Consider the following 57,671-nt stretch of genomic DNA (forward strand, 5'->3'; position numbering starts at 1 on the left):
GCGAAAATTTTGCCAACAGTAATGCATGACTGCCTAAAGCGGCTCAACTTGATTGAGCCGCAAAGCTAAGTTGCCTGACAAGGTTTCTAATAAAGGCTTCTGGCAAGGTTTCAGGCGATAAAACCAGCAAGTTTCGTTAACCATTCTTCCCAACCATTTGCTAACCTTAAGCGATGATTTACGGCTCACAGCTGCGTGAGGCGGGCAAACGTTTACTATTTAGCGCCCTGCTTCACGTACTCTATTGGCAAGGCGCTGTGTTTTTGGCGCCCTTTGTTTGAGACGAATTGTAGAGAGTACGTCACATGTTTGAAAAAACCTTATCCCGTTTGACCCTTGCGGGTCTCGGAATACTCATGGGCGGTGCAATGTTAATTGCGCCGGCAGAAGCAGGAAGCCGCTACGGGGAACAACCTCCTGTTGTTCTAAGTCCTGATTTAACAGAACCATGGCAATTACAACTAACCACACCGCGTAGCGCGAAAGTGGTTACTCGATCTTCTAAATCCTTTGCGCGTCAAAAACGCCAAAATCGCAAGAACAAACGCGCTAAACATGGTTATTCCACTTCCGCGCTTGCAACGGGTGCTTCCCTTCGCACGAAGAAGAAACAGCAGCGTTATTCAACAACACAACGTAGCCGCGAATTACCTAAGCGCTTTTTGCCACAAGTTGTTGAATATAATACCAATCAAAAACCAGGCACGATCGTGATCGATACGACAAGCCGTTACCTATATCTCGTATTGGGCAATGGTGAAGCGCGCAGATACGGCGTTGGTGTTGGCAAACAAGGCTTCGGCTGGACAGGCTCTGAACGCGTAACCCGTAAAGCAGAATGGCCATCATGGCGTCCGCCAGCAGAAATGATTGCCCGCGAACGTAAAAAAGGCCGCATCTTGCCTGCTTTCATGCCAGGTGGTGTTGAAAACCCAATGGGCGCACGCGGTATCTACCTCGGCTCCACCCTTTACCGCATCCACGGCACCAATGCGCCTTGGACAATCGGTCAGGCTGTTTCATCAGGCTGCTTCCGTATGCGCAATGAGGATGTTAGCGATCTTTACCCACGGGTAAAACTCGGCGCAAAGGTTGTTGTAATCTAACGATTACTTTTGAACCCTAAAAACAAAAAAGCCCCGACATTCACGTCGGGGCTTTTTTATTTATGCGTGTTTTTATCCTGCGCCTTATTCAGCCGCTTCTGCAATTGTTGCTACCCGTTTATCTAAGCCATTCTTCGCAACGACTGTCGGGATTTCCCCGCCATAAACCCAGTTGAGCAATTCGATGGTATGCACGATTGGAATATTGGCCCCATCATCCGCCATGCCATTTGCAATTTGCGTGATGCAGCCAATGTTACCTGCCGCAATCATATCCGGTTTGATGCTTTTGATGTTCTTGATTTTGCGATCACGCAATTTGCCTGCGATTTCTGGCTGCATAATGTTGTACGTGCCAGCCGACCCGCAACACAAATGCCCCTCAGGCACATCTGACACAGCAAACCCGGCAGCACGCAACAAGTTCTTTGGCTGCATCGTGATCTTCTGACCATGTTGCATTGAACAGGCCGAATGATAAGCGAGCTTTATCTCTGGCTTGAATGCTGGCGTTGGCAATTCTGTCTCGCTTAGATATTCGACAATATCTTTTGCAAGAGCTGATACCTTTTTCGCCTTTTGGGCATAAGCCGCATCATCACGCAGCATGTGGCCGTAATCCTTGATTGTCGTGCCACAGCCTGAGGCGGTGATCACAATCGCATCGAGGCCATCGCCCTCTATTTCCGCCGTCCATGCATCAACATTTTGGCGAGCCGAAACAAGCGCTGCATCTTCTTTACCCATGTGATGAACGAGCGCACCGCAACAGCCCTCACCCTTTGGCAGGACGACTTCAATGTCCAACCGCTTCAACAAAGAGATGGTCGCTTCATTGGTGCCCGGCTGCAATACAGGCTGGGCACAGCCAGATAGGATTGCAACACGCCCGCGTTTTTGACCCGTGGCTTCATAGACTTTCGGGCCAACGGCGTCAGTTTTCTCAGGCAACGACGAAGGTGCTAAATCCAACATGGCACCAAAGCGCTCTGTCATCGGGATAGATTTCATTACACCTGCAAAGGGCTTGCCCAATTTTGCCAATTTGGTGGCTGTTCTAAAGCGGCTTGGATAAGGCAGCACATTTGCCAAGATCGTACGGATCAACCGATCCATAAACGGGCGTTTATAGGTGTTTTCGATATGGGCGCGAGCATGATCAACCAGATGCATGTAATGCACGCCAGATGGGCAAGTGGTCATGCAAGAAAGACAGGACAAACAGCGGTCGATATGTTTGACGGTTTTTGCGTCTGCCGGACGATCGTTCTCCAACATTTCTTTAATCAGATAAATGCGACCGCGTGGACTGTCGAGTTCATCGCCTAAAGTGAGATAAGTCGGGCATGTCGCCGTGCAAAAACCACAATGAACACAGCTTCGCAAAATCTTTTCAGAATGCGCAGTATGGCTGTCTTTTAATTGGTCAGGGCTAAAATTCGTTTGCATATTCAGTCCCTATCCTTCTGCAACCATGAGCCCAGTGTTCAACACACCGGCAGGGTCAAAACTTTTCTTAATGCCATGAGAGACCACTTTTAAGGGCTCTATTTGAGGTTCAAACACATCAATGCGGGATCTCAACTCTTCAGATCCACGAATGAGCGTTGCATAACCTTCTGCTGCATTGGCTGCATTACGAACAGTCTCAACGCCGGCATCATCTTCTTCATCAATAGCAAGCCAAACCAAGCCGCCAGACCAATCAAAATAATAGGTGCAGTCAATCGCCTGCTCTATCACTGCAATCGTATTCGGCGCTGATGTTGGACGCACAGACAATTTCCAGATGGCTTTGTTCTTTGGCTCTGTAAGAAATGTGACATCACGAACACTCGCCCAAAGATCGCCCTGCGTCTTGCCTTCAACGACACTCGCCTCACCATAGTTCGCGAGAGCTTTTTGAAGCTCAGCCAAACGATAGCTTACTTGTTCATCAAAGCCTTCAACCCGTATGAGTGTGCGTGGACCTTTGTCGCCAATACAAGCGGGCAAATGCGCAAGTCCTGTTGGTTCAAACGGCGTTCCAGCGGCAGCACAAAGCGCTTGTATTGCAGTTTCATCATCAAGCCCTTTGAACATCAACGTCGCAACACGGTCTGGTGCAGGCAGCAGCTTAAAGATGACTTCCGTTAAAAGCCCCAGCGTGCCCCATGCACCGGCCTGTAGCTTCACAAGATCAAGGCCCGTCACGTTCTTCATAACGCGGCCACCATTTTTGATAATCTCGCCTTTGCCGTTGACGAAGCGAACACCGATGAGGCTATCGCGCGCAGCACCGCCGTAGATGCGGCGTGGGCCTGAAATATTGCCAGCAACAACGGCACCAATTGTCGGCGAACCTTTCGTGCCAAGCAAAGCGCTATGATCCATCGGCTCAAACGTCAGCATTTGTTTATTGTCTGCTAAGGCCTTTTGTATCTCGGCCACTGGTGTACCAGCTTTCGCCGCCAACACCATTTCGCCCGGCTCATACAGGCTAATGCCAGATAAGTTTTTGGTCGAAAGCACTTCATCGGTTGTGATGTTTTGTCCGATAGAAGAACGCGTGCCACCCCCTTGAATGCGCAACCGCGTTCCCGCTGCTGTGGCTTCTTGAATGATTTTTGCTGCTTCTTCTTCAGTCTTTGGTGCGTGGGTAATCATGCCGCAGCCTTCTTCTTTTTATCTTTATCATCGCCCCTTGCATCAAGCGGGAAGACTTTCGCAGGGTTCATGAGCCAGTTCGGATCAAAAACAGCACGAACAGCCATTTGTTGATCGAGATCAACTTGGTCAAATTGGTGCAGCATTAGATCGCGTTTTTCGATGCCGACACCGTGCTCACCTGTGAGGCAGCCTCCAACGTCAACACAAAGCTTCAAGATATCATCGCCTGCAAGCTGCGCTTTCATCCGCTCTTCAGGATCGTTCACATTGTGCAAGATCAACGGGTGCATATTGCCATCACCAGCGTGGAAAACATTGGCAACGCGCAGGCCATAATGCTCGATAATTTTCGTCGTTTCTTTCAACACATGGTCAAGTTTTGAAAGCGGTACGGTGCCATCCATACAGATATAGTCAGCAACACGACCCGTTGCGCCAAAGGCCGATTTGCGGCCTTTCCAAATGGCAGCGGCTTCCATCGCGGATTGGCTTTCTTTGATGGTGGCAACATTATTACGTTTCGCAATCTCGACAATGCGCGCAAGCATTGCATCCATCTCAACCTCAGAGCCTTCAACCTCTACGATGAGCAACGCTTCCACTTCGAGTGGGTAACCAGCATGGGCGAATTCTTCGCAGATATGAATGGCTTCTTTGTCCATATATTCAATGGCAACTGGCACGATACCTTCGGCAATAATATCCGCGACACAAGCACCTGCGACCGTTGGATCATCAAAGCCAAACAGAACAGGCCGTGCGCCTTCAGCCTTGTGCAAAATTCTAACAACAGCTTCCGTTACAATACCCAGCTGCCCTTCAGACCCGCACATTAAACCAAGCAAGTCATAGCCAGGTGCATCAAGCGCCTCACCACCAATATCAACGATGGTGCCGTCTAGCATCACCATTTTGATGCCCATTAGATTATTTGTCGTGACACCATATTTTAGACAGTGTGCCCCGCCCGAGTTCATGCCGATATTGCCTGCGATTGTGCAAGCAAGTTGCGATGAAGGATCTGGCGCATAAAAGAAGCCATCCGGCCCCACATGCTCCGACACGCGAAGATTGGTCACGCCGGCTTGTACCCGCGCCATTCTATTGGCGAAATCAACATCAAGCACTTGGTTCATTTTTGAAACGCCGATCACAACCGCATCTTCTTGCGGGATCGCGCCTCCAGCCAGAGATGTTCCAGCACCACGCGGCACAACAGGCACCCCCTGTTCAACGCAATATTTTAAAACTGCGGCTGTCTGCTCAGTGGTTTCTGGCAAGACTACCGCCAACGGAACACGCCTGTAAGAAGTAAAGGCATCCGTTTCATAGGGCACCAATTCGCGTTCATCGCTTATCAAGCAATCGTGAGGTATGAGGGCCGATAACCCATTTACAATCGAATCCCGCCTTGCGAGAATGTCTGGGTTTGGTTTTGGAATTTCAATCTCTGACATTTTTTCTCCAAATCGACGCTGATCAACTATGCAGCTTGCAATGGACCTTTGCGGTATTATGCGAGCCACGCAAGAACACAAGGAGAGATTTATAGGGTTTGCCGCAAAATTGCCAAACAAAAGCATCTATCTTTGCCAACAAAAATAAAAGCATCGCTTAATTGGGAAACTCCTTCCAATCTACCGGTGTATGAGAAAAAGATGCAAACCATGGCAGTTGACCCTAGGGAAGAATTACGATAGGCCCGCGGCCTAATTCCGCACCGCAGAATGACACACATTTCGCTAGTGCGATGTTTTTTGGGGGGAACCAAAAAAAACTGGAATACATGAGCTTTCTCAATTTTAATTGAGCGAGCAAATGCACTATAATGCACACGCCTACAAGGGGAACAAATACGGGTAATGGCATATTTCCATGATTTTGAAATTTTCGCGCGTGTTGTCGCGACAGGCAGCATGTCTGCTGCTGGACGAGAGCTGGGGTTTTCTCCAGCACTAATATCGAAGAGAATGAAGCGCCTCGAGGAAAGACTTGGCGTTAGACTTTTGCAACGAACCACGCGGCAAATCGCACTTACTGAAGTTGGGCAAGGTTTCTACGAACGAATCTTGAACATTCTGGCAAGTGTAGAGGAAGCTGAAAACTACGCGACAAGGCGTTCGGAGACCGTGCGCGGCACGCTAAAGGTTGCAGCACCAACAACGTTTGGTCGCATGCACATAGCACCCTATTTGCCGCAGCTTTTAGCGAAAAATCCTGACATCTCGATCACCCTTGACCTATCTGATGACTTTGTTGATTTGGTTGCTGATGGTGTTGATATCGCGATACGAATTGCTGAGCTTAAAGATTCAAGCCACGTGGCCAAGAAACTGGCTGCAAACACACGCATTTTATGTGCATCACCTGAATATCTCAAAAAACATGGTGAGCCAAAAAGCATAGCTGATTTGGCAAATCACCAATGTTTGGCAACTGCCAGCCAAGATATTTGGAACATGGTTGGGCCGGATGGTCCTGTCACAATCAAGCCAGAGGGTTCAGTCAAAACCAATTCCAGCGAAGTTGTGCGGGAAGCAGCCCTTGCAGGCCTTGGTATCGCCAACCGCTCAACATGGGATGTGGGGGCGGAGCTTGCCAACGGCAAACTCAAAATCATCTTGCCACAATATCGCGGGTCACGGAATGTGGGTGTCTACGCGATCTACCCAAGCCGCCAGTATCTACCAACGAAAGTGCGCGTATTCTTGGATTACCTGTCCTCACTTTATGGCGGGGCCAATCCATATTGGGAAAAAGGGCTAGAGAAGGTATTGAAGAAAGACTAGGTGTTCCCCGCCTTTCAAGGCTTATCTCTAGTCGTTCAAAACCAGGTTATGGCGGCCGACATTGGCAATGTCGGTTTCGCCACATAGCCCCATCGTGATATCCAGTTCTTTCTGTAAAATTTCAAGCGACTTGGTGACACCTGGTTTTCCCAGCGCGCCAAGGCCATAGATATAAGAACGCCCGATGAAAGTGCTTTTTGCGCCCATCGCAATGGCACGAAAAACATCTTGGCCAGAGCGTATGCCGCTATCAAAATGCACATCGACCTTATCGCCAACCGCATCGACGATTTCGCGCAGCACATCGTAAGAAGCAAGCGCGCCATCAAGCTGCCGCCCACCATGGTTTGAGACGACGATCGCATCCACATCAAGATCTGCTGCAATCTTCGCGTCTTCAACGTCATTGATGCCTTTAAGAATGAGCTTGCGATCCCAATGCTTTTTGACCCACTCTACAGAGTTCCAATCAAGGGTCGGATCAAATTGACTTGCCGTCCATTCACTCAAGGAGGACATATCCTCAACACCAGACACATGACCAAAAATATTGCCAAAGTTACGGCGTTTGGTCTGCAACATCTTCAAGCCCCAGCGCGGCTTGAACATAAGATCGAACATAACGCGCGGCGTTGGCTTTGGTGGTGTTGAAAGGCCGTTCTTCACATCCCGATGGCGCTGCCCTAACACTTGCAGATCAAGGGTCAACATCAAAGCAGAACAATTGGCATCATGCGCGCGGCGCATCAAGTTTTCGGAAAAACCACGATCACGCATCACATAGAGCTGAAACCAAAACGGGTTTTTGGTATGTTCAGCCACATCCTCAATTGAGCAGATCGACATGGTCGTAAGTGTGAATGGCACACCAAACTCTTCTGCAGCTTGTGCCGCAAGTATCTCACCATCAGCGTGCTGCATGCCGGTCATTCCAACCGGACCAAGTGCCACAGGCATCACGGCATCTTCACCGATTATCTTGGTTGTCACCGAACGATTATCAATATTGACGGCGACCCGCTGGCGAAGCTTTTGCTTTTGCAATGCTGCTTCATTGTCGAAATAGGTGCTTTGGGTCCAAGAGCCAGTATCTGCATATTCATAAAACATTTTAGGCACCCGCTTTTTAGCAAGCGCTTGAAGGTCGTATATATCGGTAATTACTGGCATGGCCACGTGTCCCCCTGTTGGTCTATCCTTTTTAGAAACAGTTTCGTGAAATTCCAAGCAAAACTATGGAATAGTGAAACGATCATGCTTTTTGGGGGATACAACAATGCCACTGCAAAACCGAATGGACCCTGAAGGCTGCATCCATATAACCCCTTCGCGTGGGACGATGATGGGCAATCGTGGCGGGCGCATCCATGATCCTGAGACGAAAACACTCACCAATCGTCGTTGGGCAAACAAGGCTTGGATCATCTGCGTAACAGAGTTCAACAACCGCCACCGCACCTTAATGGGATATAGCTATACGGAGCTTTTCTTTCTCGATGAAGTAACAGCTTTAGCAGCGGGCCATCGCCCGTGTTTTGAGTGCCGCCGAAAAGCCGCCAAAGCCTATCAAGCAGCATGGCAAAGTGCCGAAAGGCTGCCTGAAGCGCCGAAGGTCGGCTTTATGGACCCTGTTCTTCATGGCGAGCGGTTAGAGGGAAAAGTACAGCGCCGTCACACTATCCACAAATCGAACATTGTTGATGGCCTCGTGCTTTCGCATGAGGGCGCATTGTATGCAGTAAAGGGTGGGCAATTGCTTCGCTGGAGCTTCGAAGGCTATGCAAGATCACGGTTTAGCGTCGATGACCTGCCAGAGATTTGCACTGGCGTAACGCCTCCTGCCAGCATGAAAGCGCTTGGCCACGGCTACCAACCCATTTGGCACCCAAGCGCCATTTAAAAACCTGATCAATTGATCACGGATTATCATTGGACATTCAAATGGTTGCGTGGTGCTTTGGTTCATGACGAACCGATCAAACGCCCCCTCTCCTCAATCGACAAGCTTCCGCTTTACTGGCTTCGACCTTAGCCTCTATGCAATCATTATCTTTGCGTGGAGCACCAGCTGGTATCCGCTCTCTTTGCAAGTCGGCGTGGTAGCACCTGAAGTATCGCTGACATGGCGGTTTGCTGGTGCCAGCATTTTGATGTTCTTGTTCTTGATCATCACAAAACGTCAAATACGCTTTTCCCTCGCCAATCATGCGCGTTTTGCTCTGCTTGGTATCTTGATCTTCTCGACAAATTTTTTGGTGTTTTATTACGCAGCCCTACAAGGCCTCGCGTCTGGATTGCTCTCGGTAATTTTTTCAACGGCATCCATTACCAGCCTGATTTTGAGTTCAATCTTATTCCGGCAACGACCAGATAATCGGGTGGCGCTCGGTGGTGTCATTGGTCTTTGTGGTATTGCTTTCGTGTTTTGGCCAGAAATTTCGGGCACCACGTTCAATCACAGCGCACTAATCGGCTTCCTATTGGGATTTTGCGGTGTGGTCTGTTTTTCACTCGGTGGCATTTGGTCCGCGAAAAATCAGGCGGCGGGCCTTCCCCTTGTTTCTATGAACGGATGGGGCATGTTTTATGGCACCTTATGGGTGGCTTTAATCTCAGTGGTCAGAGGTCAGCCCTTCATTATTGAAACCACGGCAATCTATCTTGGGTCACTGGTTTGGTTGACCGTGCTTTCAACGCTGCTTGCTTTCGCGGTTTATCTGACATTGCTAGGGCGAATAGGAGCAGCACGGGCGGGCTATGCGACGGTGATATTCCCAATTTTCGCCCTGCTGATTTCAACCGTGACAGAAGGTTATCAATGGACAGCGCTCTCGCTTGTTGGATTAGCCCTCGTCTTGGTTGGAAATTATTTCGTCTTAAGCCGTAGCAAAGCCAGCAAGCAGTAAACCTACCAACCTGCCATGATGTGTCCCGGCCTTAACCGCTTGCCATTTTGACCTTGTATGGTGCGCACTAAAGACGGATCGCCCTGCATATCACTGAGAGGAGATGACAGGTTGCCGAGAGAATCGATCACATGATCCGCCAAGGCTTTCACCGTGTCGCTATAGGTATTACCAGCCCACACGAGTGCGATCTGACAGTTTTCCAATGGTGGAAATCCATCTTCCTCCTTCAACACACGCATACCGCTTCTAAGCGCTGATTCAGGCAGGACAGAAACAGCAAGGCCTGAGAGCACAGTTGCGGCAATCACAGTTGCAGACCAGCTTGAATATTTTAGACTATAACTCCGCCCCTGTTCGACCAATTTAGCCTCCGCCTGCTTTCGCCAAAGGCACGTCTCGCGGCCAAAGGCTGCAGGCAACACGTCTCGCTTGTGGGTGTCGTGATAGGCGGATGTGACCCATAAGAGCGGCTCTTCACGCACCACATGGGCGCTGCCTTTGCTGCTGTCGTGGGTAATCAAGGCAAGATCAAGCCTGCCGTTTTTGATGCCGTCCACGAGATAGGGTGAGGCTTCACAGGCAAATTCAATTTCAACCTTCGGGTTTGAATGGGCAAAACGCGCCAAAACTTCTGGCAGAAATCGATCAGCGAAATCATCCGGCATACCAAAACGAACAACACCTTCTAGCCGATTTTCATCGAAAGCTGCCAAAGTCTCAGAAGACAATTGAACCATCCGGCGGGCATAAACCAATAGCCGCTCACCATCACTACTTAACCGCGATTGCCTGCCATCACGCACAAAGAGAGACTTGCCGATACGCTCTTCTAATCGACGCATTTGCATTGAAACCGCAGACTGGGTTTTGAACACCGTATCAGCCGCTCGGGTGAAGGAGCCATTTTCCGCAATGGCCACGAAAGTCTTTAGTTGATCCAAATCAAGCGGTGTTGCCATGAGAGCCTCCAAAGGTGGTTCTCGCATATTCATCAATTATTGTGATGATATCAATCAAAAACATTCGTTTGATTGATCAAACGAATTCGATCATTCTCATCTTGTCTCTAACAGACATTAATCTCCCCTGTCGCCTTCGCACCATCCCCCCGCGGAGGCGGCTCCTTTATTGCGTCCATCGGTATGCTGTTTGCACACCCCCACCCGATTAGTGCCTGTTTTTGACAATATCTTAGAAAGGAGAACGACAATGACAAACTATCTCGAATTAAACACGCAAACACCGACAATGACACCATGTGGTGCTACACAGAAGCAGACGCTTCCCCTCGCGAAACACGCAGGCTTTACGAAGGCGATTACCGCCACTGTCGTCTCTTCTTTGAGTGCGGTGATGCGAATTGGTGGGCAGGCTTGGTCTGATTATTTTGCCCGTCGCAAAAGCTCCCAAGAAGTACGCAACATGCTCGAGCTTGATAATGCAATTTTGGATGACATGAGCTTGACCCGTGGTGATCTCCATTATGTGCTGAAAAGCCGCTCGCAGCTTTTGCCGACAACACGTTTGAAGCTCATCAGCGTTCAACGGCGCGCGGTCAATCGCAACGATCACATTCGGCGTGCTGAATATCTGCAATCAATCGTGCCAACCCCGTTTAATGGCGAGGCGAAACGGTCCTCATTGCCAAAAGCACAAGGCACCAGCGAACAGCTACACTAGATTGTAGGTTAAAACTTAAGCTCAGAATTTATCTCAATCAGGATGGGTTCTGGGCTTATCTTCGTTTCATGCCGTCCAAATATTGGCTAAAAATATCGTCGACATTTTTGCGGTAATCTTCTTGCACTTTTCTGCCAGTTTCAAACATCTCACCAAACATATCTTCACCGCGTTCTGGCGCACGATATTGCTCACGAGACGCACGTGGTTGGGCACTCATGCCGCCGCCTAGAAAATCTTCCAGCATATTGCCGAACGGGTTATTTCCCATTGGGTTTTGCTGTCTGCGTTGAGTTTGTTGCATACGGCCCATATTGCCGCCCATCATATTTTCCATGAAGCTACCAAGCAGCTCATCCATCATGCCGCCGCCTTGCGATGTACGGCCTTGCGTGCCTTTAAACAGGCCCCCCATAACCATGCTCGCCACCACTGGGAGCATCTTTTTCAAGATCGACGGACCAATGCCAGAGGCAAGAGCGACTTGGTCGGCAACGGCGCGACTTGTGTCTTTTGATCCAAACAAATGGCCTAGGATCGCATTTCCTTCGCCCATCGCTTCATCACGAAAGGCAGAAGCTGGGTCATCATGATATTGCTGATGGCGGCCAGAAGAGAGTGCCGACATGAAATTCATCAACGCCATTGGGTCAGAGGTGTTGCGCTTCAAACCATTGGAGAAGGCAGGCATCATCAATTCAAGCGCTTGCTCAGTTTGCTCCTGCGAAAGACCAAACTGCTTACCCAGCGTATCCATCGCACCGCCATCTTGAGCCTGCATCATCATCTCAAAAAGATTATTCAACGCTCTTCTCCCTATGAAATTCGGTTGGACTAAATAAAAGACTTACGAACGACGACCGTCAACTGTAAGTTTCAGATTAGCGGCTTGATTTATGATACCCAGCCTATCAAAATACCTCACGCTCCTCAGTCAGCTTGATCAATGACCACTGTTTTAAATCTCACCATTCCCTTTTTTGCTGTTATCGCACTTGGCGTAATCGCTGTTCGTTTGGGCATGATTGATGGCTCCGCCTCGCGCATCATCAATGTGTTCGTGTTCAACTTCACCATGCCCGCCTTGGTGATCAGCGGTCTTGCGCGGCAAGATTTTGGTGAGTTGATCGATATTCCTTTTTTGATCGCATGGTTTATCGCAACCACTATCGTCTTCATCATCGGCATGATCTTCAGCCGCGCTTTTTTCAATGGTCGTTTGAGAGAAATGGCACTCACGGGGCAAGCAGCTTCCATTGGCAATGTCGGCTTTTTGGGTTTTCCGCTCATGGCAGCGGCCTTTGGTGCAGATGGCGTGCGGGTTGCGGCAACCGCGTTGCTTATCGACCTTATCCTCTTTGTCCCTTTGAGTATCGCACTGCTTGAAGCCTCCAATGGTGGCTCTATCGGTAACTCACTCAAACGGGTCGTTAAAGCCAGTTTACTCAACCCCTTCATCTTCTCGATTTTTGGTGGGTTCATTCTGTCTGCAACAGGCATTGGACTACCTGGCCCTACCGAACGCTTCGTCGATTTTTTGGCCGGTGCCGCTGGTCCTGCAGCGCTTTTTGCGCTTGGAATTTCACTTGCCAGTCGCAAGTTTGAAGGGGATGGCGCTTCTATCGTTGTTATTTCCGTTCTAAAATTAATCGCACACCCGCTCATCGCCTATGTCGCGCTCACACTTTTTGGCGTGAGAGGTGAAACCTTGATGATTGGGGTGGTGGTTGCCTCCCTACCAGTAGCGGGCAATGTCTTTGTTATCGCTCAACAATACGAGGTTATGGTGCGTCGAATTTCATCGGTGGTGTTAATATCAACAATCATCGCCGTTGTAACAACGGCCTATGCACTCAACTGGGCAAATGTCGGCATATAACGTGCCGCCAATCAAGAAGCTACTCAGCAATAAACGCCCTAGAATGCGTATTCTTTGAAGATCGGCGCGAGGCTTTCATTCCATTCGCCATGATATTTCGCCAGCATCTTTTCTGCTTGCGTCTTACCACTTACGAGCGTTTCAAGAACGGGCTCTAAATATTGCGTCTCATCAAGACCTGTATCGCTGAGGCGTTCGCGCGATTTCAAACCTTCGCGCGACAAGCCAACAACTTCTTTCGCGATTTCATGAACCGTGCGGCCTTTGAGCGTTGCTTGCAGTCCTTCAATCGAAACTGCATCGCGCAATGCTTGCATCTCATCTGTCGTCCAATCAGATATCAGATCGTAGGCTGCATCGAGTGCTGTTTGATTGTAAAGCAATCCAACCCAGAAAGCTGGAAGTGCGCAAATACCACGCCACGGGCCACCATCTGCACCGCGCATTTCCAAGAAACGCTTCAAGCGGACTTCTGGGAAGATCGTCCCTAAATGGTTCACCCAGTCGCCCATCATTGGATAACCTTGTGGCACTGTATTTTTCAAAGCACCATCCATGAACTGGCGGAACGTCGTGCCTGTCACATCGTGATAGTCATCACCGCGCTTTAAGAAATACATCGGCACGTCGAGCGCATATCGCACGTAGGCATCAAAGCCGAAGCCTTTATCAAAAACGAAAGGCAGCATGCCTGCACGGTTGTTGTCCGTGTCTTTCCAAATTTCAGAACGCTCAGACAGACAGCCCGTTGGCTTGCCATCTAAGAACGGAGAATTTGCAAACAGAGCAGTCGCGATCGGCTGCAGGGCAATCGATACCTGCATCTTCTTGATCATGTCCGCTTCTGAGGAGAAATCGAGGTTCACTTGAATGGTGCACGTACGGTGCATCATATCGAGACCACGGGTACCAACCTTCGGCATATAGTTGCGCATAATATCATAGCGCGATTTCGGCATTTTCGGTGTTTCGTCAAACGACCAAATTGGTGATGAGCCGACACCGAGGAAATTGATATTGAGATCGTCCGCACATTTTCTAACGTGCATCAAATGCGTATGCGCTTCTTTGCATGTGTCGTGGATTGTCTCTAAAGGCGCACCAGATAATTCAAACTGCCCGCCTGGTTCAATAGAAATCGCACCGCCGCCGCTTTTTGCAGCAAGGCCAATGATGCGACCATCATCAACAATTGGTTCCCAATCAAGCAGCGCTTGCATGGATGTTAGAAGCGCCTCAATGCCATCTGGCCCCTCATAGGGGATAGGCTCATTGGTGTTGGGACGGAAGCCAAACTTCTCGTGCTCTGTGCCAATACGAAAATCAGCTTCTGGCTTGCAACCTTCTGCAATCCAGTTTGCGAGTTCTGCCACGCCCTCAATCGGCGTTTCATCAACTACATCGCGTGCCATCGCAAAACTCCAAATTCCTCAATGGTAGATAACGAGAAAGCTATCAGAATAATTTAATTCCAGACCGATAACCACAATTTGACGCAATTGGAAAGTGCAAACTGTTTAACTGATTGTTCAAAAAATCTTAGTTGCGCTTTGAAACCCAGTCACCAATGGCCGCCTGAACCACAGCAAGCGCTGCAACAGCGGCGGTATCTGCCCGCAATATGCGTGGGCCAAGGGGTATTGTTTTCACAAAATTTTGAGCTTTTAAAAGCGTGCGTTCATTGTCACTAAACCCGCCTTCAGGCCCAATCAACACACCAATATTGCTGCCTGCAACATCCTGCAGAAGCGTGATGGGGTTGTCGCCCTCTTCGCTTTCATCACAAAAAACCAGCGCATCATCGGCAGGCCAACCCTCAATCAAAGGCTGCAACTTGGTCGGTTCTTCAACAACAGGGATTGCTAAAATTCCACACTGTTCCGCCGCCTCAACAGCATTTGCTCGCATCCGTTCAAGGTTTAGGCGATTGACCTGTGTGTGATCTGTAAACACCGGACAAAGCCGCCCTGCCCCCATTTCAACAGCCTTTTGCACCATGTAATCGAGGCGGGCGTGTTTTAACGGCGCAAAGTAATAGCTGAGCTTAGATGCATCAGGCTGCGGACGGGTTTGCTCTTTGGTTTTTAGCACCGCCGCTTTTTTCGAAGCACCTTCAAGCACGGCTAGCCATTCGCCGTCTTTGCCGTTAAAGACCAGCAATTCTGCACCCACGCCCATGCGAAGCACATTGATGAGGTAATTTGATTGATTTTTATCAAGCACCACCTCACCACCATCCAGTAGTGGATGGTCGATATAGAGCCGTTGCATTTTGTAGTTATAGCGCGCCATACTGGCACCAATAACGCTGAATGACGAAAGACACAATGAGCGATAACGCCAATAGCAACGCGAGCGAATTTACCGTCTCGGAAATATCCCGCGCCGTAAAGAAAACGGTAGAGGATGCTTATGGCTATGTGCGCGTGCGTGGCGAAATTTCTGGCTTCAGCGGGCCAGTCCGTTCAGGTCATTCATATTTTGGCTTGAAAGATGAGAAGGCAAAAATTGATGCGATTGTCTGGAAAGGCGTTTACAACAAGCTGAAAGTGAAACCGGAAGAAGGTTTAGAGGTGATTGCAACAGGCAAACTCACCACTTATCCTGGTACATCGAAATATCAAATTATCATCGAATCATTAGAGCCTGCCGGTGTTGGCGCTTTGATGGCTTTGCTTGAGGAGCGCAAACGTAAGCTCACGGCAGAAGGATTGTTTGATCCCGCCCGCAAGCAGCTTCTTCCCTATCTGCCAAAAGTCATCGGCGTGATCACCTCGCCAACGGGCGCAGTCATCCGCGATATTATGCACCGCCTCGATGACCGCTTTCCAACCCACGTGCTTTTATGGCCAGCAAGGGTGCAGGGTGAAACATGCGGCAATGAAGTGGCAAATGCCATTCGTGGCTTTAACGCTTTTGATGGCTCCAACGGATTGGTAAAACCCGACCTCTTGATTGTTGCGCGTGGTGGCGGATCACTTGAAGACCTTTGGGGCTTTAATGATGAAGCGGTTGTTCGCGCTGCAGCTGAAAGCGATATTCCGCTGATTTCCGCTGTTGGCCACGAAACAGATTGGACACTGATTGACTATGCCAGCGATCAACGCGCACCAACACCAACGGGTGCTGCTGAAATGGCGGTTCCTGTGCGGGCTGACCTTTTGGCTGCGATCGATGATTTAGACAGACGCAACAAGGGTGCAGTTGGTCGCAACCTTGAAAACCAGAAGAACAATCTGCGCGGTCTTTCCCGTGCATTGCCTTCCCTGTCATCCTTGCTCGCCCTACCAAGGCAGCGGCTTGATGAAGCAACGGGCCGCCTACCCCGTTCAATAGATGGCACGATGCGGGATTATCGAAATCGGTTGAGCGCATCACAAGGACGGCTTTCCATCAACACGCTGGCGCAGTCGCTTGATATTGCGCGGCGGCGGCTCACGGAGCAAAGCGGCAAGGCAGCAGCGGCTCTTCGCCAGCGAGCAAACATCGGGCGCAACCAACTTACCTCTGCAAGTTCGCGCCTGACGCCGAATACACTGCTTCGCAAAGTTGAGACCCACCAAACACAACTCACCCAACTCCACGCCCGTGCTGATCGTGCGACAGTGACACTGCAAGACAGGCGCCGTGCATCCTTTGAGCGGGTCGCAGGGGTTTTGAAATTGGTATCTTATGAAAGTGTACTTGCCCGTGGCTTTGCTTTGGTGCGTGATGGCAACAACGAACCTGTTAGATCCGTTAAAGGCATTACGGCAGGTGCAGGCTATAGCGTGCAATTGGCAGATGGTCGCGCTGAGATGATTGGCGGCACTGCTTCACCTTCAACGCCGAGCGCACCACCAGCGAAACCAAAAGCTGCCAAGCCGAAAACAACGCCTAATGATAATCAGGGCAGTTTGTTTTAAACGGTTCAAAATTACGGAAAAGGGAATGGTACAGTCGGGTGGATTTGAACCACCGGCCTTCGGCGCCACAAGCCGACGCTCTAACCAACTGAGCTACGACTGCACATTTGCTCTTGGACTAAGCGCAATTGACTTCCATTTCAAGCACTTTTCTTTGGAAAATTCACAAAATCGTAGAACAGCCTTAAAAGAAAAGGCCCCGCTTATAAGCGAGGCCTTCATAAAACCGATTATTGCGTGAAGCAATTACGCAGGTTTGAATGCGTTCAATGATTTTTCGAACGCAGCTTGATAAGGTTGTGTTGCTTCTTGAGCAGCATTTGTTGTCATTTCCTGAAACGCTTGCGCCTGATCTTGGAAAACACCCATTTGCTTTTTAACGAAAGCTGCTTGCAATTCGAGTACATCCGTAAAGCTCTTCACAGACATCACTTCTTTAGCATGCTCAAGAGCCGCTTTTGAATTTGTCTCTGCAACGCTCATTGTTTTCTCATTGAGTTCAATCACGCTGTTGCGCGTTTTTTCAAAAGTTACTTCCAACGCATCTTTAGCTTCTTCAGAAGCAGATGTGAATTTGTCAAAAGCTTCTTTGCCTTTAGCAAGGCTCTCGTCTGCCATGCCTTGGAAAGCTGGGCCGAAAGAATCAAAAGACGGTGTTGGGAATGCAAACGCGTCTGTTGTTGCGCCTTTAGCTTCAGTTGCAGTTTTTGGAGCTGTCTTTGTTTTAGCGGTTGCCATGGTGTGTTCCTGTGCAAAAAAATGAATTAAGTGAAAACGTTGGGAGTGCGATGGGCCCTTAGAACCATCTTCTTATCCTCAATATAGTGCATTTATATTGCATTGCAACATTTATTTGTGCATTGCACAATTTTTATTACTACAGAGCTCCCTCACCGCCCCAAAGTTAACCAAATATGAACAGAATTGACTTGATTCACGCGCAAAAGCTGGACCAAATGCTCGCAGAAGGGCTATGAAAACTCTTAAAAATGGTCCCTTCACCACCTAAATAATTTTTCGGGTGGCTATGACAGCAAGGAATGCACAATGAGCACCCCTACCAAAACGTTCGGCATCGCTCTCACGAACCATAAAGTGTCAAAGGCATTGTTCAACGAAAACCCGGCATGGCTTTGGGCGCCTGAGGGTGATCGTCTTTTATGGGCAAATGAAGCGGGTTGCCGCTTTTTCGGTACCAAGTCGATCACTGACTTGCTTTCGCGTTCCTTCAGAAGAATTTCGCCTGCATCGATTGAAATCAATCGGTTGGGTAAAAGCAAAAACTTCAACAAGACCATCTCCCGCAAAATGAAATTTTTGCGTGGCATGAAGGCTGTTTCGGTTAAGGCAGAATTGACGCACTTAAAATTGAGCGACGGCACAACAGGCGTTTTGGTAGAAGTTGATGCACCAGAAAAGAAATTTGACGAGAACGATCACCAGAAAAACGCGCTTCGTTTCATCAAACTATTTTCACGCAGTGAACTCTCTGTCGCCTTGCTGTCTGAGGACGGCGGGCGTTTGCAAGAATCCAATGAATTTCGTGATGCAGATGTGAGCAAAAAGGTTCTGCGTAATTTAGCAAAAGCGTTAGAAGACCAAGATATCGCATCAATCTCACTAAACGACGGCGCGCAAGCAATTATCGGCTATGCACAGCGCAAAAAGAAAGGTGCCCTCACCTCAATCTTTGCAATCATCGAAGATGTTGTTGTTGAAGAGGAAACAATCGCCGCAACCGACGATGCTGTGATTGTAGAAGATATTGCTGAAATTCCAGAGCAAGAAGGACAGCTAGAGCACGTTAATGCGCTCGCTGACGAAGCAGAAACGACTGCGCCAGATGGCATTGAACTGGACGTCGACACTCAACCGGAAGACGACACGGGGTCGGAAGTCGATGACAATGATGACGCCACCCTTGGCATTGGCGCAGCTGCAGCAGGTATCGCGGCAGGTGCTGCGATTAGTGCAGGTGAAGTGCTGAACAACGATACTGATGTAAACGAAGATGAAGCATCAGACGAAACGCCAGTTGATACTGATGTCGAAGACGAAGTAACTGCCTCCACAACCATTGATGCTGAAGAGCAAGCGGCTGATCTCGTGGAAGACAACGCAGACACTTACGATACAGCAAGCACAGATGACAATGTGGACACGGGTGATCATTCAGAAAATGACGACACATCAACAAGCGAAAAGCCTACCCGCTTTTTGTTTGAGTTTGACCTCGACAGCAATTTAAAATCACTCTCGCCAGAATTTCACAAGGCCATGAGCACCGATGACGATGCCTTTGTCGGATCAAGTTGGGGCGAACTTTCGCAAACAATGAAGCTTGATGCCGACGGTAAAATTGCCCGCCATCTTAAAGGCCAAGCGATTTGGACTGAAACCAGTTACTGGCCACTAAATGAGGCTGGCGCTGACGAAGACGCCCCTAAACGCGTTCCAATCTCGCTCACCGCTATGCCTGTGTTTGATCGAAACAGATTATTCCAGGGCTTTAGAGGTTTTGGAACAATGGACTGGGAAAATGTCGCGGTTCACCCAGAGCTTGACGCGCTGGTAATCGTTGAAGAAACCGACGTGAGCGAAAACGCTGAAGATGAATGGGAAACCTTTGTCGCAACAACGCCATTGTCTGGCGATGATGAAGGCAACATTGACCGCAGCACTGGCCTCGGTGGTTCTGAAGATGCCAGTGAACAAGAACTTGACTGGGGGCAATCCTCTGATGATGACGAGGACGACGCTGAACGTTTTCGTGCAGAGCTTAATGATCAAGACGGCGATGACAACGTCCGCAATACCGTGGTTCATCTTACTGACCAACCCACAGCAAACGATGATGACAATATCATCCGATTGCATGGCAATGGCCGAGGCTTAAAAGACGTTAGTGAAGAGGATGCTCAAAACGGCAATTTGAGCAAACCAGAACAAAAAACATTCAAGCAAATCGCAGATGTTTTGAGTTCAGAAATCACACATAAAGACGACAAGAATTCTTCGGATAATGATGCTCCTTCAAGCGATGACAAGACTTTGCAAGACAGCATTGATTTGGCCGCTGCTAACGCCATTGAGGGATCGCCTAGAATTAAGACGAATAACAAATCCGTTGATGATCGCGCCGCTGAACTACTCAATAAGAAGACCGATACAGAAGACGCTAAAAGCGACAAGCCTGTTGGTAAGATTGCCAAAGGGCTGGGCGCTGGCGCCGCAGCAATTTTGGGCGTTAATAGCCTCAAGAAATCATCGGTTCAAAAAGACGATGTCGCAAACGATATGGAAAGCACCACCGAAGACGGTGAAGCAGATGAAGACCATATTTTTCAGCCAAAATCACCTTCAGTAGGCGATGCTACCGAGCAAAAAGTAGCGGCTGAGTCAGTTGATGATGAACCGCATGGAATTTTAAACCGATTGCCACTCGGCCTTATTGTCTCAAGACAACGCAATGTGCTTTTTGCCAATCAAGCTGTCCTAGATTTCCTAGGGTATAATTCTATCGACGAGTTAATCGAAAATGGCGGCGTCAACACGCTGTTCAAGCCTGAAATAACAGCAGAAACCAGTGATGAACTAGACATGTTCAAACGGCTTGTTGTGAAAGCAGATGAGCAAGAAGAACCAATGACACAAGTCGTTCGCGCCAAGATGGCCGACGGTTCAACCGCCAATGTCGATGTCCGCTTACAATCTGGCGACTGGCAGGGCGAACAAGCTTTGCTACTCACTTTATCGGCGCACCTTGAGCAATCAGATGAGGCCCAAAGCGAAGAAAGCAAAGTCTCCAAGCTCATTGGTCAATCCACCGATGTGATGGATATCGCATCCGATGGCATTATCATTGTCGATAATTCAGGCGATGTTATCCATGCCAATGCAAGCGCTGAAGCCTTGTTCGGCAGAGACCGCCGCGAAATGCGCAATTTGAGTTTCTCATCTCTCTTCGCCGAAGAAAGCCAGCGCTCAGTTAGCGACTATCTCGATGGTCTTTCAAGCAATGGTGTTGCCAGTGTTTTGAATGACGGACGCGAGGTGATTGGACGCGAAGCAAATGGTGGCTTGATGCCGTTGTTCATGACCATTGGTAAGTTGGACGATGAGAACAACAAAGAAAACAAAGGCTATTGCGCCGTGTTGCGTGATATCACCCAGTGGAAACGTGCTGAAGAAGAGCTGATTGAAAGCCGCCGTATCGCAGAAAATGCTAACGCGCAGAAATCAGATTTCCTTGCCAAAGTAAGCCACGAAATCCGCACGCCGCTAAATGCCATCATCGGCTTTTCTGAAGTTATGATGGAAGAGCGCTTTGGGGAGATGAATAACCCACGCTATTTAGGATATGCCCGCGATATTCATAATTCTGGCGAACACCTCATCAGTCTTGTGAATGATCTTTTGGATCTTTCCAAAATTGAAGCTGGCAAACTCGACCTCACCTTCGCCTCAGTGCAGCTTAATGAACTAATCCGTGAAGCTGTGGCGATTATGCAACCAGATGCAAACAAAGACCGCATTATCATTCGTACAAGTTTGGAAGATAGCCTGCCAAATGTGGTGGCAGATGCCCGTTCAATCAGGCAGATCGCGCTCAACCTTTTGTCGAACGCTGTGAAATTTACAAATTCTGGCGGGCAAGTCATCATTTCAACCGCATTAGAGGAAAATGGTGAAGTCAGCATACGGGTTCGTGACACGGGTATTGGCATGAGCGAAGCAGAATTAGAGATTGCCCTTGAACCTTTCCGCCAAGTCGGCACAGAAAGCCACGGAAAAGCAAATGGCACAGGCCTCGGTCTTCCACTGACCAAAGCATTGGTTGAAGCAAACCGCGCCAAATTCGTCATCAACTCGCGAGTTGATTATGGGACATTGATCCATGTGACATTCCCAAATGAACGGGTTTTGGCACAATAATTCGTCCCACTGTCATCTATATAAATCAAAAAGGCGGCTCACTTTGAGCCGCCTTTTTCTATAACTATGTGAGAGTCTTAAGCTTAGTTTTGCTTAATGATAGGCACAACTAGATCACCCCAATTGCTGTTGCTGCTGTGATGACGCGCTGTGCGTACTAGCTCAACTGAAACACCTGCTTCAACGGCACGAATTACAGATTGATTCAACCGGTGAATTTCATTAGCAAGTATCCGAATTGCAGTTGCCTGCTCATCATCTAAAAGCTCAACTTGCTCTTCTGTTCTTTCTTTAACTTTTGCTTTCGCTTGCATGATAGTGCTCCTTTGCTAGCATTTATCGGTCCGCCTGCTTGAACCATTGCTGAGTGCATGGCCTTAACTAAGCGATGTAAAGTTTTGTCAAAATTGACAATTCCTAACAACGACTATGCCAACGTAATTTACAAATTGAAATTTAAATCTGCTACGCATTGATATAAATGAAGTTTTTTTGTAAACTTCTTTTCATATCAGCAAATTGAGCTTGTAAACTTCACGACACACCGCAGCGATTACACAGAGGCAATGAGATGGCAGATCAGAAAATATTTGCAGGTCCCCGCATCAGGCGCGTACGCACCCAACTCAGCCTAACACAGGCTGCAATGGCAGAAGAACTTGGCATTTCGCCAAGCTATCTCAATCTTATTGAGCGCAACCAGCGCCCTTTAACAGTGCAACTGCTGCTCAAGCTCTCTTCTAAATATGAGATTGATCTCAAAGAATTGCAGGGTGACGAAAGTGGGCAGACCGCTGAAGCTTTAAAGGAAGTGTTCTCCGACCCGTTGCTTGTGACAGAAATTGTGTCTGATTCAGAACTTGTCGAAGCAGCAGACACATCTCCCAATTTGGTGTCCGGCCTCATTCAGCTTTATCGAACTTACAAAGAGACAACTGATAAATTATCGACCTTGTCGCATTTGATGTCTGACGAAGCCAAAGCGCAAGTCGTGACCCAAAGCCGCCTTCCGCTTGATGAGGTTCGTGATTTTTTGCAAGCAAGATCTTATTATTTTCCCGACATCGATGAGGCAGCTACCGCCCTTAGCCAAGAGCTTGGAAGTGGCGATGATATTCTAGCAAAGCTCAAGAACTTTCTTTTGGAAGAACGCCAAATCAGCGTCAAGATTTTGCCAGTTCATACCATGCCAGATCACTCGATCCGTTATGATCGACATTCGCAGCGCGTGTTCATTTCAGAACGCCTCACACCAGAAGAGCGTAACATTGCGCTTGCCAGTCAAATTGCGCTGTTAAACTATAAAGAGTTGATTGAGGAAACCGTCTCTGAAGCAGGTTTTGATAATGATGAAACAGCACGGTTTTTAACGCTGGAATGTGCGCATTATTTCGCCATTTCAATGCTCATGCCTTATGAGGCTTTCTATACTGCTGCTGCCCGTTCACGCCATGATATTGGCCTGCTTGCAAGACGGTTTCAGGTGCGCTGGCGTGATGTGGTGCGGCGTCTTACAAGCCTGCATCAACCAGGGCGCGCGGGCATTCCGTTTTTCATGATTGAGCTAGATCCCGTGGGCAATGTTTGCACATTCAGCCCGGGGGCAAACTTCACATTGCCGCGCGCTGGCAATCCTTGCTTGAAGCTCGTGCCACCGGGCGTAAACACCAATCATGGGCGTGTCGCAGTTGAAAGCCTTGCCCTTCCAGATGGGCCAGAATGGTTGATTGTTGCTCACTCAGAAAAGACCCGCGCTTTTGGCCACGGTGATAGACCACGCAGACGCACTTTCATTATTGGGTGCGATATTCTCCATGCCAAAGACTTGATTTATGGCGACGGATTTTTAGGTCGTGCCCCTTTGCAAATCGGTGTTACCTGTCGCCTTTGCGAGCAAGTAAATTGCAGAGACCGCGCCTTCCCACCTGTTATGCGACCAGGTAATATAGACCTCACATCAAGGACGTTCTCAGATTACGATTTTAGCTAGTAAGCCGCCTATCAATTTATTCCAACGACGCGCTTAAGGGCTGCAAAGTGCAAATCAGGCATGACGTCAAACTCTGCCTGATATTGTTTGGCGGTTTGTTCAGCGACCTCATTGGAGACGATGTTAAGCGCCATACCTGTTGATTGTGCCAGCACTTGTTGGCGACAAGCACGCTCTAAATAATAAAGATCATCGAATGCTTGTGCTGCTGTTGGTCCGCCGACCACGACCCCGTGATTGGCGAGAAATATAACGTCAGCGCCCGCATTGCTCTTAGCCTGCTGCGCAAGGCGTTCGCCTTCTTCTTCGCTTGCAGCTAAACCACCAAATTCGCCCTCATAACCGACACGGCCATAATAGCGACATGCAGTTTGATGGGCCATTTCAAGACGCCCGCCCTTTAGCATGGTGAGTGCTGTCGCATAAGGCATATGGGTGTGAAACAAGCACAAATGCCGCGAATTGGCACGGTGGCCTGCGATATGGATATTGCGGGCTGAAGCTTCGGCCTCTCCCTCGCCTTCCAATGTCTCGCCCTTTGCATTCATCAAGATTAGATTTTCAGGTCTAATCTCAGACCAATGCAATCCATAGGCGTTGATCAAGAACAGCTCTTCTTCCCCATCCTCATTGCCAGACACTTGATAAGAGAAATGATTGCAAATGCCTTCATGCAGATCGAAGTGCTCAGCCAATCGAAGGCTTGCGGCAAGGTCCTCACGTTCTTTCATAAATTGCATAGTTTCATTCGTCCCAATTGGTCAGCAATAAAGCGACCTTAGGAGGACTAATGACGGAAGAAAAGCGAAAACTGCGTCTATTCCTGACGATTTCCAGATGACGGAGTAAGAAGCAATATGACGAGCCAAATCGGGATAATTATGAAAGACCCCAAAATAATATTCGGTAACATCCACTCAAAAGCTTGCGTAAGCCAAGCGATGAACTCTGTTTTGGTGAAACCAAATTTATCCAGAAAACTCTCAATAGTGATGTTGAAATAGGACATCGACATCCCTGTGATTAGAGATGCTATTGCAACCTTCAAACTGAGAGAAAGCAATTGAACCAATTTACTAACACCATCATTTCGTTGACAAATTTCGTCAAACGACACTCTAACGCCACACGAATTACATCGATATGGCCCACACTACTGACGCTATTATAGTTTTATTTTGGTTGATGAAGTCTGAACGCCGCTATTTTTGGCGACATACACATTGGAAATCTTAAAGAGCCTTACCCGCGACACTTGTTACTTTCGGTTTAGACATCGTACCACCGAGGCTGAAAGGAATAGCTGGTAATGGCCCTTCGCTGCTGTCATCGTCGCTCTTTTTCTTCGCGACACCAAGCAGGGATAATCGGTTTTCAACTAGATCGATCACACCACTGCTCGAAAACTCATTCTGCTCAGTTTTCAAAACGAATTTGGTGATTTCCATATTTCCATCAGCACGAATAATTGCTTGAATTTCACCCGTCTCAAAGTCGGTTTGCTCATCCATCCCATTAACAGTGCCCGCTTCAAGGGCTGCTGGATCACTCATTTTATCAAGGGCAACTTCTTTCAACACCCCTTGTTTCAAGTGGGCAGCGGCTTCCACTTCGAACGAATTCACGACTTTCTCTTGGCTTTCGCCTTTTGCCCTCATTTGCAGTGTGAGGGATATATCGCCTTCAAAAGGCAATGGAACGGACGTTGGCTGGCTGATCGACGCGAAGCTGGTTTCTGAAAGGGTCAAATTAGCATCAAAGCCACTAACCTCTGCCTCTTTTGAAATGGTGAGTTCACCCCCCAGTTTGCCATTGATCAAATTATCAGCACCAGCAAGCTCCATCGCGCCAACATTCACGACTAGGTTATTGTCTTTCAAAAGCAAACCAACAGCCATATTGTTTGCATCCTGCATACCGATACGAGCGGTTTCAGCAGACAATCTGAGATCAACGACGGCGCCAGACTGGCTGGTTTTCAGCAAATCTTCCAAAAGATTATTGCCGCCTTGCCCGCCAATTCCAATTTCACCAAGAAGCAATTGGTCGAAGGCCAATGTTCCAGACAAGCCAACGGCACCCTCTGCCACTGATACCTTCAAGCGGCCATCAGCCTTACCATCACCAAGGCGAACAGATATTGGCCGAAACTCAAAGGCTCCATCAGTAAAGACACCGTCTCCTAAAATGCGCAATTGGTCTGCGGGAAGAGCATCAGCCCCTTTAACTCCGATCCATTCAACCAGCTTGCCAGCGGATGGAATATCAGCTTCCCAAATACCATCGCCTTGCAATTTTTCTTTCCAAACCACATCGCCATTAAAGCGTGCGACAACTGGAGCCGATTCAATCGTGAAGTCAGCTTTGGTCGTACCTCCTGCCATCATCACACCGGGATCGGCCATCGTTGCAGAAAACTCTGCTAATTCACCTCGCCAAATCATTGAACCATTAATTGCAAATTTTTGACTGCGCGGCGGACCAACAATAGTGGCATTGATACCCGTAAACGTCTCAGGTTTTTCCATCGTCTCGTCATCAACCGTCAATGTGCTGTCAGTAAATTTAATTGAACGCAAACGGGTAGGAAAGCGTAGCGCAGGCGCATTACTTGGCCCTTGCCTATCTTCGATAAACAAACGTGCCGTCGACCAGTTCGACTTGCCGTCCTGCTTGCGCACTAAAGACACATTTGCCCGTTCCAATACGATAAAACGCAGTGACGGGTTTCCCTCCCATAAGGACGTAACAGACAAGCGTCCGTTGGCGCGCTCAATCTCAATTAACGGAGCACTACCCTCTTCTGCTGCCGCTACTGCCAACGGCCCGAAGCTTACAGAAAGATAAGGAAGCAAACTGACCGAAGGACGGCCTGTGACGACAACTGTATGCCCGAATGCTTCGCTCAACTGTTTTGCAATCAAGGCGTTCAATCGCTCTTTAGGCACTAACAAAAAGCTCACTGCCAACACGATGAGCAGCAAGGCAATTAGACCCACAATTGAAACCAAAAAACGTCGTAGCAAAACAGCCACAATCCTTTGCAAATTTTCCTATTTAGCCATGCGCAATTAATTGCTTTTTGACAAGGTCACAGTGCCCTAAACAGCATTCATCCCATAGTTGAATGTCGCATCAATCAAATGTACCTCAATCGCATCAAAGCTCCATATCATTTTGCAAAATTACTGTGCGAAATTGTGTCGACGTGGCCTAAAATTGGTATATGTTGCACCACAGCATTAATTACCATCGCGGCATTGAGTTTAACTCAGCCGCATTTACACCCTTAGAAATACACACACCCTTAGAATCTTGAGGGAAATGGGAGATAATATGGGAAAAGTTTATCAGTCCGCAGATGAAGCGCTTGAAGGCGTTTTATTCGATGGGATGTTGATTGCCTCAGGCGGCTTTGGCCTTTGCGGTATTCCAGAAAATTTAATCGCCGGTATTAAAAAAGCCGGTACCAAGAATCTCACTATCGCCTCAAACAACGCAGGCGTTGATGGATTCGGTCTTGGTCTTCTGCTTGAGGATCGCCAAGTCGATAAGATGATCTCGTCTTATGTTGGTGAGAATGATCTATTCATGCAGCAATATCTTGCAGGCGATCTTGAAATTGAATTCAACCCACAAGGCACGCTTGCTGAACGCATGCGCGCAGGCGGCGCAGGCATTCCAGGTTTTTATACAAAGACAGGTGTTGGAACAGCGGTTGCAGAAGGCAAAGAGCACAAAGATTTCGACGGCAAAACTTACATCCTTGAGCACGGCATCAAGGCTGACATTGCTATCGTGAAAGCTTGGAAAGGCGACACACAGGGCAATCTTGTGTTCCGCAAAACAGCTCAAAACTTTAATCCGATGGCTGCCATGTGCGGCAAGATCACGATTGCGGAAGTGGAAGAACTGGTTGAGCCGCATGAGCTTGACGGGGATGCCATTGATACGCCGAGCGTTTTCGTTCAGCGCATCTTTAAAGGCGACCACGAAAAACGCATCGAACAACGCACAACACGCGCAGCTTAAGGAGAATTGATCATGGCATGGGACCGCAATCAAATGGCCGAACGGGCCGCGCAAGAATTAGAAGATGGGTTTTACGTGAACCTTGGCATTGGCATTCCGACATTGGTTGCCAACTACATTCCTGAAGGCGTGGATGTCACCCTTCAATCAGAAAACGGCATGCTTGGCATGGGTCCGTTTCCAACAGAAGATGCTGTTGATCCAGACTTGATCAATGCTGGCAAGCAAACCATCACCGAGCTTGATCGCACGAGCTATTTCTCATCAGCTGATAGTTTCGCCATGATCCGTGGTGGGCACATCAACTTGTCGATCCTTGGCGCAATGGAAGTTGCAGAAAATGGCGATCTGGCCAACTGGATGATCCCTGGCAAGCTGGTTAAAGGCATGGGAGGCGCAATGGATCTTGTGGCTGGTGTTCAACGGGTTGTTGTGGTGATGGATCACGCGAATAAAAAGGGCGAAAGCAAACTTTTAAAAGCCTGTTCTTTGCCGCTTACAGGCGCTGGTGTGGTTGATCGCATTATCACGGGTCTTGGGGTTTTCGACGTTGTTGATGGCGGCCTCAAGATCGTTGAACTGGCACCGGATGTAACGATGGATGACGTGAACGCCGTGACAGAAGCGAACATTGTTAGCTAAGCGCTGATCCAATACTTCGAGATTTAAAGGCAGTCTTTATAGGCTGCCTTTTTTATTTCTGCTGCACTGACAAAAGAATAACGGGCACGAGGCCTACCACAATAATAGTTAGAGCAGGCAGTGCGCCCATTTCAAAAATCTCTAACGAGGCTGCATCATAAATGCGGGTGGCCAGCGTGTCTGTATTAAATGGCCGCAAGAGCAAGGTTGCTGGCAGCTCCTTCATGCAATCCACGAACACTAAGATACCGCCAGTAAGCAGAGCAGGTTTCATCAAGGGCAAATAAACCTGTTTCAACGTTGTCGATTGTGTTCGCCCTAAAGTGCGGGCCGCATGGGCGTAGTTTGGTGATAGCCGCTGGAAGCCAGCGTCGCTGGAACCGAATGCCATTGGTAGAAAGCGAATTGAATAAGCATAGATCAACGCAATGGATGTACCAGACAGCAACAGGCCCGTTTTAAAATCAAACAAAGACCGCGCCACACCATCCAACGCATTGTCAAAGGCGGCAAGTGGCACCAGCACGCCAATGGCTAAAATGACACCGGGCACGGCATAACCAAGCGTGGTAAGCCGCACCAAGAATTCCCAAACACCTGATAAGCGCAGGCTGGATGCATAGGCAAACAGAAAACCTGCACCAACGGTTACAAACATCGCAGCTAACGACAAAAAGACCGAAGTTCTAGCGGGCTTAATCAACTCAACAAGCCCACCATCAAAACCATACGCAATGGCACTTTCTGCAAGTACAATCACAGGTACGATAAACCCTAAAAGAACAGGCACGCCACAAGCAGCAATCGCAAATACTACTTTTCGTCCCTTGAGTTTAAAGGGTTGAAAGCCGATCATTTTTCCAGTTGGCGAATAGAGCCGTTGCTCCCGTCTGGCGCGGCGTTCTATCCAGAGCAGGAACGTGATGATTGCCAAGAAGAAAAGAGCAATTTGCGCTGCTGTTGAAAGGCTCGAACGGTTCAGCCAAACATCATAAATGGTGGTTGTAAGGGTCCGCACACCGAAGAATTCTACGGCTCCAATGTCATTGGCAGCTTCCATAAGTGCAAGTGCGACACCAATAATGATCCCTGGCCTTGCCATCGGCAAACCGATCTCTTTGAACAATCGCCAAGGCCTTGCACCAAGGGTGCGGCAAGCATCAAACGTGCTGGCGGTTTGCATGGCAAACGAGGCGCGGCTTGTGAGATAGACATAAGGGTATAGTACCAACGACATAATGACGATCGCACCATTGGTGGTGCGATAGTCTGGGAACCAATATTGCTTCACCGATGTATAGCCAAACAGGTCGCGTATGAATGTTTGCAACGGGCCTGTAAAACCCAAAAACTCAATATAAGCAAAAGCAGAGACATAAGTTGGCAAAGCAAGTGGCAACAGCAACAGCACAGCAAAAATACGCCGCCCCGGAAAATCACACATCGTGACCAACCAAGCGGTAGAAACACCGATCAAAGTCACCAAAATCCCGACACCTAAAAGCAGATAAAGCGTTGTGCCAATGGTTGAAAATAAGATCGTCTTGAGAAGGTGCGCCCAAAGAGATGCATCAAACGCACCAGCAGCCATGAAAAAGAGCGCAATAAAGGGCACGGAAACCAGCAGAAACAAGAACCCCATCAGCACACGCAACCGCAAATCTAGGCTACGCATTTTTGCAGGGTTAGTACCTTTCAAAATGGCAGCGTTTTGCGCGGAAGGCTGGAGCGGAGATGTCTTACTGGACAATACGTTTTTCGGCACGTTTTTCGGCGATGCCGACCTAATAGTTGAGTAACCAAGTCAGAATTATTTATTGCTCAGTGACCACTAAAGTCAATTGATAACAGACAAGAAATTTGCAAACGCCGCCGCCTTGCCTTGTCTTTGTCCCTTTTCGCACTAAGATATGAGCCATATTGAAGCTTTTATAAGGTTTTGAGATTCAGGGGTTTTTTATGGAATATATTATTATTGGCGTGATCATCGCGATCATTTTCTATGTGATTACGATTTACAATGGCTTGGTCAAAGCCCGTCAAATGGTTCGTGAAGCATGGAGCGGCATTGATGTGCAGCTCAAGCGACGCTCCAATCTCATTCCAAATTTGATTGAAACCGTCAAAGGCTATGCAAGCCACGAATCTGACACGCTTGCAGAAGTCACAAAAATGCGCACGGCAGCTGGAAATGTCCACGGTGATGATGTTGCAGGTCGCTCGGCTGCAGAAGGAATGCTGGGCATGGCGCTAGGCAAATTGATGGCAGTTGCAGAAGCATACCCTGACCTTAAAGCGAATGAAGGTTTTCGCGACCTTCAAAACTCGCTTGAAGAGATCGAAGATGAAATTCAAATGTCGCGCCGCTATTACAATGGCACCGCGCGGGATTTAAACACGAAGGTGGAAAGCTTCCCTTCCAATCTGGTTGCTGGTCAATTCAAATTTGCGCAGGCGGATTACTTCGAAATTGAAAACGCAGCAGAACGTGCTGTACCAAAAGTTGATTTCGGTTCTTAGGCGGACTGGGGCGGACTGGGGTGCATCTCTTGCACTCTTAAGAAGGTAAAAAATGATGCGGATTTATGACAAGCGCCTGTGCAAGCAGAGCGGCTTTTTAGCACTTTGCTTTTTGATGCTGTTTGGCTTGAGCTTAGGGCTCAGCGCAAACAGCCATGCGCAGTCTTCGCAGGGCGAGGTCATTACCAATTTTCATGCTGACATTGAGGTGCAGCAAAATGGTGATTTGATTGTAACGGAGACGATTTCGGTTATTGCTAAGCAACAAAAAATCAAGCGCGGCATCTTCAGAGATTTTCCACGGACCTTTATTGATGACAAGGGGGCAACCCAGAAGGTCGGTTTTAAAATTCTCTCAATTATCCGCGATGGTGAGCCGGATTCTTATCATCATAAATGGTCACCTTCTTGGGTAAGAACCTATATTGGCAAGGAGGATTATTACTTAAAACCAGGTGCACATACCTACGAAATTAAATATTGGACCGACAGACAAATTCGCTTTTTCAATGAGCACGATGAGCTTTACTGGAATGTGACGGGGAATGGATGGGATTTCCCGATTGACACGGCAAGTGCCAGTGTTCGCGTGGTTGAAGGTGGGCTGATCACCGATGTTAATTTCTTCACTGGCCCCGCTGGTTCAACGGATCAAAATGCCGATGCCCGTGTCAGTGCAGACCAACGCTCAGCCAATTTTTCAGCCACCACCAAGCTTGCGAGATACGAAGGCCTGACGATTGTTGCAAAGCTTGTAAAAGGTACAGTTGATGCCCCTTCCGGCAAGCAAAATTTCAGCTGGTTTATGCGTGATTTCGGTCACATTGTCGTGGCGGTCCTGACCCTTTTCGTCATCTCCATTTATTATCTGTTGACGTGGTTTCGAATTGGTCGAGACCCAAGTGGTCACACGGTTGTTCCGCGTTGGGATTTGCCAGATGGCATGTCCCCTGCTCTTGTCAATTACATCGATAAGAAAGGGCTTGATGATGATGCCATGGCTGCTGCAATACTTAGCCTCGCGATCAAAGGCCTAGTTATCATCGACAATGCCGGAAAAAAACTCCACATCATTAAGACTGATGCAAAACCTGCTGAGGCGCTCCCAACTGGGGAGAATGCTATCTACAAAAAATTGGATGCGAATGAGGTGTTCAAGTTCACAAAATCAAATGGAACATCAGTCGCAGGCCTCAGAAAAGCTTTTCGAGATGCTCTCGAAAGTGAACATCGTGGGGTTTATTATAAGCATAACAGCCTGTGGGTTGCACTTGGTGTCGTGCTAAGTATCGCTGGCTTGGTTGCCACAATGATATACAACTCTTTGGGCATCGCACTTCTAGTGCCTCTTATTCCCACTACTATCGTCGGCTTTGCAATTATGGGCCCAATCCTTTCAACCGTTCGCAATTTGAAGCGCAATGATGGGTTAGCCACAAAATTGCTTTCGGTCATAAAGGTAGGATTCATCATTGCGCTAGCATTTGGTTTAATCGGATCATTTATCTCCAAATTCGTCGCAATTTTCGAAGATTCTGACCTGAGCATCTTCATAGGTGTCGTCAGTACAATCGCGGCGGTGAACGGTCTGTTTTATTTTCTTCTGGGCGCGCCAACAAAAATTGGCGCTAAGAAAAATGCTGAAGTTGAAGGGCTGCGCACCTACCTAAAATATGCCGAAGAAGACCGGATGAACCGACGCGATGCACCTGAAATGTCGCCACAGCTTTTTGAAAAACTCTTACCTTATGCCGTGGCTTTGAACGTTGAAAAACCTTGGTCGCAAGCCTTTGATACTTGGCTTGCAAGTGCAGCCACTGGCAGCATTGGCTCTACCTATCAGCCACACTGGAGCTCGCGCCGATACAGGCATGGTAATATTAGTGATGGCTTTGGCAATATCGGCAATTCCATTGCAAGTTCTATTTCTTCTTCCATGCCGAAACCAAAATCATCTTCCTCAGGGTTTTCCGGCGGCAGCTCCGGCGGTGGCGGTGGTGGCGGCGGTGGCGGTGGCTGGTAGAAACACCATAGCCATGATAAACACCTGTCCTAGAACTCAAAGCAGCTATTAAATTAGAGGTTATCATGGATACCAAAGCGCCACCAGCAATCGCCCAAGCGCGCGGTGTTGCCAATGAAAGCGAAGCTCTGGAATGGCTGCGTGAAAGAAACATCGATGATATTGAGCTGATCATTCCAGATCATGCAGGCGTTGCTCGTGGTAAGATGATGCCCGTTGCTAAGTTTTTCTCCTCTGGGAAATCAGCAATGCCTCGTTCGATATTTACCCAAACCATCTCTGGCGAATATCCAGAAGATGATGAGGGTTTTCAATATGACCCGATCGATAGCGATTTTCACCTTATCCCAGACTATTCAACACTGACCATTGTTCCTTGGGAAACCGACCCTACTGCGCAACTTATTCATGATGCAGCTAATCATGATGGCACCCCGCTGCAAACATCTCCGCGTGAGGTATTGCGCCGTGTGATTGGGCTTTATGAAGATATTGGCCTCAAACCGATTGTCGCACCGGAGCTCGAATTTTATTTCGTCAAACCGAACATTGATGCCGATAATCCCATTGAGCCGCCGGTAGGCCGATCTGGTCGGGCAGAAGTAGGCCGCCGCTCCTTTTCGATCTCAGCGCTCAATGAATTTGATGAGGTGATCGACGACATTTATGATTTTTCGGAAGCACAAGGCCTAGAGATTGACACCCTTATCCATGAAGAGGGTGCGGCACAGATGGAAATCAACCTGCGGCATGGCGACCCGTTAGAACTTGCCGATCAAGCCTTTCTATTCAAGCGTACCATTCGCGAAGCTGCCCATAGGCATGATATGTACGCGACCTTCATGGCAAAGCCGATGAACCAACAACCCGGTTCCGCCATGCATATTCACCAATCTTTGGTGGGACTTGAAAATGGCTTTAATGCATTTTCTAAAGATGATGGTTCACCGACTGATTTATTTTCTCACTTCATTGGTGGTCATCAAAAATATTTGCCGCATGTCATGTGTATGTTAGCGCCCTATGTGAATTCCTACAGGCGGCTTGCGAAAAACCAAGATCCAGTATCTGCCAATTTATGTTGGGGGCATGACAATAGAACAGTTGGCCTGCGCGTTCCAAGGTCATCACCGGAAGCACGACGGTTAGAAAACCGCATCCCATCATCCGATGCAAACCCTTATCTTGCAATTGCGGCCTCTCTTGCCTGCGGATATTTAGGCATTAAAGAGCAACTCCAGCCTGATGCGCCTTTGCAAGATAATGGCGAAGATAAAGATTCAGGCTTACCGCGTTGGCTCCTAGATGCTGTCGATCTTTTTGGGCAATGCGACCCGCTGAAGGAAGTATTTGGTGAGCAATTTGTTGGAACTTATCGCGCGATCAAACTGTCAGAATTTGAGACTTTTATGGGCGTGGTAAGCACATGGGAACGCGAGCACCTGCTTTTGCAAGTCTAAACCGTTCTAAATGTCTAAGGTTATTTGCTTGGCTGCTTTATGTGCTTAAGCAACGTCTTTTTGTCTTTCAGCCTGATTAGGCTGCATAGCTGGCGATGCGATTGGACTACGACGTGAACCAATTGGTCGGCGGAAGCCGTGCTCTGTTGCAGCATCCTTCCACTCTTCATGACAACCATTAACCGCACAGAATTCTTGCGGGCACATTTCTAATTCGCATACGCGACAAACGAAGTGTTGATCATCGCCACCAATCACCACTGAAGGCATCATTTTGCCGAGTAAATCGAATAAAGTCTGCATCTCGCTATCATCAAGCGCACCTGTCATCGGTTGCAATATTCGACGGCGGGCATTCAGCATTTCGGTCAAAAGCTCTTCGCCTGCTAAAGACAAGTGAACTTTCTTGCCCCGACGATCTTCAGGGTCTAACCGACGCTCAATCAAGCCATCCCGCTCTAAAACATCCAATAGACGAACGAGACTAGAATGCTCAATATTCAACATGCCTGTTAGCGTTTTGATGGATGAACCTGGCTCAGAACCTATCTGATTGATGGCATAACAAGTGGTCACACCGCGGCCAGTTAAAGTCGTCCACGCATGGTCAACTTTGTCAGATAAGGCACAAGCAAACGCTCCGACGGCATTTCCAACGAAATCATCTTTTGAAACTTCGACAGGAAGATTATTGAGATCAGCCATTACGAGCAGGCACCTTAATTATTTTTTATACTAACATTTGCGGAAATTACGAAATAATTAGGCGTAATGTAAAGTCAAAAAAAAATTACCATTAATATATTCTAGATTTAGGCTTCGCAAACGACCGAAATTCCGTCCCGCGCTAGGCCCGTTGCAGAATATTCTCGATCATCAAAAAAGTATTCCAGCCATTTATCCACAATACGCCGTCCATATAAAACAGGCAGTTCATGCGTGTGAACCTCTTTAATCTGTTCCGCGAAAGCTGGATCCTTATGGCCTGCAACCCATTGACTTTGGTCAGCATTTAAATGGATTGGGCATATTGAGGTATCTGTGATGGCTTCATAATTCTGGATAGTTTTTGCTGCGACACGCTGCCATTGAGCGACACAGCCCATAAGAGCTGCTTCAAGTTCGTCGCGGTCGTTAGTTAGATCTTTAACCGCAACGCCATGGCGAAGCTCAATCATATCTGCCACGAAAGTAGAAAACGCATACATATCAGACGACATATTGACGGCTGGCAGTGGCATTGCGAGCAATGGGTCATAAAGCGGGTCGTTTGGATTATTGGATTGCGGACAAAAAGCAATGCACTCAAAGTCATCAAAATCAGTCAACACACCAGTTATAGGACAATGCAACCTGATTGTGGACGTCAAGGCTTCCCCATTTGCAAGAGCACACGGCGGCACGCTCGAAATTTTCTGCATTTGGCGCGCAAGGAAATGAAAAACCTCGCTAACGGTCACCTTAGGGTCGGCATATTGTTGTGAATTAAAAATATAAAGACAAGCGACGGCTTCGCGACGGTGCAATTTCTGTTTAAATTCTTCGAAAACATTTGGTACTGTATCAATATCAGCGGTTTGCACCATATACCGGCCACGCATGGTTTCACGACGACCTGCCACACAGGGTAAATCCCGTTTCATCCAGGCGATTATTTGGTTCGTTGCCTCATCGTTCGTGAGCAATTGACTAGGCGGTTTGGCAAATTCCAAATCACCGTCAATCGGCTTGTAAGCTAAAGACTGCATAGTGCCCCCCATATATATGTATGGAGAATGCATTTAAATGAAAATTAAACAACGCGATTTACAATAAATGCTAAGAAACCACCGCCTTTTCCTTGTTTTATATGGGTCTTTCCTTGCTCAAATCGTTCAGGTCGGCATTTTTCCACTTTTCTTGGCTCAAAAATTAAGTGACTTAGGCGTTTCTCTACCTACAATTGGTTGGGTTGTTGGTAGTCAATGGCTTGCAGTACTAATTATTGCGCCATTTATCCCTCGATTTATGTCTAAAATTTCCCTTGAACAATTTAATCGAATTTCCGGTGCTGTAACGGTGATTGGATTACTTCTTATTACGACAAATCATCTGGTTTTAATTATGCTATCAGCGCCTTTTATTGGTGCAGGTTTGATTCAACGCTGGGTTTCTTGCGATGTTTTAGTTGTGCGCCTTAGTCCAAAGAATAAAATGGGCCGCATGATCGGCATCCATGAAGCACTTATGGGATTTGCCATAGCGGTTGGGCCTCTCATGTTTGCCTGGCTTAGCTTAAATCAAGTTTTAATCGCAGCCCTACTCATTGCCACGATCTCTACGATGCTCTTTTTCTTAATTGGAAAAAACGAAGTCGTAGACGAAACAGAAGATACTCCATTACTTCGCGCTGATTTCTTTTTGATTCAAATTGCCCTTGTTGCAGCGTTAACAGGCGGCTTCATCGAAACAGCTGCCATTGCCTTCTTCCCATTTTACTTTGAAGAAAATGGGTTTCCACTTACGGAAAGCGCGTTATTTGTCGCCTCTTTTGGTTTAGGCGGAACATTGCTCCAACTACCTCTTGGGCTGCTTGCTGACAAAATCGGATACCGCCTCGCCCAACTTATTGTCTCCATCACAGCCCTCGCCTCACTTGGCCTCACTGTTATATATGGTTCTTCGTTCACGGTTGTGATTGCTGTATTGTTCATAATGGGCGGCGCAGTTGGGGCGTTTAATACACTTGCTGTGTTACAAGCAGGTGCTCAAATTTCTGCAAAGAAAAGCGCTGCTGCTATGGCCGCAATAGCATTCTCCTACACATTGGGAGGCATTTTGGGGCCCATTATCTCAGCATGGACGCTTGAGCATTACTCGCAAAATATGGTGATTTCCGTCTATACCCTCACAATTTGCATCTTACTGGGCGTCATCGTAAGCACCAGATTACGACCATCTAATACATAAGTTTATATGTGCATTACATACATTCTTATTGTGATTGGCTTTGCTCGCGAAAATATGCCTATTACCTAGGGTAATACCTTAAGTTAAATTGAGCGCCCTTCGGCAAATCTGGCATTTCGTATGTATCACTACACACCTGTCTTGAAACCTATTGGCGTTAATAGTGTGCCTGCTTTTAAAGCAGCGTCAGCGAACAGATCAATGTCACGCAATTCTAAATTTGTATATCAAGTCTTGAAAGACGCCGCCGTGATCGGTGGTGGCCCCTTGGCGGGATCGCTTAGTGAAGCGCGACAAGCTCTGGAACAATTGATATCTAACGGTGAACTTTCCCAAATTTATTGGACTGGCATCACATCCGTAATCATGCTCGACAAAGATCAAAACAAGATTACAAGTTACAGCCTATCTAAGTAGCAGGATCAGCGCCGCCTCTAGGTGCGGCGCAATTTACCCATTATCAAAATCAATAAAATTAAGCGGCCGAGCGCTGCTGTGAGCCAGCTTCTGCTTTAACAACTGAAAGCCAAGGACGTTTAGTGTCAACGCTTGCAATGCGATTTGCATCTAATGCATGCTGATAGTAGCGCGGCATATCTGGCCACAGGCCACGATCAAGACCGGTTTTAACGGCATTTGACGACACCTCAAAAGAAGTTACACCACAGCGTTCTAACATTGGCATTTGATCAATGATGTAGGCACCGCGCGCACGAATTTCGCGTTCAAAGCCAAATTTTTCACGGATCAAACGTGCGATCGAAAAGGCTGTACCATTTGCAAAGGCTGGGAAGTTCACAACAACCATATCGAAATACTCAAGCACGCTTGCAACCACATCAATATCGTCACTTGCTGCGACACTCAGAGCAAGACGACCTTCATGATCTGCCCATGAGCCACTTTGCCAATCTTCGAGACTAATGATGACATCACCTGACAGCTTGTTTTCGCCATCAAACTCAGCCCAGCTATTTGCTTCAAAGCGACCGTTTGTCCAAACTTGATTTGTCATAATCTTGTTCCTTTATTCAACTTAGCCGTAAAGCGCTTGCTTAAAGGGCGCATCACCGAGACGGCGATAGGCCTGAATGAATGTTTCGTCTTCTTGTTCGCGGATATCCAGATAGGTATCGACGACTGTTTGAACCGCATCCACAATCTCATCTGATGTGAAGCCGCGACCCGTTATTTTTCCGATTGATGTATTCTCATCACCTGAGCCACCAAGCGTGATTTGGTAGAGTTCTTCACCCTTACGATCCACACCCAAAATTCCAATGTGCCCCACATGGTGGTGACCACAGGCATTAATGCAACCTGAGATTTTGAGCTTCAAATCACCAATATTTTTTTGACGTTCAATGTCCGCAAAACGCTCGCTTAAGCGCTGTGCAACAGGGATAGAACGCGCAGTAGCAAGAGCACAATAATCAAGACCTGGGCAAACAATCATATCTGTGATCAGGCCCGCATTCGCTGAATGCAATTTCGCTTTAACCAGCGCATCATAAACAGCAGGCAAATCATCAAGCTTCACATGCGGGAGGATAACGTTTTGCTCGTGGCTTACACGCAACTCGTCAAAACTATACTGCTCAGCAATGTCAGCCATTGCTTCCATTTGCTCATCTGTCGCATCACCTGGAGGCGCTCCAACGGGCTTCACTGAAATTGTAACGCTCGTGTAGCCGTGTTTCTTATGGATATGAAGATTACGCTCAGCAAAAATTGCAAAAGAACGGTCGCTTGCAACGCGGTCTTCGAAAGCTTTGCTTGTTGATGGCAGCTCTTCAAATGCAGGATCTTGGAAATATTCCTCAATCGCACGAATGCTCTCATCTGGGAGACGTAACACTGTGTCTTTAATGCGATCAAATTCCGCATCAATGTCAGCCTTCAACTCATCAAGTCCTGTCTCATGGACAAGAATTTTGATGCGGGCTTTATACTTATTATCGCGACGGCCATACATGTTGTAGACACGCAAGATTGCTTCGCAATAGGCGATGATATCGTTTTCAAGAACAAACTCATTGACGAGCTTGCCAACCATTGGCGTACGCCCAAGACCACCGCCAACGTAGACTGCAAAACCAATCTTGCCAGCGTCATCCTTTTTAACTTGAAGCCCAATATCGTGCGCCCGCATTGCCGCTCTGTCTTCTTCAGATGCAATAACAGCGATCTTAAATTTGCGTGGCAAAAAGGTAAATTCAGGGTGGATGGTTGACCACTGACGCAAGATTTCAGCGTAAACGCGCGGGTCTGCAGCTTCATCCCTCGCCGCACCAGCGAAATGGTCTGAGCTCACATTACGAATACAATTCCCTGAAGTCTGGATTGCATGCATTTCAACGCTTGCAAGGTCTTCCAAAATAGCTGGAATATCTTCAAGCTTTGGCCAGTTATATTGAAGGTTTTGGCGCGTCGTGAAGTGACCATAACCACGGTCATATTTACGAGCGATATGAGCCAACATCCGCATCTGGCTGCTGTTCAACGTGCCATAAGGAATGGCAACCCGCAGCATATAAGCGTGCAGTTGAAGATAAACGCCATTCATCAAACGAAGCGGCTTAAACTCATCTTCTGTCAATTCACCAGAAACGCGACGCTCCACCTGATTGCGGAATTGCTCCACACGCTCAGATACAAATTTCGCGTCAAATTCATCGTAACGATACATTCAAAAACCTTTCAAATCTTGCAAAGTCATCGCGCCAATTAGGCTGCGTAAAAACCTTCAAGTTTCATTTCTTCGCCATAAGCAATAGTTGGACCTTCAGCGCGAATACGTTCGCGGAATTTGGAAGGACGCAAACCTTCAGCAGTTTCCTCAACATCAATTTCATAAACACCGATCACAAGGCCGTTTACTTCATCTTGTTGAGCCGCCTGCAAAGCAGCGCCAAAACCCTCAGCGTCAAAGATCGCAGCTTTTGAAAACTCGCCACTCCACTTGCCATTTTCGGACAAGAAAAGGACGTTACCAACATGAAGTTCGTTTGCTGTAATTGCTTTCATAATCGACACCTTTCACATGAGGTTGAGACCGCTTGGCGGTTTCATTCACGACGGAAGATAAGATTTTGGGCCCAAAATTACCAAGATTGGTGTTTCAAACACAGGCGAAACATAGGAAAAATCATCTCTCAAATGCCGTTTTCGCGCAAAAAGAGGCATATTTTTCCAAAAAACGGATGATTATTGGAGAGCCTTTGCAACACCCTGCATAAAATCCCAGCCTTTGGAGACTTGATCCAACGTTATAAATTCATCAGGTTGATGGGCTTGATCAATCGAGCCTGGGCCGCAGATAACGGCTGAAAAACCAGCCGCTTGGAACTGCCCTGCTTCCGTTGCATAAGAGACCGCGTGGGTGCCGTTATCTCCGGTAATTTGCCGCGCAATCCGCTCCGCACCGCCATTGTTTTCAGGCACAAGTCCGGGCACCACATCACGGCGGGATAATACCACTTTTGCATCCGGTGCAATGCCCTGCATTACAGGCTCAATTTCATCGCGAATATAGGCTTCAAAGCTTTGATAAAACTGCAAAGGATCTTCGCCCGCAATGGTGCGGATGTCTGTTGAGAAGACGCAATCTTTTGCCACGATGTTGCTCGCCGTTCCGCCTTCAACCAACCCACAATGCAAGGTGGAAAATGGCGGATCAAACGGTGATTTTGGGTCAGCACGACGGCGGTTTTCTAGCATGGTTTCTTCAAGCCAATTGATGAGCCGCGCCGCTGTCATAACGGCGCTCACGCCACGATTCCATTGGCAAGAATGCACTGAATGACCGACCACATGGGTATTCACCCCGAGGATGCTTTTATGCCCCGTCACCACCTGCATATCGGTCGGCTCACCCACAATGACGGCCATAGGCGACGGCACTTCATCCGACATTTTCTTAATCATGGAAGGCGCACCAATGCAGCCGATTTCCTCATCATAAGAAAACGCTAAATGAATTGGCTTGCTCGGCTTACTGGCTAAAAATTCTGGCAAAATACCCATCGCCAACGCGCAATAGGTTTTCATATCTGCAACACCGCGCCCGAAATATTTGCCGTTCTTTTCAACCAGTGAAAAGGGGTCTGTCGTCCAATCTTGCCCATCAACAGGCACAACATCCGTATGACCAGATAACACCACCCCACCCGATTCATTCGGGCCGATGGTCGCGTAAAGATTGGCTTTGGAGCCATCTTCATTCGGCACAAGCTTCGCCTCAACGCCGAGCTTACTCAAATAATCACGCACGAAGTCCAGCAGCGCCATATTGGAATTGCGCGACACTGTGTCGAAGCTGATTAGTTTTTCGATGAGATGGGCGGGGATTTGATTAGTCATGAATGATCATTCTTTGTCTTATATGAGTCCCTAACGCCATTCGCGACCGCTGTTAAGATTTTTATTTTGTTCATTGAGCTTGTGAACTTTATCGGGATCAGCATCTGGCTCCCAATGGGTCATTTTTTTAGGTAACTTCTTCTCATCATAACGATACTTTTGTTTGCGTTGCCACCAAAATACCCCGACAGCAGAAACACACAAAATTACTGCAAAAATTAGAATTTCCCTAAAAATCACGAAAATATCCACGATACCTACCTTGCATTTATGCGAAACTATCTCGCATTTGAAAATTAACAGCTGAATGAAAATTTCTGCTAACAGTATAACAACATAACAGAATAATTGAAGGCCGGATCGAAATGTCGATACCTGACAACATCAAGTTTCCTGACCCCAGTATGGAAAACTGGCGGCACGCAGCTGAGAAGGCGCTGAAGGGTGCTGACTTTGACGAAACCTTGCTTTCCAAAACAGCTGACGGCCTCACAATCAATCCGCTTTATGAGCGCCACGATAATGCAACGCCTATCAGCCGTGCTGCCCCTGCAACGCCGTGGGCTGTTGTGCAAAAAATGGATCACACCGACCCCCTTGAAGCGAACAAACAAGCGCTTGATGATTTGATGAATGGTGCAACGGGCATTGCTATGGTGTTTGCCGATGCACATTCTGCTCGTGGGTTTGGTTTGGTGGCGGAAGCTGACACGTTTGATATTGCACTCGAAAACATCGACCTTAACGCCATCAAGCTGCACATAGAACCCGGCCCGCGCGGTAAGAAGACGCAAGAATTGTTTTCAGATTACGCGAAACGCGCTGACTACGACATCTCAAAACTCAACGTGCGATTCGGTCTTGATGCCATTGGCGCAGTCGCTTCATGTGGCACCATGCGCTGGCCTTTTGCAGACATTCAACAGCACATGCGCGAACAATGGCAAAACCGTCTTGATGACGGATTTAAAGGTCCGTTCTTTGAAGCCGATGGCCGCATCTTCCATGATGCGGGCGCGACTGAAGCGCAAGAACTTGCGATCGTTTTAGCCAATGCCCTCGCCTTCTTCCGCACCCTAGACGCGAAAGATGGCAACACGCGATTGGCAGCGGACGCGATTGGCTTCACGCTTTCAGCTGATAGCGATCAGTTCATGACGATTGCAAAATTCCGCGCTCTTCGCCTGTTATGGAACCGCGTGCAACAAGCAAGCGGACTGACCGCGACGCCTGCTAACATCCACGCAGAAACAAGCTTTAGAATGTTGGCCACCGCCGACCCAAACACCAACATGCTACGCATTGCGAGCGCTGCGTTTGCGGCTGGTGTCGGTGGTGCTGATAGCGTTACCGTTGCCCCCTTCACCAATGCACTCGGCCTACCCAACAGCTTCGCCCGCCGCATGGCGCGCAATGTTCAGTCGATCTTTTTGGAAGAGAGTAATCTCTATCGTGTCAGCGACCCAGCAAGTGGCAGCGGCGCGTTTGAAGCGCTCACCACTGAACTGGCGAAAGAAGCTTGGACACTCTTCCAGAAAATTGAAGCAACTGGCGGCATTGATCAGGCGCTCACAGGTGGCCTTATTCATGGCTGGATTGCCCAAGCAAATGTTGCAAGACGCAACGCCATTCAAAACGGCACGAAGCCCATTCTTGGCATCAATCTCCATCAACATGATGGCGCTAACGACGCGGGCGTTTTGAATATTGAAAAGCGGCCAACACTCGTAATCACAAAGGGAGCGCTGACCATCGAGCCGCTGCCAACCATCCGCGATGAAGACCTATTGGGAGACGCATCATGATCCCTGATTTTACGAAAATAGATTTTGCGACTGAAAGCACTAAGACAGAAAAAGGCGATGCTTGGACAACGCCTGAAGGCATTGCGGTTGATACGTCTTATGATAATCGCGATCTTGCAGGTCTCAACTTCCTCGATACGAAATCTGGCATCGCCCCTTATATTCGCGGCCCCTACCCAACCATGTATGTGCAGCGTCCTTGGACAATTCGCCAATATGCGGGTTTTTCGACAGCGGCTGATTCAAACGCGTTTTATCGGCGCAATCTAGCCGCGGGCCAAAAAGGCCTTTCCGTCGCCTTTGATCTTGCCACCCACCGTGGCTATGACAGCGACCACCCTCGAGTTGCTGGCGATGTGGGCATGGCAGGCGTTGCGATTGATTCAATCCTTGATATGCGCCAGCTCTTTGATGGTATTCCGCTGGATGAAATGTCCGTTTCCATGACCATGAACGGTGCGGTCCTGCCCGTTCTCGCACTCTTTATCGTGGCAGGTGAAGAACAAGGCGTTGATCAGGCGAAACTCTCTGGCACCATTCAAAATGACATCCTCAAAGAGTTCATGGTTCGCAATACCTATATCTACCCGCCGACGCCTTCCATGCGGATTATCTCCGATATCTTTGCTTATACGTCTGAGAACATGCCGAAATTTAATTCGATTTCGATCTCTGGCTATCACATGCAAGAAGCGGGTGCGACGGCTGATCTTGAGCTTGCCTATACGCTGGCTGATGGTATTGATTACATCAAAACGGGTGTTGAGGCTGGCCTCGATGTCGATAAATTCGCGCCACGCCTTTCGTTCTTTTGGGCGGTAGGCATGAACTTCTTTATGGAAGTTGCGAAAATGCGGGCTGGCCGATTGTTATGGGCAAAGCTTGTCTCTGAACGGTTCAGCCCTAATGATGCGCGCTCGATTTCGCTGCGTACGCATTGCCAAACATCAGGCTGGTCGCTTACCGCACAAGACGTGTTTAACAATGTAACCCGCACCGCCGTTGAAGCCATGGCTGCGACCCAAGGTGGCACGCAATCCTTGCACACAAATTCGCTTGATGAAGCGCTGGCTCTACCGACAGATTTCTCCGCCCGCATCGCGCGCAACACGCAAATTTTCTTACAAAAAGAAAGCGGCACCACACGGATTATCGACCCATGGGGCGGCTCTAGCTTCGTTGAAAAACTGACCCATGATCTGGCTGAAAAAGCACTCGCTCATATCGAAGAAATTGACGCTCTCGGCGGCATGGCAAAGGCGATTGAGGCAGGCATTCCAAAACAACGCATTGAAGAGGCTGCTGCCCGCACACAAGCGCGTATTGATACAGGCGCGCAGACTATCGTTGGCGTGAACAAATATCTGACCGACGACGAGAAGCCGATTGATGTGTTGAAAGTTGATAATGCTGAGGTGCGTGCAGGACAAATTGCCAAGCTTGAAAAGCTCCGTGCTGAGCGCGATGAGGCAGCGTGTCAAACAGCCCTTAAAGCGCTCTCAAATGGCGCCGCAGGAGATGCAAACCTTCTCGATCTTTGCATAAAAGCAGCCCGCGCCCATGCATCCGTTGGCGAAATGTCGGATGCCATGGAAAGCGCTTTCACCCGCCATAAAGCCGTGACCAAAGCAATTTCAGGCGTCTACCGCAACGCGGCACTTTCGCCAGAGCAGCTTGATAAAGTCGCCAGCATGGTTGATGTGTTTAAAGATAACGACGGCAATAAGCCGCGTATTTTGGTCGCAAAAATGGGCCAAGACGGACACGACCGCGGGCAAAAAGTTATCGCCTCAGCCTTCATCGATATTGGCTTTGATGTTGAGATCGGCGACCTGTTTGCAACGCCTGAAGAAGTGGCGGATCAAGCGAAGACAACAGGTGTCGATATTGTTGGCGTCTCGTCACTCGCGGCAGGTCATTTGACCCTTGTGCCAGCCCTGAAGAAAGCGCTATCAGAACGAGGCCTCGACCACATCATGATCGTCTGCGGTGGCGTGATCCCGCCGCAAGATTATGATGAGCTCATGGCGCTTGGCGCTGACGCCATCTTCCCGCCTGGTACGGTGATTTCAGAAGCGGCGGAAAAACTGGTTACAGACCTCAATGCCCGCAAAGGTTATGAACAGAAACCGCTTGAGGCTTATTTGTGAGAATAAGATGGGGGAATGGATGAACCATGCCCCCAAATCAGCCTTTCAAACAAAGGCCATTTACGACTTATGATGACTCTCTTGTAAGCCGTAAACAGACACAGGCAAGCCTTCCATCCGCGCTTTAATTTGCAAGGATAGAAATTGCGAATAATGGCGTGATTGGTGAAGGTTGCCGCCATGAAACCACAGGGCGTCTTGTTGGGTCGGCTTCCACATATTGCGTTGCTCCCCTTCCCATGGCCCCGGGTCTTTGGGCGTGTCAGAGCCAAGCCCCCACACTTTACCAACCTTATCTGCTGTGGGTTGATCGACAAGATCAGCCACCCAACCATTCATCGAACCATAGCCCGTGGCGTAGACAATAAGATCAGCCTCAAGTTTGGTTCCATCAGCAAGGACAACACCGTCTGAGACGACTTCTGTGACCTGCCCATTGGCGAGTTTAATCTTACCATCGATAATCAGCTGGCTTGCACCCACGTCAATATAATAGCCTGAACCACGACGTAGGTATTTCATGAACAGCCCCGAACCATCCGCACCCCAATCAAGGTCAAACCCTGCTTTTTCTAGGCCTGCATAAAAGTCAGCATCGACCTCTTTGATCTTGTCATACACAGGAATTTGGAATTCATGCAGGATTGCATAAGGCAGAGAGGCGAAGATCATGTCGGCTTTATTGGTGGTCATACCGCTCGCGACAGCACGCTCAGAATAAAGGTCTCCTAGCCCGATCTCCATCAATGGTTCAGAGCGGACGATATGCGTGCTTGAGCGTTGAACCATGGTGACATCAACGTCGTTTTCCCAAAGGGCGGCGCAAATATCGTGGGCAGAGTTATTGGAGCCAATCACAACCACCTTTTTACCCTTATAGGCGTCAGGTCCAGGGTGCTTGGAGGAGTGTTGTTGCTCGCCTTTGAAACTATCCATGCCGGGGAAATCTGGCATGTTCGGTTTGGCGGACATGCCCGTGGCGAAGATCAATTGCTTTGGCTTGAGCGTTACCGTTTCGCCATCGCGGTCCACAGTAACGGTCCACTCCTTGGCCGCTTCATCAAAGCTTGCGTTTTGGCACGTGGAGCGCGTCCAGTAGTTCAACTCCATGATTTTGGTATACATTTCCAGCCAATCGCCGATCTTGTCTTTTGGCGCAAAGACCGGCCAATTCGGCGGGAATGGAAGATAAGGCAGATGATCGTACCAAACAGGATCATGCAAGCAGAGTGATTTATAACGGTTGCGCCAACTGTCGCCGGGGCGGTCGTTTTTCTCGATGATGATGGTTGGCACGCCGAGTTGACGCAACCGCGCGCCTAAGGCAATGCCGCCTTGCCCTCCACCAATAATGACGGTGTAGGGCTGAGCAGAATAGCCAAGATCGGCTGCTTCTTTCTCTCGTTCTTCTTTCCAAGTCAGGCGGCCTTTTCCAGCCCCATGTTTCGCGCCTAATGGACGTTCCATGCCCATTGGTTCTTCATGGCCTTTAAGTTCCACCATTGACGTGAGCAATGTCCAAATCAGGCCGTCGCGCAGGCGGATCAACCCATAACCGCGCGATACGCCAGTCTCAAAACCAATCCACGCTGTTATGATACCACCATCTTCAGCAGCAGCCTCTCCCTCAGCAATGTGCCAATTAGAGGGTTTAACGGAAGCGAGCTGTTTAGACAGCATATCAGCGATTGCTGCCCTGCCCTCCATCGTCTTGATATTCCATGTGAATGAAACCAAATCGCGCCAATAACTATCATCAGTAAATAAATCAGCAGCGGTAGCAGCATCCCCCGCAATCATGGCTTCATTTAATTTCGCAAGGACTTGTTCGACCTCGTTATTTGCATCGTTCTCAAGCATCTCATCCTCCCAAATGAATTTCATTATATTCACCCAGCCTAGGCGCTAGAAAGCGCGCTTGGCAAGTTTGGTCGATAAACGCTTTGGTGAAGGCTCCCCTCAAGCACCTCACGTCCGTCTTCTCAACAACGTGAGTTACACAAGATAGACATGAGATAGTCGTTTAACTAACATTTCCCGATTATCCATTCAAAAATGAAAGAGAAAATAATGACGCGCATCATTAAAAATACAACTTTCCTTGCAGCGTTCGCGTTGTCTGTTTGTGGCGGAGTTATCGCTGCTAATGGGCAATCTGCGGATGCTGAGAAAATGTCATTCTTCATCACCAGCACTGGTGGCGGTGATGGCGCTAACTTTGGTGGTCTTGAGGGGGCAGACAACCATTGTGCAGCACTTGCAAGCAAAGCAGGTTCAGTCAAAGAATGGGCCGCTTATTTGAGTGCTCAAATGATTATTGACCGCAGCAGCGGCAAGCCAGTTGTTACAAATGGCATCAGTGCTCGTGACCGTATCGGTTCTGGCCCTTGGCACAATGCCGTTGGTGAGCTGATTGCTAACAACGTCGATGAATTGCACAGCGACAAAGCCAACATTGGCGGCAAAACCGCGCTTGATGAAAACGGCAAACCAATCAACGGTCGCGGCAGCAAGCCAAACCAACATGATATTTTGACAGGGTCAGATTCAGCTGGTTATTTCTCGACAGCTGGTGGCGATACAACATGCGGCAACTGGACCAAAAATGGTGCAGGCTCTGCCATTGTTGGTCACCATGACCGAGTTGGCTTGAATGTGTCTCGCAATATGGTCTCGTGGAATTCTTCCCACGGCACAGCTGGTTGTGGCCAAGCAGATCTACCCAAAACTGGTGGTGCTGGCCTGCTTTATTGTTTTGCAAAGAAATAAGCTAAGCATTTGGTGTCCGGACTTATTGGTTCGGGCACCCTTACTTAATTAGCTCCGACGACGCTTGCGGCAAGGGTGATGCCAATTACGGCGCGGACCTACGTCCACGTGAACAACGCCCTTACAGCCATAAACGCCGACACCACCGCGATCTGGCAATGAGCGGACATATTTGGCGAGCACGTATTTATCAACGCCACGCACTTTAATATCAGCTGCCTGACATTTGGTGTGATATGAGCCTCGAGAACCGCCAATGCGTCGGTTATAGGCGGCGTTGCGATAGCCCGAACTCACCTCAGGTTTTTTGCCAAAACGATTATGGACCTGCCCTAAGATTTTCCGCAGCCGACCAGGAAAACACTTCGTATTCACACGATCATTTGCGAGAGAGTAGGAGGCATAGGAAGTAAGCGTTGGTAAGATCGCTTTTGTAGGCGCGACACTGGCCACAGTTTTAGGCGCTTTTTCTTCAAGCGTCCCTTCAAGTCCCGTTTTGAGTTTCACACCGGGCAAAGACGCTGCTTTAGAATTTTGGTTTAATTTCGTGGTTTTAGCGGAAGGTTGTGACAAAGCAAGGTTTTGCGCTGCCGCATGCGCTGCGCTATTTTCAACGACCGCCGTTTCTGATGCGCTAGCTGTCGCTTTAGAAGCGCTGGCGCCTCCTTTAGTCGCAGCCAACTGCTGATTTTCGACAGCTTTTGCGTCTAAAGTGGTTTTAATTTTTAAATACGTCGACTTTTCATTCGCAAGAAATGTTGCATTTGGCACGGGATAAGGGATGCCAGCCGTGCGCGCGGCCAAAACCTCTTGAGAGACATCAGCCGTAATGCCCGTTGGGTTAGGGAAAGATGATGCTTCAATCGTAGGCTTAATTGGTTCAGGTGCAGCGGCACCAAAGCCAGCTTCTTCCCTGACGGCACAACCAGTTGTTATGGTCGCAAAACACACTAATGCACACCAATAACTGCGCGGTATAAACGTTGAAAGCGTCATCGCAAGGAGAGCCCGATTCCAATTAACCAACTGATTCAGCTTTGAACCAGTTACCCTCTCTAACCTAGTCTCTCTACAACTTCAAGTTTCAAAATCTCAGTTTGTATATTGCAAACAGAAGATTAGCTTCTACGGCGGCAACGCCAATGCCATTGACGCTTAGGACCAACATCGACATGGACCGAACCATTACAGCCATATGTGCCGACACCACCCACAGATGGAATGGTCTTTAAGAAGCGTGCCAATTTGTACTTATTGACGCCTGGAACACGTATATCAGCGGCCTTACACTGCACATGCATAGAGCGTCTTGCACCACCTACACGGCGATTGTGCCTTTTGCTCCGAAAGCCTGAGCTAACGATCGCTGTCGTGCCATAGCGCGCCCGAACTTTATTTAAAACATTGCGTAATCGGGTTGGAAAACAAGACGTATTCACGCGGTTATGCGCTGCACGGTAAGCAACGTATCGCTTCAATGTTTTCCCTGATGTTTTCTTCTTTGCGGTCTTGGAAGACGGTTTCCGGCTCTTCTTCCGTGCTTTTGCACCTTGGGCTTTTGAACTTTTTTCCGACTTATCGATCTTGAAAGATGGTGTAGTCACTGGTTCAGCAATACTGGTGAATGCTTGAACTGGTGATTGCGTATTAATCACAGCAACCCAAGCGGCCGCAAACGCGGTAACTTTTAATATTCTTCTCATGGGGTGTGTCCGAATGATTGTTGTTATTATTTGTTTTGCATGAGCTTTTTGCTCTTCAAGAAATTCGGCTTCTCTGCTCCAATTTTGGCGCAAATGTGTCAAAGCAGACACTAAATGTTGCAATGCAGTATATTTGGTGAGGAATCTTAATGGTTATAAACCAAGTTCACGCAGGAAAACCTTGGCAATTTGTCGAAACGCTCTGATGCCAAAACTCTCAGCCGTAGCAACCACATGGATGGTTCCGCGCAGTGCGTTATCAGTAATAAGAAGACCGCCTTCTTCAACAAGAAATCTTACTTGATAAACCGCTTCAATTGGTTTCATTTGACCTAAATTGTCTTCACTTTCTTCGACGGCAATGCCACCGCCATAGGTGGATTGGAAGTACGGCAAAGCGACCTCGCGCTCGCCCGCTTCAGAAGTTTCGACAATCGAGGCATTGATGCTTGAACGGAATAAGTCTTCCGGCACGAAACGCGCAGCCGCACCAATTTGAAGCCGATGCCTGTCTGTTTCACTCACGAAAGCACGCACTTCCATTTTCTCAAATGAGGCAATTTCAACCAACACATTGGAGCGATTCACAACATCTCCAACACGCACTTGCTCATCGAGAAATGTAACAGTGCCAGAAATTGGCGCTTCACGCTTCAAGTCTGCATTTTGTAGATGAATTGAACGAAGTTGGTTTTCTTCTGCCAAGAGTGAGTTGATATTGATTTGGATATTGGCCCGTTCTTCTTGGTCTGCGACTTGGCGCCCAAGACGCTTTTTCAAGAGGTCAATCCGCAAAGATGTCTCGCGCAATTGATAATGGAGTGGGAGAGAACTCAGAGCAAAAATAGGATCGCCAGCTTGAACCATAGCCCCCGCTTCCACAGACAAAGCCGTCAACTCACCGGCAACAGGTGGATACATTTTCACTTGATCGTGGGCTTGATAAAGTGCTGGCAATGAAATTCGCAGAGGTAAAGGCACCCAAAACAAGACCATAATCGTGACGAATATAACCCATGCGTTTTCTCGCAAAAGTTGTATTTATCTGAAATACAATTACCACGCGAAACACTAACAAGGCGTTAATTCAGATTGCAATACATTATAATACACTTATAAGCTGTATATTGAATATAAAAAAACTGCCAATACTACTCGGCAGTTTTTCTTTTGAACAAGGCAAGCCTTCTAAGAGGTTAAATGCACGTGAGCTTGATCTAAGACACGACCAACTTTCTCAACAAATTCATCTATGGTCGCACGGTCCCAAGTGAGTGGAGGCGACATAATCATTGTATCCCCGACCGCTCGCATAATGAGTTGATTTTCAATACAAAAATCTCTGCAAACACCCCCAGCATGCCCTTCATTCGGGAACCGCTCATTGGTCTGTTTATTGGCGACAATCTCAATGGCACCTAAAAAACCAAACGCCCGCACTTGCCCAACCAGAGGATGGCTTTCTAAGGTCGCCAGCTTCTCAGCCAGATATGGACCAGTATCTTCTTTAACCCGCTCAATCATCCCTTCTTCTTGGATAATACGCAGGTTTTCAAGCGCAACAGCACAAGCGACAGGATGTCCTGAATAGGTGTACCCATGGACAAATTCACCGCCTTTATGAATCAATGTATCGGAAATTCGCTTACCCACTAAGACAGCAGACAACGGAATATAACCTGAAGTGATCGCCTTGGCTGTCGTGATTGTATCTGGCTCAATGCCGTAATGGTTTGCTGCAAACCATTCACCTGTGCGGCCAAAGCCTGTAATCACTTCATCAAGACACAGCAAAATATCGTATTTGTTGCAGATGCGTTTGATTTCTGGCCAGTAAGTCGATGGCGGAACCCGCACACCACCTGCCCCTTGAATTGGCTCTGCAACAAATGCTGCCACTTTGTCAGCACCCACACTCAAAATTTCATCTTCGAGTGCTTGGGCGGCACGCACACCAAAATCATCTTCGCTCTCACCTGGCAACGCCTCGCCAAAATGATACGGCGACATGATGTGATTGATACCAGGCAACATTGTGTGGAGTTGCCCATGCATTGCAGACATCCCACCCAAAGAGGAGGCGGCAACAGTTGAACCATGGTACGCATTGTGGCGAGAAATAATGACTTGGCGTTCTGGCTTGCCTTCCAAAGCCCAATAGTGCCGGATCAACCGAATAACAGTGTCATTCGATTCTGATCCTGATGAGCCGTAGAAAACATTTTCAATACCATCAGGCGCCAGCTCAATCAGTTTTTCTGACAGAAGGATTGGAGAAGGTGTCGTGCATTGGAAAAACGAATTATAATACGGTAGTTCAAGCATTTGCTCTCGCGCAACTTCTGCAAGTTCTGGTCTGCTATAGCCAATATTAACGCACCATAACCCCGCCATAGCATCGAGAAGGCGTGTGCCTTCGCTATCAATCACATAATTCCCATCACAAGCGCTGATAACACGCGTACCCTGAGCTCGCAGCTCTTTGTAGTCGCAAAACGGATGCATATGATGCTGCGCATCAATTTGCTGCAGCATCTCTAGCGTATAATTTTGGTAAGCCATCTTAACTCCTCACTAACCAAGAATTGCGTTGTTGCGTTCAACCTAACTGAGATATGGCTTCTCGTCTGTAACTTTCAAAATTTGTTTAGGATTATCATCCATTGTGATTCCAAACGGAATATTGAACCTAATGTTTGCAGCCCTCAAGAATGATCTAACCGATTGCAGCCCTGCAAAGCAGCGCAAGCTGATACGCTTCGTGTCCTCAACTTGCAAAAATAGCGTCGAATTGTTTGGAGGCGAACAATTAAGCACTCTGGCGGAATTGGTCGAACCGTTGATCGATTCCAGTGATGATTATGAAGTAATCATCGATGCAGCAAATACATTCGCAAGGCTTGATTTCTCACCGCATAGCTTAATCTTAAAGTTTGCACACAAAGAAATCGCCATTGCAGCGCCTGTCCTAGAACATTCGATTATACTCAATGATGATGACTTAATCGACATTATGAAAAAGTTTGATTCAAGCTACTGCAAATATATTGCACGACGCACTGAATTGACCAATCTGGTAACCGATACCCTTATTTCGAATGCTGACATGAATACGTTGATTTCAGCACTCAAGAATCCGGGTGCTACTTTTTCTGCCGAGGGCTTTAAGGAGCTTGCAACAATCGGTTCTGTTGATAAAATTTTTGGCCAAGCGCTCTTTGATAGGAGCGACATGCCGGTAAGCTTAGCAGAACCAGTTGGTATTAATCTTGGGATCGATGAAACGCTTCTCCCAACGATAATTCAGAAATCCATTTTGAATATTCCAGAAGCGTCACCAAAGAATGCAAAAACTCAACGTGAACAAAGCCTCTACTTACCTAAAGCACAGGCTTGCATTGATCACTTAAATAAAAATCGAACAACGCTCGACGAGTGCGTTGTTGAGCTTGCGCAATCTGATAGCTACCAAGAAACCTGCCAAGTTCTGGCTTATGTAAAGCAACAGAACGAAACGAAAATCACTGCTATCTTCAAAAAAATGAATGGCATGCAGTTCATTCAGCTGTGCAATGGTTTGAAATTGTCGGAAGATGCATTTGAAGCGATTGCAAAGCTTCGGGTCGCGAACACACGCTTAAGTGCAAAACAAATACCGATCATGCTACAGCAGTATAAAAGCATGGCGAGCATGCGCACTTAACTGCATTACTGCGCTGCAATTGCCAATAAACCCAGTTTTACACTCTTAAAATTATTCATACAGTTTTGTGACTGTTTAAGCCGTCGTCACGAGCGATGTAAGGACTTAAGCAACCCAACAGCAGTGCATTACGCTCAGCTCAGGCAATGGCCTATATTCTTAATGCAAATCAATACGCTTGACCGTTAGGCCGCATCAACAAAAAAGCCCCTCCAGCATTTTTGCGCGGGAGGGGCTTTTATCAATTTAAGGGCTAACGAAACGAGAGCAGACTGCCTTTGTCGTTCAGACTTTCTCTAGCGCTCTGAGAATGCACGATCATAAGAGCGGACAACCGGTTTCAAGATGTACTGCATCACAGATTTTGAACCAGTAATCACATTGGCTGTAACAACCATCCCTGCTGTTATTGGGAAGTTGCGGCCGTTATGCTCAAGAACACTACGGTCAAGCGTCACGAGGCCTTTAAAGTACTTGTCACCACGATCTGTTTCAAAAGTTGTCGGAGAAACGGAGCGCACTTCGCCATGTACCTTGCCAAACACTTCTGGATCGAATGTTGATAAGGTAATTTCTGCTGGATGGCCTGCACGAACATAACCGATGTCTTTTGGTTGAATGCGCACTTCTGCTTCGACACTTGCATCAAGCGGCACGATTTCAGCAACAACATCACCTGCACGAATAACTTGGCCTGGCAATTTAGCGGCCAGAGATTGGACACGGCCTGTTTTTGGCGCATAAACCGCAAGACGTTTCACACGGTCTTCGCCGCCTTTTAAACGCTCATCAAGCTCAGAAATTTCACCAATGGTCGAAACCAATGCATCTGACCATTCTTGTTTTTTGGTGTTCTTTGCTTGGACTGTCTCGTTCGTCAGCTCAACAATTTGCCCTTTGATGGATTCAATGGTGCCAAGGAGTTGTTGGCGGGTCACACGAACCTCTTCAACACGCGCTTTTGCTTGCAATAAGCGTGAACGCGATGAAAAACCTTTTTCATTTAGCTTTTTCTGAGCACCGTATTGCTCTTGGTAAATTGCTATTTGTGAATCAACCGCTTTGATCTCATCTTTGCGCGATTTCAAATCAGAATGACGCTGTTCTAAACGTGATTCAAGAACCTTACCCCCAGCAGAAACTGCCTTTTGCTCTGATGTAAACAGCAAGAGTTGATCATCGGATTCAGTTGGGTATTTTTTTGCTAATTCACCAAAATCAGGTTCGCTTAGGCCTTTGAGCAAAGCACCCAAACGAATACGGCGCATATCAAGAAGGTCACGACGGACGCGCACTTGGTTGAAGTCACCCGAACCACTTTCAGGGTGCAACTTCATCAAAAGCTCGCCTTTGCGGATAAAGCCGCCTTCGCCAACATACACATTGTCGACAATGCCACCTTCAAGGTGCTCAACAGAAACGATAGAGCCAACGGGAATGATTTCACCTTCAGCAATCGCAACTTCACGCACTGGCGCAAAAACAGACATTGTAATTAATATGACAACAAAACCGCTCAACGCCCACAAAAACCGGCGGAACGTACCATCCCAATGCCCGCCGTCAATTTCCAACGGCATGGCAAGGTTATCATCTTGATGAATCGGGTCTCTAAAAAGTTTCACGATACTCACTCACTCTTACTCGATACAGCAACCCTACGCTTGATGGTTTTAATTTGAATTAATTTTGAAGCGTAGCACTAAGCTTTAGGACACTACTGTGTATCAAGCTTAAGCCGCAGTTAATGCGAACAGACACTGACCAGAATTAATCAACTATATCAGTGCCTTCGCGATTATCCGGCCTTCTTCTGTGCTGCAGCAGCCTTAGCGGCTAAGAACTTCTCAGACGTGTCATCATAAGCAATTGCGCCTGCTCTTAGGTATAAGACCCTATCGCATTTAGAAATGAGTTCATCATCTGTCGTTGCGATAACAAGGGTCGACTTCCCTTTAAGATCCCCAATTTTATCAAACAGCGCTTCACGCTCAAACATGTTGAGGTTGCTGGATGGGCTGTCGAGCAAATAGATGTTTTCATCCTTTACAAAAGCCCTGGCGATTGAGAAACATTGTTTCATCGTATTCGACATGCTTCCTAATTTACTTGCTGTCAGGCGTGTATCAATACCGTCTTCCAACTGGGTATGAGGCAACCAAATACCAGCAGCAGACAATGCCTCCTCAAGATCACCATCAGTTGCAGATGGATTGGCCAGGCGAATGTTTTGGGCAAGCGTGCCATAAAAGAACTCAGGGCGCTGTGCCACATAGCCAATTGATGTGCGCACCTCATCCACATTGAGCTGTTGCAAGTTCAAGCCATCAAGAAACACGGTTCCGCCTTGCGGCTTATAAAGCCCCAAAATCATTTTCAAGAAACTTGATTTACCCGATGCAGGGTCGCCCGTTATAGCAATTGCTTGGCCTGCAGGAATATCAACCGATACACCTCTGAATACAGGGTCAGCCGCTGCGCCATATTTGAAGCTGACACCATCAAAGGTAATACGCCCTTCATAGTTTCTTCTCAGTGTCGGCGCAGTACTTGGATCGCGCTCAGGCACCAAGCCCATCAACAAATCAGCTTGTCTTGCCGTTTCACCAAATTGGCCGATACGGTTCAAACTCAAAAATGCCGTTTGAATTGGCGACAAGATCCGCCAAACAAACATCATAACGGCGATCAAACCACCCACAGACAGCTCTTCAGCAATAACAAGCAAAGCGCCGGCCCATAACGTTGCAATACCAGCAATCATCACCAAACTTTGGGCGAGTGTGTGCATAATCGTATCAAAGAACTGGGCATTAAACCGACGAGAATTAAATTCTTGCCCAATGTCATCCCAGCGCTTAATCCACACATCTTCAGCACGCAATTGACGGATCGTATCGCGTTTATTCACGGTCTCAATGAGCAAGTTTTGATGGGTTTGACGGAATTTACCCGTAATCAGAACGTTCCTCTTTGTCATCGGCATTGAAACGAGGCCAATCAAGACAAAAACAACCGCAAGACCAACTGGTATCAGCGCCAAAATGGGGTGAATCAAAGAAATTGCGAGGATAAAGACAATCGTAAAGGGTAGATCAAGACCAGCACTGACCAATGGTCCTGTAAAGAACGATTGAACGTTTTCAAATTGGCGAAGACGGACAATTTGCTGACTAACAGAAGCGCTCTCAGTCATGCTGATTGGCAAGTTCAAAATGCGTTCAAACGCCCTAATCAACAATTGGGTATTAAACCGCGCACCAACATAAGCAATTAGACGCCCTCTAATATGCCTGATGTAAATTTCAAACATTAATGTGACCAAAATCGCGGACACAAAAAAGACAAGCGTATCCAATGACTTAGAACCAATCACCCGATTGTATACATTCATCGTAAATACAGGTGTTGAAAGTGCCAAAAGGTTTGCAACAAAGGTTAAACTGACAACCAAGATGATTTTAGAATTGAATTTGCGTAGGCCCTCATAAAACCAACTGATTTTACGATTTTGAGGGACCGATCCCCCTTCGCCTGTTTGCTCAACCAAACAAATACGGATTTGCCCAGTTGGCTTATCCATTTCACGCAAATCACCGCGGGGACCATCATAAACCAGCAATTTTCCATTGGGTAGGAAACGAAGGCCAATTCTTGGTCGTGCTTCATCGTCAATCACCAAACAAGGGAGACGCTTTTCCAAGTTCGCAG

48 protein-coding genes and 1 tRNA gene (2 of these 49 only partly in view) are annotated in these 57,671 nt (G+C 47.9%); 21 read left to right on the forward strand and 28 right to left on the reverse strand.

All coding sequences use genetic code 11. The annotated features are described in order from the left end of the window. A protein-coding gene (locus tag ABJO30_12490; GenBank protein MEP3233636.1) for a DUF2927 domain-containing protein crosses the window boundary here: on the forward strand, positions 1 to 69 show its final stretch. Its footprint begins 711 nt before the window's first position; 69 of the gene's 780 nt are visible here — the last part of the coding sequence; the start codon falls outside the window, past its left edge; its stop codon occupies positions 67 to 69. Between the two features lie 287 nt (positions 70 to 356). Further along, positions 357 to 1,106: a L,D-transpeptidase gene (locus tag ABJO30_12495; GenBank protein MEP3233637.1), complete on the forward strand. Its 750-nt coding sequence runs from the start codon at positions 357 to 359 to the stop codon at positions 1,104 to 1,106. An 84-nt stretch (positions 1,107 to 1,190) separates the two neighbouring features. On the opposite strand, the gene glcF is transcribed toward ABJO30_12495, so the two are convergent. Genes glcF through ABJO30_12510 form a run of 3 tightly spaced genes read right to left on the reverse strand, consistent with a single transcriptional unit; the run spans position 1,191 to position 5,212 of the window. Further along, the gene (gene glcF, locus ABJO30_12500; GenBank protein ID MEP3233638.1) at positions 1,191 to 2,555 is read right to left on the reverse strand and encodes a glycolate oxidase subunit GlcF; all 1,365 of its coding nucleotides are present in this window, start codon (positions 2,553 to 2,555) and stop codon (positions 1,191 to 1,193) included. A 9-nt stretch (positions 2,556 to 2,564) separates the two neighbouring features. Continuing rightward, on the reverse strand, positions 2,565 to 3,752 hold the full coding sequence (locus ABJO30_12505) for an FAD-binding protein (protein MEP3233639.1): 1,188 nt from the start codon (positions 3,750 to 3,752) through the stop codon (positions 2,565 to 2,567). Next, positions 3,749 to 5,212, reverse strand: coding sequence for an FAD-linked oxidase C-terminal domain-containing protein (locus ABJO30_12510; GenBank protein MEP3233640.1), 1,464 nt, complete (start codon positions 5,210 to 5,212; stop codon positions 3,749 to 3,751). Before ABJO30_12510 ends, ABJO30_12505 begins: the two co-directional genes overlap by 4 nt. A gap of 405 nt (positions 5,213 to 5,617) precedes the next feature. On the opposite strand from ABJO30_12510, the gene ABJO30_12515 reads away from it, so the two are divergent. After that, complete coding sequence (locus ABJO30_12515) at positions 5,618 to 6,544, forward strand: LysR family transcriptional regulator (GenBank protein MEP3233641.1); 927 nt, start codon at positions 5,618 to 5,620, stop codon at positions 6,542 to 6,544. 27 nt (positions 6,545 to 6,571) lie between these two features. Here the strand turns inward: ABJO30_12515 and ABJO30_12520 are convergent, their stop codons facing one another. After that, positions 6,572 to 7,714 (reverse strand): alpha-hydroxy acid oxidase, encoded by a 1,143-nt coding sequence (locus tag ABJO30_12520; GenBank protein MEP3233642.1) that lies wholly within the window; start codon positions 7,712 to 7,714, stop codon positions 6,572 to 6,574. Positions 7,715 to 7,820: 106 nt separating this feature from the next. On the opposite strand from ABJO30_12520, the gene ABJO30_12525 reads away from it, so the two are divergent. Together ABJO30_12525 and ABJO30_12530 are read left to right on the forward strand one after the other, a co-directional pair. Next, on the forward strand, positions 7,821 to 8,444 hold the full coding sequence (locus ABJO30_12525; GenBank protein ID MEP3233643.1) for a hypothetical protein: 624 nt from the start codon (positions 7,821 to 7,823) through the stop codon (positions 8,442 to 8,444). A 64-nt stretch (positions 8,445 to 8,508) separates the two neighbouring features. Beyond that, on the forward strand, positions 8,509 to 9,450 hold the full coding sequence (locus ABJO30_12530; GenBank protein MEP3233644.1) for a DMT family transporter: 942 nt from the start codon (positions 8,509 to 8,511) through the stop codon (positions 9,448 to 9,450). Positions 9,451 to 9,452: 2 nt separating this feature from the next. Here the strand turns inward: ABJO30_12530 and ABJO30_12535 are convergent, their stop codons facing one another. Continuing rightward, positions 9,453 to 10,412, reverse strand: coding sequence for a LysR substrate-binding domain-containing protein (locus ABJO30_12535; GenBank protein MEP3233645.1), 960 nt, complete (start codon positions 10,410 to 10,412; stop codon positions 9,453 to 9,455). A gap of 250 nt (positions 10,413 to 10,662) precedes the next feature. Between ABJO30_12535 and ABJO30_12540 the strand changes: the two genes are divergently transcribed. Then, positions 10,663 to 11,133: a hypothetical protein gene (locus ABJO30_12540; GenBank protein ID MEP3233646.1), complete on the forward strand. Its 471-nt coding sequence runs from the start codon at positions 10,663 to 10,665 to the stop codon at positions 11,131 to 11,133. Between the two features lie 55 nt (positions 11,134 to 11,188). Here ABJO30_12540 and ABJO30_12545 read toward each other — a convergent pair whose 3' ends face one another. Then, positions 11,189 to 11,938: a DUF937 domain-containing protein gene (locus tag ABJO30_12545; protein ID MEP3233647.1), complete on the reverse strand. Its 750-nt coding sequence runs from the start codon at positions 11,936 to 11,938 to the stop codon at positions 11,189 to 11,191. Positions 11,939 to 12,079: 141 nt separating this feature from the next. Here ABJO30_12545 and ABJO30_12550 point away from each other — a divergent pair, with 141 nt between their 5' ends. Continuing rightward, positions 12,080 to 13,012: an AEC family transporter gene (locus ABJO30_12550; GenBank protein ID MEP3233648.1), complete on the forward strand. Its 933-nt coding sequence runs from the start codon at positions 12,080 to 12,082 to the stop codon at positions 13,010 to 13,012. Positions 13,013 to 13,050: 38 nt separating this feature from the next. Here ABJO30_12550 and ABJO30_12555 read toward each other — a convergent pair whose 3' ends face one another. Both ABJO30_12555 and ABJO30_12560 read right to left on the reverse strand, forming a co-directional pair. After that, positions 13,051 to 14,424, reverse strand: a complete 1,374-nt coding sequence (locus ABJO30_12555; GenBank protein MEP3233649.1) for a glutamate--cysteine ligase — start codon at positions 14,422 to 14,424, stop codon at positions 13,051 to 13,053. Positions 14,425 to 14,551: 127 nt separating this feature from the next. Then, a complete protein-coding gene (locus ABJO30_12560) occupies positions 14,552 to 15,304 on the reverse strand; it encodes a 16S rRNA (uracil(1498)-N(3))-methyltransferase (GenBank protein MEP3233650.1) in 753 nt (250 codons plus the stop codon). Between the two features lie 35 nt (positions 15,305 to 15,339). On the opposite strand from ABJO30_12560, the gene xseA reads away from it, so the two are divergent. Then, a complete protein-coding gene (gene xseA / locus ABJO30_12565) occupies positions 15,340 to 16,917 on the forward strand; it encodes an exodeoxyribonuclease VII large subunit (GenBank protein MEP3233651.1) in 1,578 nt (525 codons plus the stop codon). A 26-nt stretch (positions 16,918 to 16,943) separates the two neighbouring features. On the opposite strand, the gene ABJO30_12570 is transcribed toward xseA, so the two are convergent. Both ABJO30_12570 and ABJO30_12575 read right to left on the reverse strand, forming a co-directional pair. Beyond that, positions 16,944 to 17,020 (reverse strand) — tRNA-His (locus ABJO30_12570). A gap of 143 nt (positions 17,021 to 17,163) precedes the next feature. Next, positions 17,164 to 17,655: a phasin family protein gene (locus ABJO30_12575; protein MEP3233652.1), complete on the reverse strand. Its 492-nt coding sequence runs from the start codon at positions 17,653 to 17,655 to the stop codon at positions 17,164 to 17,166. A 309-nt stretch (positions 17,656 to 17,964) separates the two neighbouring features. Here ABJO30_12575 and ABJO30_12580 point away from each other — a divergent pair, with 309 nt between their 5' ends. Then, positions 17,965 to 21,852, forward strand: a complete 3,888-nt coding sequence (locus ABJO30_12580) for a PAS domain-containing protein (GenBank protein ID MEP3233653.1) — start codon at positions 17,965 to 17,967, stop codon at positions 21,850 to 21,852. Positions 21,853 to 21,935: 83 nt separating this feature from the next. On the opposite strand, the gene ABJO30_12585 is transcribed toward ABJO30_12580, so the two are convergent. Further along, positions 21,936 to 22,166 (reverse strand): hypothetical protein, encoded by a 231-nt coding sequence (locus ABJO30_12585; GenBank protein MEP3233654.1) that lies wholly within the window; start codon positions 22,164 to 22,166, stop codon positions 21,936 to 21,938. Positions 22,167 to 22,423: 257 nt separating this feature from the next. Here ABJO30_12585 and ABJO30_12590 point away from each other — a divergent pair, with 257 nt between their 5' ends. After that, a complete protein-coding gene (locus tag ABJO30_12590; GenBank protein MEP3233655.1) occupies positions 22,424 to 23,842 on the forward strand; it encodes a short-chain fatty acyl-CoA regulator family protein in 1,419 nt (472 codons plus the stop codon). An 11-nt stretch (positions 23,843 to 23,853) separates the two neighbouring features. Here the strand turns inward: ABJO30_12590 and ABJO30_12595 are convergent, their stop codons facing one another. Further along, positions 23,854 to 24,582 (reverse strand): aldolase, encoded by a 729-nt coding sequence (locus ABJO30_12595; GenBank protein MEP3233656.1) that lies wholly within the window; start codon positions 24,580 to 24,582, stop codon positions 23,854 to 23,856. 492 nt (positions 24,583 to 25,074) lie between these two features. Next, the gene (locus tag ABJO30_12600; GenBank protein ID MEP3233657.1) at positions 25,075 to 26,868 is read right to left on the reverse strand and encodes an AsmA family protein; all 1,794 of its coding nucleotides are present in this window, start codon (positions 26,866 to 26,868) and stop codon (positions 25,075 to 25,077) included. A 310-nt stretch (positions 26,869 to 27,178) separates the two neighbouring features. On the opposite strand from ABJO30_12600, the gene ABJO30_12605 reads away from it, so the two are divergent. Both ABJO30_12605 and ABJO30_12610 read left to right on the forward strand, forming a co-directional pair. After that, positions 27,179 to 27,874 (forward strand): CoA transferase subunit A, encoded by a 696-nt coding sequence (locus ABJO30_12605; protein ID MEP3233658.1) that lies wholly within the window; start codon positions 27,179 to 27,181, stop codon positions 27,872 to 27,874. A 12-nt stretch (positions 27,875 to 27,886) separates the two neighbouring features. Continuing rightward, positions 27,887 to 28,516 carry a 3-oxoacid CoA-transferase subunit B gene (locus ABJO30_12610; GenBank protein ID MEP3233659.1) on the forward strand — a complete coding sequence of 210 codons (630 nt, stop codon included), beginning with the start codon at positions 27,887 to 27,889 and terminating at the stop codon, positions 28,514 to 28,516. 52 nt (positions 28,517 to 28,568) lie between these two features. Here ABJO30_12610 and ABJO30_12615 read toward each other — a convergent pair whose 3' ends face one another. After that, positions 28,569 to 30,191 (reverse strand): iron ABC transporter permease, encoded by a 1,623-nt coding sequence (locus tag ABJO30_12615; GenBank protein MEP3233660.1) that lies wholly within the window; start codon positions 30,189 to 30,191, stop codon positions 28,569 to 28,571. A gap of 284 nt (positions 30,192 to 30,475) precedes the next feature. On the opposite strand from ABJO30_12615, the gene ABJO30_12620 reads away from it, so the two are divergent. The 3 genes from ABJO30_12620 (at position 30,476) to ABJO30_12630 (ending at position 34,519) form a co-directional block, all read left to right on the forward strand. Continuing rightward, positions 30,476 to 31,036: a LemA family protein gene (locus tag ABJO30_12620; GenBank protein ID MEP3233661.1), complete on the forward strand. Its 561-nt coding sequence runs from the start codon at positions 30,476 to 30,478 to the stop codon at positions 31,034 to 31,036. Positions 31,037 to 31,088: 52 nt separating this feature from the next. Then, entirely contained in the window at positions 31,089 to 33,059 is a 1,971-nt protein-coding gene (locus ABJO30_12625) for a DUF2207 domain-containing protein (GenBank protein MEP3233662.1), read from the forward strand. 65 nt (positions 33,060 to 33,124) lie between these two features. Further along, on the forward strand, positions 33,125 to 34,519 hold the full coding sequence (locus ABJO30_12630; GenBank protein ID MEP3233663.1) for a glutamine synthetase family protein: 1,395 nt from the start codon (positions 33,125 to 33,127) through the stop codon (positions 34,517 to 34,519). A gap of 45 nt (positions 34,520 to 34,564) precedes the next feature. Here the strand turns inward: ABJO30_12630 and ABJO30_12635 are convergent, their stop codons facing one another. Together ABJO30_12635 and ABJO30_12640 are read right to left on the reverse strand one after the other, a co-directional pair. After that, the gene (locus tag ABJO30_12635) at positions 34,565 to 35,224 is read right to left on the reverse strand and encodes a MarR family winged helix-turn-helix transcriptional regulator (protein ID MEP3233664.1); all 660 of its coding nucleotides are present in this window, start codon (positions 35,222 to 35,224) and stop codon (positions 34,565 to 34,567) included. 107 nt (positions 35,225 to 35,331) lie between these two features. After that, positions 35,332 to 36,267 (reverse strand): hypothetical protein, encoded by a 936-nt coding sequence (locus ABJO30_12640; protein ID MEP3233665.1) that lies wholly within the window; start codon positions 36,265 to 36,267, stop codon positions 35,332 to 35,334. Between the two features lie 67 nt (positions 36,268 to 36,334). On the opposite strand from ABJO30_12640, the gene ABJO30_12645 reads away from it, so the two are divergent. Together ABJO30_12645 and ABJO30_12650 are read left to right on the forward strand one after the other, a co-directional pair. After that, the gene (locus tag ABJO30_12645) at positions 36,335 to 37,468 is read left to right on the forward strand and encodes an MFS transporter (protein MEP3233666.1); all 1,134 of its coding nucleotides are present in this window, start codon (positions 36,335 to 36,337) and stop codon (positions 37,466 to 37,468) included. Positions 37,469 to 37,669: 201 nt separating this feature from the next. Then, positions 37,670 to 37,885 (forward strand): hypothetical protein, encoded by a 216-nt coding sequence (locus ABJO30_12650; protein ID MEP3233667.1) that lies wholly within the window; start codon positions 37,670 to 37,672, stop codon positions 37,883 to 37,885. Between the two features lie 58 nt (positions 37,886 to 37,943). Here ABJO30_12650 and ABJO30_12655 read toward each other — a convergent pair whose 3' ends face one another. The 5 genes from ABJO30_12655 to ABJO30_12675 form a co-directional block, all read right to left on the reverse strand. Further along, entirely contained in the window at positions 37,944 to 38,483 is a 540-nt protein-coding gene (locus ABJO30_12655; GenBank protein ID MEP3233668.1) for a DUF934 domain-containing protein, read from the reverse strand. Positions 38,484 to 38,504: 21 nt separating this feature from the next. Further along, positions 38,505 to 40,157, reverse strand: coding sequence for a nitrite/sulfite reductase (locus tag ABJO30_12660; protein MEP3233669.1), 1,653 nt, complete (start codon positions 40,155 to 40,157; stop codon positions 38,505 to 38,507). Positions 40,158 to 40,195: 38 nt separating this feature from the next. Then, entirely contained in the window at positions 40,196 to 40,495 is a 300-nt protein-coding gene (locus tag ABJO30_12665) for a DUF2849 domain-containing protein (protein MEP3233670.1), read from the reverse strand. Between the two features lie 180 nt (positions 40,496 to 40,675). Then, positions 40,676 to 41,830, reverse strand: coding sequence for an acetylornithine deacetylase (argE, locus tag ABJO30_12670; protein MEP3233671.1), 1,155 nt, complete (start codon positions 41,828 to 41,830; stop codon positions 40,676 to 40,678). Between the two features lie 30 nt (positions 41,831 to 41,860). After that, entirely contained in the window at positions 41,861 to 42,082 is a 222-nt protein-coding gene (locus ABJO30_12675; GenBank protein ID MEP3233672.1) for a hypothetical protein, read from the reverse strand. A gap of 113 nt (positions 42,083 to 42,195) precedes the next feature. Between ABJO30_12675 and ABJO30_12680 the strand changes: the two genes are divergently transcribed. Together ABJO30_12680 and scpA are read left to right on the forward strand one after the other, a co-directional pair. Further along, positions 42,196 to 43,635, forward strand: a complete 1,440-nt coding sequence (locus ABJO30_12680) for a methylmalonyl-CoA mutase family protein (protein MEP3233673.1) — start codon at positions 42,196 to 42,198, stop codon at positions 43,633 to 43,635. Then, entirely contained in the window at positions 43,632 to 45,785 is a 2,154-nt protein-coding gene (gene scpA / locus ABJO30_12685) for a methylmalonyl-CoA mutase (protein ID MEP3233674.1), read from the forward strand. Before ABJO30_12680 ends, scpA begins: the two co-directional genes overlap by 4 nt. Positions 45,786 to 45,845: 60 nt before the next feature. Here the strand turns inward: scpA and ABJO30_12690 are convergent, their stop codons facing one another. Beyond that, entirely contained in the window at positions 45,846 to 47,645 is a 1,800-nt protein-coding gene (locus ABJO30_12690) for an NAD(P)/FAD-dependent oxidoreductase (GenBank protein ID MEP3233675.1), read from the reverse strand. A gap of 210 nt (positions 47,646 to 47,855) precedes the next feature. Between ABJO30_12690 and ABJO30_12695 the strand changes: the two genes are divergently transcribed. Next, positions 47,856 to 48,554, forward strand: a complete 699-nt coding sequence (locus ABJO30_12695) for a hypothetical protein (GenBank protein MEP3233676.1) — start codon at positions 47,856 to 47,858, stop codon at positions 48,552 to 48,554. Between the two features lie 48 nt (positions 48,555 to 48,602). Here the strand turns inward: ABJO30_12695 and ABJO30_12700 are convergent, their stop codons facing one another. From ABJO30_12700 to ABJO30_12715, 4 genes are all read right to left on the reverse strand, one after another. After that, a complete protein-coding gene (locus ABJO30_12700) occupies positions 48,603 to 49,550 on the reverse strand; it encodes a D-Ala-D-Ala carboxypeptidase family metallohydrolase (protein ID MEP3233677.1) in 948 nt (315 codons plus the stop codon). Between the two features lie 122 nt (positions 49,551 to 49,672). After that, positions 49,673 to 50,257 carry a D-Ala-D-Ala carboxypeptidase family metallohydrolase gene (locus ABJO30_12705; protein MEP3233678.1) on the reverse strand — a complete coding sequence of 195 codons (585 nt, stop codon included), beginning with the start codon at positions 50,255 to 50,257 and terminating at the stop codon, positions 49,673 to 49,675. A gap of 153 nt (positions 50,258 to 50,410) precedes the next feature. Then, the gene (locus ABJO30_12710; GenBank protein MEP3233679.1) at positions 50,411 to 51,238 is read right to left on the reverse strand and encodes an HlyD family efflux transporter periplasmic adaptor subunit; all 828 of its coding nucleotides are present in this window, start codon (positions 51,236 to 51,238) and stop codon (positions 50,411 to 50,413) included. 207 nt (positions 51,239 to 51,445) lie between these two features. Further along, positions 51,446 to 52,819, reverse strand: coding sequence for an aspartate aminotransferase family protein (locus tag ABJO30_12715; GenBank protein MEP3233680.1), 1,374 nt, complete (start codon positions 52,817 to 52,819; stop codon positions 51,446 to 51,448). 130 nt (positions 52,820 to 52,949) lie between these two features. On the opposite strand from ABJO30_12715, the gene ABJO30_12720 reads away from it, so the two are divergent. Then, positions 52,950 to 53,960 (forward strand): DUF2336 domain-containing protein, encoded by a 1,011-nt coding sequence (locus ABJO30_12720; protein MEP3233681.1) that lies wholly within the window; start codon positions 52,950 to 52,952, stop codon positions 53,958 to 53,960. Positions 53,961 to 54,256: 296 nt separating this feature from the next. Here the strand turns inward: ABJO30_12720 and ABJO30_12725 are convergent, their stop codons facing one another. Together ABJO30_12725 and ABJO30_12730 are read right to left on the reverse strand one after the other, a co-directional pair. After that, positions 54,257 to 55,585, reverse strand: a complete 1,329-nt coding sequence (locus ABJO30_12725; GenBank protein ID MEP3233682.1) for an HlyD family type I secretion periplasmic adaptor subunit — start codon at positions 55,583 to 55,585, stop codon at positions 54,257 to 54,259. Positions 55,586 to 55,758: 173 nt separating this feature from the next. Next, positions 55,759 to 57,671 carry the 3' portion of an ABC transporter transmembrane domain-containing protein gene (locus ABJO30_12730; GenBank protein MEP3233683.1) on the reverse strand. 493 nt of this gene lie beyond the right edge of the window, so 1,913 of the gene's 2,406 nt are visible here — the last part of the coding sequence; the start codon falls outside the window, past its right edge; it ends in the stop codon at positions 55,759 to 55,761.

The sequence above is a fragment of the Hyphomicrobiales bacterium genome (genome assembly GCA_039973685.1).
GTDB lineage: Bacteria > Pseudomonadota > Alphaproteobacteria > Rhizobiales > JACESI01 > JACESI01.

Bases quoted from the DNA above. Each gene is read 5' to 3' on its own strand.
- ABJO30_12510 (MEP3233640.1), bottom strand. From the start codon at position 5,212: ATGTCAGAGATTGAAATTCCAAAACCAAACCCAGACATTCTCGCAAGG.
- ABJO30_12630 (MEP3233663.1), top strand. From the start codon at position 33,125: ATGGATACCAAAGCGCCACCAGCAATCGCCCAAGCGCGCGGTGTTGCC.
- ABJO30_12590 (MEP3233655.1), top strand. From the start codon at position 22,424: ATGGCAGATCAGAAAATATTTGCAGGTCCCCGCATCAGGCGCGTACGC.
- xseA (MEP3233651.1), top strand. From the start codon at position 15,340: ATGAGCGATAACGCCAATAGCAACGCGAGCGAATTTACCGTCTCGGAA.
- ABJO30_12535 (MEP3233645.1), bottom strand. From the start codon at position 10,412: ATGGCAACACCGCTTGATTTGGATCAACTAAAGACTTTCGTGGCCATT.
- ABJO30_12680 (MEP3233673.1), top strand. From the start codon at position 42,196: ATGTCGATACCTGACAACATCAAGTTTCCTGACCCCAGTATGGAAAAC.
- ABJO30_12530 (MEP3233644.1), top strand. From the start codon at position 8,509: ATGACGAACCGATCAAACGCCCCCTCTCCTCAATCGACAAGCTTCCGC.
- argE (MEP3233671.1), bottom strand. From the start codon at position 41,830: ATGACTAATCAAATCCCCGCCCATCTCATCGAAAAACTAATCAGCTTC.
- ABJO30_12550 (MEP3233648.1), top strand. From the start codon at position 12,080: ATGACCACTGTTTTAAATCTCACCATTCCCTTTTTTGCTGTTATCGCA.
- ABJO30_12540 (MEP3233646.1), top strand. From the start codon at position 10,663: ATGACAAACTATCTCGAATTAAACACGCAAACACCGACAATGACACCA.
- ABJO30_12625 (MEP3233662.1), top strand. From the start codon at position 31,089: ATGATGCGGATTTATGACAAGCGCCTGTGCAAGCAGAGCGGCTTTTTA.
- ABJO30_12585 (MEP3233654.1), bottom strand. From the start codon at position 22,166: ATGCAAGCGAAAGCAAAAGTTAAAGAAAGAACAGAAGAGCAAGTTGAG.
- ABJO30_12515 (MEP3233641.1), top strand. From the start codon at position 5,618: ATGGCATATTTCCATGATTTTGAAATTTTCGCGCGTGTTGTCGCGACA.
- ABJO30_12695 (MEP3233676.1), top strand. From the start codon at position 47,856: ATGACGCGCATCATTAAAAATACAACTTTCCTTGCAGCGTTCGCGTTG.
- ABJO30_12720 (MEP3233681.1), top strand. From the start codon at position 52,950: ATGTTTGCAGCCCTCAAGAATGATCTAACCGATTGCAGCCCTGCAAAG.
- ABJO30_12655 (MEP3233668.1), bottom strand. From the start codon at position 38,483: ATGACAAATCAAGTTTGGACAAACGGTCGCTTTGAAGCAAATAGCTGG.
- ABJO30_12665 (MEP3233670.1), bottom strand. From the start codon at position 40,495: ATGAAAGCAATTACAGCAAACGAACTTCATGTTGGTAACGTCCTTTTC.
- ABJO30_12650 (MEP3233667.1), top strand. From the start codon at position 37,670: ATGTCACGCAATTCTAAATTTGTATATCAAGTCTTGAAAGACGCCGCC.
- ABJO30_12660 (MEP3233669.1), bottom strand. From the start codon at position 40,157: ATGTATCGTTACGATGAATTTGACGCGAAATTTGTATCTGAGCGTGTG.
- ABJO30_12580 (MEP3233653.1), top strand. From the start codon at position 17,965: ATGAGCACCCCTACCAAAACGTTCGGCATCGCTCTCACGAACCATAAA.
- glcF (MEP3233638.1), bottom strand. From the start codon at position 2,555: ATGCAAACGAATTTTAGCCCTGACCAATTAAAAGACAGCCATACTGCG.
- ABJO30_12635 (MEP3233664.1), bottom strand. From the start codon at position 35,224: ATGGCTGATCTCAATAATCTTCCTGTCGAAGTTTCAAAAGATGATTTC.
- ABJO30_12505 (MEP3233639.1), bottom strand. From the start codon at position 3,752: ATGATTACCCACGCACCAAAGACTGAAGAAGAAGCAGCAAAAATCATT.
- ABJO30_12575 (MEP3233652.1), bottom strand. From the start codon at position 17,655: ATGGCAACCGCTAAAACAAAGACAGCTCCAAAAACTGCAACTGAAGCT.
- ABJO30_12615 (MEP3233660.1), bottom strand. From the start codon at position 30,191: ATGCGTAGCCTAGATTTGCGGTTGCGTGTGCTGATGGGGTTCTTGTTT.
- ABJO30_12560 (MEP3233650.1), bottom strand. From the start codon at position 15,304: ATGGCGCGCTATAACTACAAAATGCAACGGCTCTATATCGACCATCCA.
- ABJO30_12715 (MEP3233680.1), bottom strand. From the start codon at position 52,819: ATGGCTTACCAAAATTATACGCTAGAGATGCTGCAGCAAATTGATGCG.
- ABJO30_12700 (MEP3233677.1), bottom strand. From the start codon at position 49,550: ATGACGCTTTCAACGTTTATACCGCGCAGTTATTGGTGTGCATTAGTG.
- ABJO30_12525 (MEP3233643.1), top strand. From the start codon at position 7,821: ATGCCACTGCAAAACCGAATGGACCCTGAAGGCTGCATCCATATAACC.
- ABJO30_12610 (MEP3233659.1), top strand. From the start codon at position 27,887: ATGGCATGGGACCGCAATCAAATGGCCGAACGGGCCGCGCAAGAATTA.
- ABJO30_12640 (MEP3233665.1), bottom strand. From the start codon at position 36,267: ATGCAGTCTTTAGCTTACAAGCCGATTGACGGTGATTTGGAATTTGCC.
- scpA (MEP3233674.1), top strand. From the start codon at position 43,632: ATGATCCCTGATTTTACGAAAATAGATTTTGCGACTGAAAGCACTAAG.
- ABJO30_12605 (MEP3233658.1), top strand. From the start codon at position 27,179: ATGGGAAAAGTTTATCAGTCCGCAGATGAAGCGCTTGAAGGCGTTTTA.
- ABJO30_12620 (MEP3233661.1), top strand. From the start codon at position 30,476: ATGGAATATATTATTATTGGCGTGATCATCGCGATCATTTTCTATGTG.
- ABJO30_12645 (MEP3233666.1), top strand. From the start codon at position 36,335: ATGCTAAGAAACCACCGCCTTTTCCTTGTTTTATATGGGTCTTTCCTT.
- ABJO30_12595 (MEP3233656.1), bottom strand. From the start codon at position 24,582: ATGCAATTTATGAAAGAACGTGAGGACCTTGCCGCAAGCCTTCGATTG.
- ABJO30_12705 (MEP3233678.1), bottom strand. From the start codon at position 50,257: ATGAGAAGAATATTAAAAGTTACCGCGTTTGCGGCCGCTTGGGTTGCT.
- ABJO30_12690 (MEP3233675.1), bottom strand. From the start codon at position 47,645: ATGCTTGAGAACGATGCAAATAACGAGGTCGAACAAGTCCTTGCGAAA.
- ABJO30_12495 (MEP3233637.1), top strand. From the start codon at position 357: ATGGGCGGTGCAATGTTAATTGCGCCGGCAGAAGCAGGAAGCCGCTAC.
- ABJO30_12555 (MEP3233649.1), bottom strand. From the start codon at position 14,424: ATGGCACGCGATGTAGTTGATGAAACGCCGATTGAGGGCGTGGCAGAA.
- ABJO30_12520 (MEP3233642.1), bottom strand. From the start codon at position 7,714: ATGCCAGTAATTACCGATATATACGACCTTCAAGCGCTTGCTAAAAAG.